Below are 57,671 nucleotides of genomic sequence, written 5' to 3' on the forward strand. Positions count from 1 at the left end.
CCGTCGACGGTTACCGCGGTATCTTCAGTGACGCTGCCAGTATCCGCCACCAGAGTAGGAACATCGTCAGTACCATTAATGGTAATGGTCACTGTGTGTGTGGCCGTGCCATCTTTGGAGGTCACGGTGATATCACGGGTCAAGGTTTGACCTGCAGTCAGAGATTGCACATCGATGTGGTCGTTATTAAGGACATAGGTCCAGTTACCGTTCGCATCAATCGAGAAGGTCCCGTAGTTGCCATCGGCGACATTGGTTTGTACTTGGAAAATGGCTTCGCCGGTGTCGACGTCAGTGACGTCTAGCTTACCGTTAACCGTTTGTACGGTATTGGCATCGTTGTCGCTGGCGCCGTCTTCAGTGACCGTGCCTTTGTCGCTATCGCCGTTGCCGGTGCCGACAGTAATGTCAGCTGGATCGTTCGCACCCACAATGGTAATGGTCACAGTGTGTGTGTCCGTGCCATCTTTTGAGGTAACGGTGATGTCACGGGTCAAGGTTTGACCTGCAGTCAGAGATTGCACATCGATGTGGTCGTTATTAAGGACATAGGTCCAGTTACCGTTCGCATCAATCGAGAAGGTCCCGTAGTTGCCATCGGCGACATTGGTTTGTACTTGGAAAATGGCTTCGCCGGTGTCGACGTCAGTGACGTCTAGCTTACCGTTAACCGTTTGTACGGTATTGGCATCGTTGTCGCTGGCGCCGTCTTCAGTGACCGTGCCTTTGTCAGAGTCGTTAACTGTTATAGTTGCTGGATCACCTACAGGTGTTACTTCAATGGTTAATGTTGCAGTAACGCCAGTATTGGTGGTGTAGGTGATCACAGGAACGCTGCCGTTCCAGTTGTCATTTGGGGTGAAGGTGTATGAACCATCAGCGTTGATGACAAGAGTGCCGCCTTCAAGCGTGACTTCACTTCCCGCTAGGTAGGTTTCACCATTTACTTCAAAAGAAACCACGGCTAAATCTGAGTCAATATCGCTGTCATTATCTAATACGTTACCAGTAGCAACCGTATCTTCAGCGATAGTTTGGCTGTCATTCACCAATACAGAGGCATCATCAACAGGCGTTACTTCAATGGTTAATGTTGCTGTTGAACCCGTATTGGTGGTGTAGGTGATCACTGGGACTTGACCGTTCCAGTTGTCATTTGGGGTAAAGGTGTATGAACCATCAGCGTTGATGACAAGAGTGCCGCCTTCAAGCGTGACTTCACTGCCCGCTAGGTAGGTTTCACCATTGACCTCAAAAGAAACCACGGTTAAGTCAGAATCTGGATCGCTGTCGTTATCTAACACATTACCTGTCGCTGGTGTGTCTTCAGCTACCGTCACCACGTCATTCAATGTGACCGTCGGATCATCGACTGGCGTCACTTCAATGGTTAATGTTGCAGTAACGCCGGTATTGGTGGTGTAGGTGATCACTGGGACTTGACCGTTCCAGTTTTCATTAGGGGTAAAGGTATATGAACCATCAGCATTTAGGACTAGCACGCCATTTTCTAACGTGACTTGTGTACCAGCTGCATAGGATTGACCTTCTACTTCAAAACTGACAACGGCTAAATCTGAGTCAATATCGCTGTCATTATCTAATACGTTACCAGTAGCAACCGTATCTTCGGCGATAGTTTGGCTGTCGTTCACCAATACAGAGGCATCATCAACAGGCGTCACTTCAATGGTTAATGTTGCAGTAACGCCGGTATTGGTGGTGTAGGTGATCACTGGGACTTGACCGTTCCAGTTTTCATTTGGGGTAAAGGTATATGAACCATCAGCATTTAGGACTAGCACGCCATTTTCTAACGTGACTTGTGTACCAGCTGCATAGGATTGACCTTCTACTTCAAAGCTGACAACGGCTAAATCTGAGTCAATATCGCTGTCATTATCTAATACGTTACCAGTAGCAACCGTATCTTCGGCGATAGTTTGGCTGTCGTTCACCAATACAGAGGCATCATCAACAGGTGTTACTTCAATGGTTAATGTTGCAGTAACGCCGGTATTGGTGGTGTAGGTGATCACTGGGACTTGACCGTTCCAGTTTTCATTTGGGGTAAAGGTATATGAACCATCAGCATTTAGGACTAGCACGCCATTTTCTAACGTGACTTGTGTACCAGCTGCATAGGATTGACCTTCTACTTCAAAGCTGACAACGGATAAGTTTGAGTCTACATCACTGTCATTATCTAATACGTTACCAGTAGCAACCGTATCTTCGGCAATAATTTGGCTGTCGTTCGCCAATACAGAGGCATCATCAACAGGTGTTACTTCAATGGTTAATGTTGCAGTAACGCCAGTATTGGTGGTGTAGGTGATCACTGGGACTTGACCGTTCCAGTTTTCATTTGGGGTAAATGTATATGAACCATCAGCGTTGAGGACTAGCACGCCATTTTCTAACGTGACTTGTGTCCCTGCCTCATAGGATTGACCTTCCACCTCAAAGCTGACAACGGATAAGTTTGAGTCTACATCGCTGTCATTATCTAATACGTTACCAGTAGCAACCGTATCTTCGGAGACAGTATTGCTATCGTTAGCCAATACTGATGGGACATCATTAAGAATAATTGGGGTATCTTCTTGTGCTAATGGGGCTGCTGCAGGTTGGGCTGCAGTACTAAATCCAGCATTAGCAATGGTTTCATCACCGGTTCGTGTTAAAGATACGAACCCTGAGTTGCCTTGATTACCAGTAGGTGTGCCAGCAGCGGTTTCAGGTAGTTCCGCAGTTGGATCTTCACCTGATGCAATCAAAGCCTGGAGAGCTTCAATTTCATCTAGTGCATCTAAGTTAGCAATATCTGCATTTGACGTTGATTGGGGAAGTGTGTCTGCGTCTGTCGCATAAATGGTACCATCATCGAATGTGATAACAAAACGAGCATTATCATCAAAAACTAACACGCTTCCAGACGGTATTGCTTGCCCTAACTGAACAGATGTTAATTTATTGTCTACAGATAAACTGATATTACTTTGCGTTTCAGTTAACGTGCCCGTTTTTGAAGTTGTGATCGTACCCATGTTTTTAGCTCCCAACAGCTAGTGCAAACTCAAAAATGCTTATTAAATAAAGTGTTTAGCCTGATTTTGTATAAACAGTTTTTTATACATTATTTAAGCTTAGTTTAGATCTTACAATTTTATGCCAAAACCATAACATAGTCAATTTTTTGACTATGCAGTAAAAAGCTATAACTTTCTGAAATTTTTTCATTAAAGATTATTGTAGAATACAAAACGTTTCAGCTTATGACGTTCACCTGAAATTTATGTAAATAAATTGAATAACATCTAGGGTTGAGTTTTAACTCTATATAAAGCTTATTTTTTAGAGCGCATAAAACACTAGCTACGATGATTTAGCTCATTTGGGTTCTGAGGATTTTGATAAAGCAGAAGCAGGCGAAGGGGAGCATGGTAGATGGTCAAGAAATGAAAACCTTTAAGATTCAAAGATTATCATTTCTTGACCAAAGCAGTTAATCGTTAAGATGTGCCGCGTTTCGATAGCTTTGTAAAGCCATCATATTGTCACCGAGTTGTTCTTGAACTTGTGCAAGTGCTAACCATCTAGCACGAGTAGGGCTAATATGGCAGGCATGATTAAAATGCATTTTTGCTTGTTTGAAATCTCGTGTTTGCAAAGCAAGGTTCGCAAGGCACTCTTGATAATTTACTATATTTTCATGGGTTTGCTCAAACTTTGTTAATGTTTTTCTGATGTCTTGATCATGGGCGGTGGCTATTTTTGCTACCGCATCAAATAAAGCCGCAGTGGGCTCTGCTTTAAGACGTTTTGACAATAATTTTAGCGCTTCGTCTTTACGTTGTAATTTGCATAAAGCATACAAATAAGCCACAAAGGTATCAGTTGGAGTTTTTTCAGATTTGCTAAACCAGCCCCAACATTTATCTAAATCGTTTGACGACTGTTCAGCGGCTTTGTTAACCAGTTGTACATTCGTTTGCACCGAGATTGTTTGTAACTTTTCTTCAGGATAAATATGGCGTTTGGCTAAAATAGGTAATATTAACTTTAGCGCCGACCAATCTTGCTGGGCGAGGTACAAATCAGCCGCAATTTTTAAAACAGGATTTTTACTCTTGCTGGTTGGTTCAAGTTCATCAAGTAAAACTCGTGCTTGAGTTAACTCGCCTTGTTGAAGTAAATAACGGGTGCGAGTTGTCAGCGCCGCGGCTTTTGCTAAAGGCTCTGCTTGAGCTTGGGTAAGATAGCTATCTCGTTCAGCAATTTTTTGTTGATGCTGGGCCGCGCGAGCGGCAGCGAAATAGTTTAATGCCGGTAATTCGCCATTCTCAGCCCCTTTAGCCATTGCTTTTTCGGCAGCAGGCCAATCTTCTTCTGCCAATGCTAAAGCACCGAGTAACGTTTGCTTTTTGGCTTTTTTTATCCGCCATTGTTCAGGTAAAAATCGACTGTTGAGCACCAGAGTCAATACTAAAACTAAGGCTCTTTTAATGATTTCAAATGCAACAAAAATGGCAAAAAGGACTAGCAGCCCAAAGGCTAAGCTAGTTTCAATTTGATAATCCCATATTGCAATATAGATATAGCCTTTAGTGGCTAAAATATAAGGTGTTAGACACAGTCCTAAAACGATGATGAGCACATACGCTAACAGTTTTATCATAGCGTTGGCTCCTCTTCTGGCATCATTTGTCCATAAGTCATTAACTCTTGTAATAAAGGTGTTGATTGAAATTGCTTGGTGTTAATCGACTCTATAGTGAGACCTGATAATTTATCAAGTTGGGCTAAAACGTTCAGCGTATTTCGGTCATTCGTATCAAAATATTGCTTTACCCATCGCTTCGCATAATCGATCGCACTTTTATAACCTTGTGCATCATAGTTATGCAGCGATAACTGTGCTTGCAATAGCTTAAAGCGCACATTTTCAACTAAATACCACTGTTGCTCTAAGGGTAAAAGTGGCTCTAAATCTGTGGTGCGTTGTCTGATGGTAATAAAGCCTTCAACAAACTGTTTAAATGACTTAGAAAGGTTGGTTTGCCAATCGTCAATCGAGTCGGTAAGTGGCTCGGTTAAAGGATCTGCTGATATTTCGGTATTGATTCTATTTAATGGTAAGTTAGCGATTTGATCTATTACCGCATCAATGGCATAAACTGAACCTGCTATATCGGTGATTTTAATTGCTTGAGTTGTAACAATATCATGGGCAAGGGCTTTACGCAGTTGATGTAAAGCGGGATCTTTCATCGCTTCAATTCTGTTATCAGCGGCTTGCAATAAACGGACAGCTGTTTGAGGATCTTTTTCAAGCCAAACTTTTCGGCTGGCCATACGAACAAGGTATTCTGCTTCAGAAGCCATCCAATGATTAGGACTGCGTTGTGCAACAATAGCAACACGCTCTTGCAGTTGTTGATGCGCTTTTTGTAGTGAAACTAATTGCTGATAGGCTTTGGCATCATCACTTTGTTGCTGCTCTAACTGGGCAATACGTTGATTTGGCGCTGAAAGTGATTGCTGTAGCTCCTGCTTAAGTTGCTGATTACGCACTTCGACGGCAGAGAAGTCACTGACTAACTTTTGTTGTTGAGCTTGCTGGTTATTGAGTTGCAAATATAACCAATAACATCCTGCAATGGCTGCTCCTGCAGCTAACCAGCTAATCAATATGCTTAATCTTACCCACCACGAACTACCTAATTTGCGATGGCGGCTTGATGGTCCGGGCGCGCGTTTTAACGTTGGTGGCGTTTTAGTCACTTTAGATGAGTCGTCCTTTGCCTGAGGCTTTAACACGGTTTCGTTTGTGTCAACTTCAGTGGTTTCGGGTGTGTTGTTATCCATGAACAGTCCTTGAAAGCAAAATACGACAATTTGATCGTGAAAAACTCACTATCATTAAATCATGTGATGAAGAGGAAATTACGCAGACAGACCTAAAGCTGCAAGTACAGCTTGAGTATTTGCTCCATTTGCATTGGTTACTCGGTGTAATCCTAATGCATTTGCCTGTAATTCCACACGATTACTTGGCACTATGATATGACATGAATGTAGCCATGCAAATAATTCTTTTGGAATTAGTGCAATTAAATTGGTTAATATCTCACCGCTGGTCACCACAATCGTATCAATACCAAATGCGGTCCATTGTTGATATATCGGTTGTTCATGGAATTGCGGGGCAGTACGTTGATAGACATCCCAATAACAGACTGTGGCGCCACGTTGTTGGAGTTCTTCTGCGATAGTTTCTCGACCGCCCGATCCTCTGCATATAATAAATGATTGTTTATTCACATTTTGCAGTTGAGGTAATGACAGTAATCCTTCGCTATCCTGACTTTCTTCTGGTGCAGTAAAAACGTTTAAGTTAAAACACTTTAATGCATCGGTAGTGGCTTGCCCGACGGCAAAGTATCGGCATGATAAAGGAAACTGATACTGGAGTTTTTCTGCGGTAAATTTAACGGCATTGGTGCTGATGAAAATCAGGTTATTTACATCAAAAAAATGTGATGGGACAGCTTGATGAGTGGCTTCAACTGCTAAAAGCGGAGTCACCATATGAGCAACTTGACGTTTTTCAAGTTGCTCAATCATATCTTGATTACGGCCTTCTGGCCGCGTTAGCAAGACTTTCATGGTCAAATCATTACTTAGCGTAAACGGCGTCTAGGATGGTTTTAGCACCGCGACTGAGAAGATCATTCGCCAGAGCTTGTCCTAGTTCAATGGCTTGGGTTTTATCGCCAGCAACTTGTCCTGTGATCACCTGACTACCATCTGGATTACCCACTAAACCGCGTAGGGTTAATGTATCGCCAACGATTTCAGCATATGCACCAATCGGAACCTGACAACCGCCTTCTAAGCGAGTATTCATAGCTCGCTCAGCTAATACGCGATAACGGGTTTCTAAATGTTCAAGGGGAGCAAGTAGGCTTTTCACGCGTTCATCATTGCTACGACATTCAATTCCTACAGCACCTTGGCCGTTAGCGGGTAATGACTCTTCTGCAGAAATAAAGCTGGCGATACGTTGCTCTAACTTAAGGCGAATTAGGCCAGCAGCGGCAAGAATAATGGCATCATAATCACCACTGTCTAATTTTGCTAAACGGGTGCCAACGTTGCCACGCAAATCTTTGATAACAAGGTCGGGGCGAGACGCACGTATTTGGCATTGACGACGAAGACTTGATGTACCCACTACAGCGCCTAGGGGGAGTTCGCTGATACTTTTATAGCTATTTGACACAAATGCATCGCGAGGATCTTCACGCTCACAAATGACTTGCAAACCAAGTCCTTCAGGAAAATCTACTGGCACATCTTTCATTGAATGCACTGCGATATCAGCACGGTCTTCTAACATGGCAACTTCAAGTTCTTTAACAAATAAGCCTTTGCCACCCACTTTGGCGAGTGGTGTGTCTAAAATCACATCACCTTTAGTGCTCATTGGAAGGAGTTCAACGATTAACCCTGGGTGAATGCGCTCTAATTCTGCCTTTACAAACTCAGCTTGCCACATTGCCAGTGGACTTTTACGCGTTGCGATACGAATAGTGTTTTCAGACATAGCCATATTTATCCATCTACTTAACAGTAATTGCGCTAATGCTAACATTGGATTTAGGCATTTGTCATAACTGTGTTGAAATTGTTTGAAGTCGCACCATGATTTCTTAATTTCGCCACAAATCTGCCAAATAGCTTTAATGATCAAGCTTAATAATATTGATGTTGCGAATAATTTTACTGGTGAATCAACGTTTGGTGATTTTTAAGTGAAGGTCTGCATTGTCATTGTATGAATTTCTTTGTCGCTAATAGCTTATCAGGCATTTTCTGCTGCCATTGTGTATGAAATTCAAACGTTTTAACTGTGTTTTGTGCAAATTGATACAATTCAATTCCACAACAAGACTTTCGGCTAGATTGCGAAAACCTAATTTAGTGTTAACCTTATCACGTATTGGTTGTTTTATTTGATACAGGTCACATTTGATACTGATAAAACTCATCTGAATTGTTGAGCTATTGTATCGGTGCATGTGAGTGATTTAAGGATGGAGTCTTTGTCTATTATTCAGCATGAACGTGTTGGGCATAACAGTGCGATTATTTGCGCTGAAAAATTGAATACGTTGCGATTACAACGTGTTCAACTAACGCTACCTGAACATCAGTACCAACTTTTTTTACTTATCCCTTATTTACTTCAGGTTAATCACAAGCAATTACCTGGTTATACTGATGCTTCAACGCCTTCTGGGGTTTGTCAATTTTCATTTAATGATGCCATAAAACGCGCGTGCCAACTTGCTGATATTGAATATTTTCCTATGGTCTCGGAACAACCCTATGCATTTGAGGGAGTTTATGCCATGGGCAGCTCGTCGAGTTTTGGGCAAAACTTGAATAGCGACGTGGATATTTGGCTTGTTCATCATCAATCATTAAATCGCGCCGATCTAAAGCTAATAACTGACAAAACGGCTCGATTAACCACCTGGTTTGCCCAATTTGATTTTGAAGTCAACTTTTACCTTATTCACCCAAATCAATTTCAAGAATGTGGTCTATATGACAATTGCCAACCTTTGGGTGAAGAGCACAGTGGCTCTGCGCAACATTGGCTTTTATTAGAAGAGTTTTATCGTACTCACATTCGTTTGGCGGGCAAGTCTGTGGCGTGGTGGCCAAATGCTCAGGGCGATAATTTACTGTATTTAGGGACGTTAGATAATATTCCTGCCAGCGAATATTTTGGCGCGTCTTTGTGGCAGTTGTATAAAGGCTTAAATAAACCGCACAAAGCATTATTAAAAGTGCTATTACTGGAAGTTTACGCCAGTGATTACCCTCAAAAACACATGATTACCGACACCATTTGGCAATATTGTTTAGCGGATAATTTCTCTGAGGATAACGATACTTATCTGATTTTGTATCAAAGAATTGAAGCGTATTTATTATCTAGACGAGAAGTGAGGCGGCTTGAAATTGCTAGGCGGTGTTTTTATCTTAAATGTGGTATTGCGTTATCAGCACCACAAGCAGTCAATAATGATTGGCGAACGCAAAAGCTTACACAACTCACCCTAGATTGGCATTGGCCAAGCAGCTTATTGCTTACCCTAGATAATGCAAATAATTGGCATTCTGGCCAATTACAATGGTTTAACCAACAATTAAATGAACTGTTATTGACCAGCTATAAAAATTTACTGCAGTTTGCCTCAAAGCATGAATTAAGTGATCGTATGCGGGTTGAAGAGTTAGGGTTGTTAGCACGTAAATTACACGGATTTTTTAACGATGATCCTCATACGCTGCCCTCATTGAACCCTTTGTGGAGTCAAGGCGTCAATGAGCCTGTGTTAGCTGTGTGGTATTCGAAAAAAAAATCGCAATATCAATTGTTCCGTGAGATCACTTCAGCTAAACAGTTAATAGGTCAGCAAGCATTATTTATTGGCAAAACGGTCGTTGATGTTGTGGCTTGGGCCGTAATGAATGGACTGGTTACCGATAAAACGCGTTGGTTTGCCATTGAGCGAAGCAAATCATATGCAACCAAGTTAGCGCACCTTGCCAATGTTTTATTACCCCATGTTAACCATCGTTTTGAAGTCACAAAACGTCATTTATGTCAGTCTTGGTTTTATCAGCAACTTATCGTGGTTGCTAACATGGATGACGACCCAACTGAACTATGGCATGGTCAGGAAATCATGGTTGATTACATGAACGGTGATATTTTATCTTTAGGTCGTAGCAAGCAAAATATGCTGTCTAGTATAGATATCATCAGTTTAAATAGTTGGGGGGAGTGGCATAGTCATCGATTTGAAGGTGAGGTGGCATTACTTGATGCTATTTCATTTTTAGTATTAGGACTTAAGCGAGCCGATGCTCAAAGCCATATTTCAGTATTTTCATGCTCGGCTAAATTATCCAAACAAATAAGCGATCAACTTACTCAGCTGCTTGATTTGTGTTACCAAACGATTCAACGGGTAACCGATAGCCAGACACTGTTAATTGAACTTAATTTGGCCGATAAAAAGTATGGCTTACATTTCAACTCATTAGGTATGGTTTATAAACCATTAATCGCGCACAAGGCCATATTTCATTACAATCGCCCCCGATTAGTGAATCATCTACCTCGGCCAGAACTTAATAATGAGCCTTTTGCTACCGTTCCAACCATTATTCAGCGATATATTTCACATGGCGCAAAACAGTTTTTTTTACGTCAGTTAAAACAAAATCTTGAGGTGATTTTGGTTGATGAGCACAACAAACTGACTCATAGCGTATTAGATGATATGACGATCGCGCAGCTAGTTAACCAACAAAGCATGCACTTTGTGAAAAATAGCCATCAAGACCAGCAAGCATTTTTTAATATGCCGCAATTTTTCCATTTAGTACGAAAGGATGGTGTGTTGCAGGTTGAGCCTTTTGGGGTAACCGAAGATGAAATGGGCTCAGCGTTTTAACTGAGCCTATTTCATGACAAAGAGGATGCGATCAGATGCTGATCACAATCCCGCCTTGCTTGGCAATCGATTCAAGCACAAAAGGCACAAAATCAATGTTGTTGCGGGTATCTAACCATTTACCGTTTTGATAAGTGAAATGGTAACCACCAGTTTTAGTCGCCAGCCAAATCTCATGCAATGGCTCTTGTTTATTGATAACAATTTGCGAGCCATCTTCAAAACTTAATTGCACTACATTACCACTGTAATCAATATCTACGTCGGCATCTTGTTCATCAATGGCGGTTTCGATGGCACTATCAATGGCGCTGAAAATTTCATCAGCCAATTGGTGAAACTCAGTATCTGTCATAGCCATGCATTTCTATCCTTTGCTTTCTGCGTGATGAATGCGATTATAAGGCCATAATTGATCAGATGCACAGATGTTGAGAAAAATGAGACTGCTTTTATTACTTTTGCTTGCTAGCCTATTGCTTACTGCCTGTGGTCAGAAAGGGCCGTTATATAAAACGCCTACACCGGAAGATAACCAAACTGCCGTTGTGCCTGCAGTTGCTGACACCAAAATAACACCAGTAGAATTGGACTCACCCGCTGAAAAACAGCAATAGAATAGGAAATGCATTGTGGATTTTTTTACTTATCAAGAGAGTAAGTTATTTGCCGAAGGTTGCGATGTAAGTGCGTTAGCTAAAAAACATGGTACCCCACTTTATATTTATTCCCGAGCAACCCTAGAGCGCCATTGGCATGCTTTTGATAAGGCAGTGGCTGATCATCCACATTTGGTGTGCTATGCCGTTAAAGCAAACTCTAACCTTGGTGTGCTGAATACCTTAGCCCGTTTAGGCAGTGGTTTTGACATTGTATCTGGCGGCGAGCTGTCGCGTGTTTTACAAGCCGGTGGAGACCCTAAAAAAGTGGTTTTTTCAGGTGTTGGTAAAACGGTACCAGAAATGGAACAAGCACTTAAGGTAGGCATTTACTGCTTTAATGTGGAATCAAGCGCAGAGCTTGAGCTGCTAAATGATGTTGCGGGACGTTTAGGTTATATTGCGCCAGTGTCTTTGCGGGTTAATCCTGATGTTGATGCGGGCACCCATCCTTATATTTCTACCGGATTAAAAGAAAATAAATTTGGTATCGCTATGGATGAGGCTGAACAGGTTTTTGCCCGTGCTGCCGCATTACCTCATTTACATGTGAAAGGGGTAGATTGTCATATTGGTTCACAGCTCACTGAAATTAAGCCCTTTTTAGATGCGATGGATCGCATGTTAGCGCTGATTGACCGTTTAGCAGAGCAAGATATCGATATCGAACACTTTGACGTTGGCGGGGGATTAGGTGTGCCATATAACAATGAAACGCCTCCGCACCCAGATGCTTACGCAGCAGCCTTGCTTGAGCGTTTAGGTCAACGTCCGATCAAACTGATATTTGAGCCAGGCCGAGCCATTGCAGCTAATGCGGGTATTTTTGTGACCGAAGTGCTTTTCTTAAAAGAAAATAGCGACAAACGTTTTGCGATTGTCGATGGCGCCATGAATGATCTTATTCGTCCATCGCTTTACAGCGCATGGCAGAATATTATTCCAGTGAATCAAACTGATGCGCCAACTCAAGCTTATGATGTCGTCGGCCCTGTGTGTGAAACAGGCGACTTTTTAGGAAAAGATCGACAACTCGCTGTTAATGCGGGTGACCTACTTGCAGTGCGCTCAAGTGGAGCTTATGGCTTTGTGATGTCATCTAATTATAACTCTCGTCCACGTGTGGCTGAGGTGATGGTTGATGGTACACAAGATATATTAGTACGTGAACGTGAAACAGTTGCCCAACTTTGGCAAGGTGAGCACTTACTGCCTTAATGCGTCAATAGAAAAGGAAAAGTCTTTGATTCAATTCACTAAAATGCATGGGCTAGGCAACGACTTTATGGTGGTTGATGGCGTCACCCAAAATGTATTTTTTTCGCCAGAGCAGATTCGTCGCTTAGCCGATCGAAATTTTGGGATTGGCTTTGATCAATTATTATTGGTTGAGCCGCCCTATGATCCCGATTTAGATTTTCATTATCGTATTTTTAATGCCGATGGCAGCGAAGTGGAACAGTGCGGCAATGGTGCACGTTGTTTTGCTCGCTTTGTGCGTAATAAAGGCTTAACAAATAAGAATAAAATCCGCGTTAGCACCAGTTCTGGCAAAATCACTTTGCGAATTGAACGCGATGGGCATGTGACCGTTAACATGGGCGTGCCTGTTATTGACCCTAGTCAAATTCCTTTTAAAGCCAAAAAGAGTGAAAAAACCTATTTACTTCAAACACCGTTGCAAACTTTTTTATGTGGTGCAATTTCTATGGGAAATCCACATTGTGTATTAGAAGTGGAAGACGTAGAAAAGGCGGCTGTAGCGGAAATTGGCGCGATGTTAACCAACCACGAGCGTTTTCCAAAAGGGGTTAATGTTGGGTTTATGCAGGTGGTGAGTTCCAGTCACATCAAATTACGAGTGTATGAGCGTGGCGCTGCTGAAACATTGGCTTGTGGCACGGGTGCGTGTGCAGCTGTAGCTGTTGGTATGTTGCAAGATAAATTAGATAACCAGGTTAGGGTCGATTTACCCGGAGGCTCACTGACGATTAATTGGGAGGGTGAAGGTAAATCATTATGGATGACAGGTCCGGCCGAACATGTATATGATGGTCAAATTCAGTTGTAATATTTAGGAATAGTAATTTTTTATGAGTGACTTAACTTCAGCCGCTGATGTGGCATCAAATCAAGATATACCATCAGAAACCGCATTAAATATTGATGCGATTGGCCAGGATTTAAGTGCTGAAATGATGGCAAACTTTAAACATCAATTACTCGATGAAAACATCATTCGTGAATATTTATTGGATAACCCTGATTTTTTCAATCGGTTTCCTGAGCTATTGATTGCGTTGAGATTAAGTCATCATGAGCGTGGGGTGGTATCTTTAGTTGAGCGCAGACAAGAAATATTGCGTCAAAAAGTGACTCAACTTGAGGAAGAAATTACCAGCTTAATGAATGTGGCTAAACAAAATGAGCGCATTTTTTTATTCAACACTGAATTGTCGTTTCAGTTGCTTGCGTGTGAAGATTTAGGGGCGCTGAGACAAACCCTGTCAGAAGGGTTGCAACAGGAATTTGGTTTCACCCATGTACGATTAATCACAGTGCATGATATCGACAGTGAACTGGCTAATATATGGCGTCATAGGATCCAAAATAATTACTATTTTGGTCGCTTAACCCAATCAGAATCAAAACGATTATTCGGCAGTGAAGTTGGCTCAGTAGCATTAACACGATTATCAAATGAGAATGGTCAGGTAATATTTGCGATTGCCAGCAGCGATCCCGCTCACTTCTATCCTGATATGGATTCATTACTATTCAGTCAATTACGCCGTTTATTGGACCACCTATTGCCGACTTTTTAGCTGTGTTGCGACTGATATTTTGGGGCGTGTAATCATCAGTGTAACGGCATTGCTCAATCATAACCGGAGTCAACACCATGCCACACAATGATTGGCAAGCAAAGTATTGCCAATATTTGACCTCTGAACGTCAATTGTCTGCCTACACAATTCGTAACTATCTGTATGAATTGACGCGGGCCCAATCGCTATTGGGCGATAAGGTGTTATTACAAGATGCCAACCGCGAGCAATTGCAACAAGTACTGGCTAAGTTACATCGTCAGGGGCTAAGCCCAAGGTCAATTTCATTGCATTTATCGGCGCAAAAGCAGTTTTTTGAGTTCTTATTGACCGAAAAAAAGATACAGATTAACCCCGCTCAAACCCTGACTGCGCCTAAGCAAAATAAACCCTTGCCCAAAAATATGGACGTAGATGCCGTTAGTCATTTACTTGATATTAATGGTGATGATCCACTGGTTATTCGTGATAAAGCCATTATGGAATTGTTTTATTCAAGCGGCCTTCGACTCGCTGAGCTTGCTGCTTTAAATTGCGATGATATTCAGCTAGATAATGCTGAAGTGAAAGTCATGGGTAAAGGTAGTAAGCAACGCATTGTGCCCGTTGGGAAGCTAGCTATGGAAGCGTTAACTTTGTGGCTTATGCATCGAGCCGATATGCCAACTCAACATGCCGCCGATGCTTTATTTGTTAGCAATCAGGGTAAACGCTTATCTCACCGCAGTATTCAAGCCCGGATGAATAAATGGGGGCAAGAGCAGGCATTATCAGTAAAAGTGCATCCGCATAAACTACGTCATTCGTTTGCCACTCATATGCTTGAATCCAGTGCCGATTTAAGGGCGGTGCAGGAGTTATTAGGGCATGCTAATCTTTCTACTACCCAAATTTATACAAGTCTTGATTTTCAGCATTTAGCCAAAGTCTATGATGGGGCTCATCCTCGAGCCAAGAAAACCAAAGGGAGTTCATGATGAAACATCACGACCCAAAGTACCAGTCTGCTTCAGCATCCATTACCCCATCTTCAGTTAGTGCACAACTTCAATCTGGCATCATTCAATACCAACGGCTTAAGCCATTCAAGGCAATCAGCTTTGATTTAGACGACACCTTATATGATAACCAGCCGATTATTGCCAATGCGGTAAAGCAGTCATTTGCCTTATTACATCGTGAGTATCCAGCGTCTACCCAATGGACTCCAGAGGATTGGCTTAAGTGTAAATTGGCACAACAATCCCTGCATCCTGAACTTAAACATGATACTTCAGCGGCGCGATATACCATGCTCAGAGAGGGATTAATTCAGCTTGGTTACAATGAAATACAAGCTACCCAAGGAGCGCAAGCGGGATTGGCTTGTTTTCAGCATTATCGCAGTGATTTTAACGTCACCGAAGATGTCATCGCCATTTTGAAGGCATTAAAAGTCGACTTTAGATTGGTGGGGATTACCAATGGCAATGTCGATGCCAGTCGGATTGGATTAAGTGACGTGCTGGAATTTGTGTTACATCCAGGTTATGGCGTAAAAATGAAACCCCACAGTGACATGTTTACCATGGCTTGCAACCAGTTAGCTATTGTACCTTCTGAGTTATTGCATATAGGTGATCACCCAAACTCTGATATTTTTGGTGCAAAAGTAGCAGGCTGTCAGACCGTTTGGCTTAATCCTTGTCAACAAAATAGAGATAAAAAACCGTCCAGTTTATTGCCCCAGATAAAAATTACTCACCTCAGCAAGTTATTGGATTTTTGTCGTTAAATTATGGCGTTTTTAACATGTTGAGTGTAAGTGTTTTGTGTGATTTAATTTTTGAGTTATCACTTCAACTATATTGATTCAAGGAAGAAAAATGAGCACCAAATTAAGATTGAGCTTCATTGTTGTGTTATCTATTTTAAGTTTATCGGCATGTTCGATTAAGCAAAAGGTTGACCCCATAGAAGTCACGAGTGCGACAGAGGTGTGTATTGTCGAAAACAAAGATGTGCGTGAAGGTTTTTTAAAAGAATTTGAAAAAGTGTTACAGCAAAAACAGATTAAATACCGACTCATTCAAGAGCTAGATGCGCAAAATGGTTGTGAGTGGACAGCAACGTATACCGCAAATTGGGCGTGGGATTTAGCGTTATACATGGTGTATGCCGAAATAAAAGTATTTTATCAAGGCAGATTAGATGGTGAGGCTATCTATGATGCAAGAATGGGGGGCGCTAATATGAATAAATTTATTGATGCAGAACCTAAAATACGCGAGTTAGTGGAGCAATTGATTCAGCAGAAACAAGCTAACAATCAATTTAGAGTAATTCACTCCTTTACTGAGCATCAAGTTGCCATTTAAATAAACTTATTATTCGATATTCAAAGCCAATAAATCAGTTTTATTGGCTTTTTATTTACTTAAATTTTAAACCGCTGCGCTTACTCATTTGATCAACCTGCTCATGGCTAGCGTGCATATCGGCATCGCCTACGCGAAAATAGGTGCCGCTGTAAGGATCTTGGCCAATGTAAATTGGTCTAAGTTTCAGATCCACAGCGGGCACATGGATTCTGATCAACTTCTTACCCATTATTTCAATAATTTGCACGTCAGTTGGCGATAAAATGTTATGACTGATTTTTTGCGGATTGTTGAGAATTTGCCAAATTTCACTGAGCATCGGCATCGGGTTAACAATGCCTTCAATACTAAATTCACCATGCTCTTCTTTTACACCTAAAATAATCTCACCACCTAAGGTGTTAGCAAAGGCACTATAGGTTTCCCACATGCCTTCTGGTAGTTTGCCATTACCATCACGTCCACCCGCAAGTTTAAATTCTACCTGGGCAGACTCGTGAAGATTAGCAATATCATCTAAAGCAAAGGTAGGGTAGTGATGGTTAGGCATAACGTTAGTCGATTAGTCATATTCTGTAGTTAGCTTATGAATAATCGACTGAAAAAGATAGTCAAAAGTCAAAGAGACTCAGCTGATAACACTATAACGCTAAGGCCTTAGGAAACAGCATATTATTTTCTAAGTGAATATGCATTTGTAAATCGGCATCAAATTCTGCCAGCGTTTTATAGCAGGTACGCCAGGTGTTACAAGCCCCTTCAGGGATAAGGTAGTTATGCGTTAAGGCTCTTAACTGTAGCAGTATCTCCTGAGCATTATCATGTTCATGCTCCATTACATGAATAGGATTGCCAATATGACCAAAGCACCCATTAACTTCTTGCCCCTGACTAAGCGAGCGTATAGCAGGGAATAAAATACGTTCTTCTTTAATAAGGTGTGGCATCAGTTCTGCGATTAACTCAGTCACGCAATGTGATAAAGGGACAATTTCTTGATGGTCATCAGCATGGGCAACCACCATTCGCTGCAAGTACTCTTGTAATAAGGGGGCGGTGTCACGAATGTATCTATGGTGGGTTGCTTCAATGTGATTAAGCAGGTCAATAAGGGGTAACTGCTCTAGTTGAGACAAGTGCGCTTGTTGTTCAGCAGAGAATAATTCCGGTGTAGTCATGACGATCCCAAAGAATAAATTTTAAGCTGAGTATTAAATGCATCTTTATTTTTGGCAAGATAAACCCGACTAATTTGATAGGTTAATCACACATTAGCCAGTAATTAATGCTACAGAGATCGCTAAGCTGAGAGTATTCAGATTAGCAATGCTATTTCGTTAAGGTTAAGTACTTTTTATTGAGGCGTGTTTATGTTCATTTATCAACATAGCTAAGCACGCCCTAGCCTTTTTGCCGCAAACATCCCAAAAAACATTGCGATGACAAATCCAATAAATTGGCCATTCAATGTAACTACATTTACGATGGCAGGACCAGGACAAATTCCAACAAGTCCCCAGCCTAATCCGAAGAAGCTTGCGCCAGTTAATAAATTTTTATCAATGCGGTTTTTTGTGGGGAGAAAAAATTGATTATCTAATAAAGGCTTACTTTTGGGTTTAACCCCAAACACATATCCAAGACTAAATACGCTTAATCCCGCGGCCATAACTAAAACCAGACTTGGGTCCCAATGGCCAAAAAAATCTAGAAAATTAAGGACTTTGTTAGCATCAACCATTTGTGCAACGATTAATCCTAAACCAAATAAACCACCAGAAATGAACGCGACTAGCGTCTGTAAGGGGTAGGGAGTTTGTGGATGCTGACTCATACTAGGCTCCGATAACATGACGCGTAATAAATACCACCATAGCGGCCACGAACATAAACACCAATGTGGCAACAATAGAGCGTTTAGACAATCTGCCAATACCGCAAATACCATGACCACTTGTGCAGCCGGCACCTAAGTATGTCCCAAAGCCGACCAAAAAACCGCCTATTAGGGTCAGTGTCCAGCTAGCGTCTAAGTGTGTAGGTAAAGTGAAGCCCAAAGCGGGAGCTAAAAAGCCACTTAATATCAGGCCAGCAATAAAAGCCCATCGCCACTTCGCATTAGGGTGTTTGAATTGCAGTGCGCCACTTAAAATGCCTGATATACCAGCAATACGGCCATTAAGTAGCAACAATAACAATGATCCAAAACCGAGCAAGGTTCCGCCGATTAAGGCGCTAATAGGAGTAAATTCAGTCATATTCATCGTCAACGCATAAAAGAAGGCGCAGTTTATCACAGGAATATGTGTCATTCTTAACCCTGATGAAAAGTTATCTTTTAGCCGTCTCTGTAAAATTGCTGAAGTAAGTTCACCAATAACATTGTCAGAGAACCTTAATTGCAGATTCAGTGAGTTCACCTTAGAGAGATTCATCCCCGATCATTGTGCTGCCGTTAATGCATTTGCTTATCTGCTTAATGAGTGATTTATATTAAGCAGGTATAATGCCGATAATATTGAACCTTAAGAGTCACATTTATGAGATTAAGACACGTTGATAAACCGCAATATCGCAAAATGACTAATCAAGTACAGGTTGGATTAATTGCCATATTAGCGATTTCATCAGTAGTATTTGGACAGATATTGATTGCGCTATTAGGTTCAACTTCTGTGGAGGCTGGGCAACCAACAGGCAATTTTTACTTTAATTTTGCAGGCGTAATTTTAGGCTTAATGTTGTGCACACTCGTGGTCAAATATGGTCGTGAAAAACCACAATATTCTGATGTTTATTACGTTTTTCAGCTTAAGCAGCTGCAAAATAAAATTTACCGTAAACTGAATGCTGTGCAAAAGTCGGCTGCAGATAATAACCATGATGCCCTAGTGATTTTATGTTTTTATTATCAAAGTTTAGCGCTAGTTTATGAATTAGATAACAACACTTTGACGATAACGGAAGTGAATAAGCAAATTGCGGCATTAGAAAAACAAATTGCAGATAACCAATTAACATGCGATGTGAGTGAATTTGACATCAAATTGTTAGCACGCTTTTAATCAGTGTAATTGGATAGGAAAATAGCTTGAAAAGGCCAGAAAGTCATATGCTTTCTGGCTTTTTTATTAACCTTGTGGACTTAAATTGCAGCGTTATTGACCGTTAATTTTACATCGATATTACCGCGTACCGCATTTGAGTATGGACAAATTTGATGAGCGGTTTGAACAAGTTTAACGGCATCATTTTGAGCAAGATCTAATTCAACCGCTAGGGCAACGGTTAAAGCGAAACCTTGATTATCATTTGGACCTATTCCGACTGTCGCAGTTGTTGGTGCAGATTTTATTGCCACTTTCATTTCACGTGCTACATGTAAAATCGCATTCGAAAAACAAGCTGCATAACCCGCAGCAAATAATTGTTCAGGGTTAGTATGCTCGCCAGTACCACCCATTTCTTTTGGGTAGCTTAAACCTAAATCGAGTGTTTTATCATTTGTAGTCACTTGACCATTACGGCCAGCTAATGCTGTTGCTGAAGTTGTATATAACGTTGTCATAGAAATACCTCAAAAGTAAGTTAATTTAAGTTGTGTGCAATTTAATTGTGTTTACTTTAATTCAGGTAGTTAATGAATGCAACTAAATTGTGTGCAATTTAATTTGTGGGTAAGTTTAGAGCCTTAAGATAATCTTGAAATGTGAAGTAAGTTAATTCATATTGAATTAACTTAAATGTACATGGAATGTAGCAAATGATTGTATTAGGCCGTTATTGGCAACTGAAACATTACTCGATATTGTCTTTATGCTTACTTTTGAGCAGTGCTTGTACAGCCAATGCAGAAAAGGCTTATAAATCAGATTTTTTGCCTGAATTTAATCATTCTTTAGTTCAAAAAAACACTTCATTTAATGTGCCATCTATCGATAGCTTATCCCGCTTATCAGACATGCAGCGACAGGAGTTACAAGCCTTTATATCAAAAGATGATATGAAAAATTTGCCGAATCGTTTGAAAGTGGCTCATTTTATCAATCACAAAATGGTGAATTTTAATTATGAAGGCCGTAATTCTACCAGTAGCGAGTCCTGGGAAAGTAAATCGGGTAATTGTATGGCTTTGGCATTATTGACCTATTCAATCGCAAAAGAGCTGGATATTTATCCTGTATTTCAAGTGGTTTATGCTTCGCCTGTATTGACTAATATTTCTTCAGATCTTTTAGTCACATCAGATCATGTCCGTACATTTTTATATGATGAGAAACCCAGTGGTCATTTTTTGAGTGGCAGTACATCAACCGTAATTGATTATTTTCCTGATAGGTTTGATAGAACGGGTGCCATTGTTTCTCTGAATGAGTTTTTAGCGATGTTTTACCGAAATCTAGCAGCAGACGCACTGCTTTTAGAAAATTATGAACACGCCTTTGTTTTGTTGAAACAAGGATTCACCCTTGCACCAGAGTATGAACCGTTAATCAATATGATGGCTATAGTTCATCGCCGTTTAGGGGATGATGTGACCGCGGAAAAATTATATCGTTATGGTCTGAAAATTGAACCAAGTTCTTTAACGATATTAAGTAATTATCGTTTGCTACTTGAATTGCAAGATCGCAAACAAGAAGCCGCTCAAGTCGATCAGCAACTAATAGCGATTGAGTCTAGTAATCCTTATCGCTATTACAGTTTGGGTATTGAGGCATTAGAGTTTAAAGATTATGACAAGACGGTCATTTTTCTAGAAAAATTTATCAAGAGCGCCCCCTATTTTCATCAAGCCTATTTTGCCTTAGCTAAGGCAGAGTTAGGTTTAGGTAACACAAAAAAGGCGCAAAGAATTTTGAAGCAAGCAGTCGAGCTAACTGATGTGCCTGAAAATAAAAGATATTATTTAGCAAAATTGAATTCACTAAATAATATGCTTGATTAAGTTGTTTTTAGTTTATGGTTAGAGCCACAATTTTAAGCGGGTGATTATCATCAAATGAGGGGAAATCTTGGTGACAATCTAACCATTCTATATGGCTGATCCGACGGCCATTTTTTTCAACACATCGTATTAAGCTATCTAACCATGATTGGCGTTCCACTTTGGCGACATTATTACAGCACACAATGGTGCCACCAGGTTTTGTGGTTAGCATGGCGGGTTTAAATAACCCTTGATAATCATTGATTAAATCGACCACCCCAAAAACACTTTTAGCAAAACGAGGTGGATCTAAAAACACTAAGTCAAAAGTGGTTTTAGCCAGTTTAGGGAACTTAGGTAATTTTTGGTTACGACGTCCACCAACAGGTAAGCCTGCTAATTGGCGCAATGCCGGAAACGCATCACTTTGTACAAATTCACACACGTTTTCAACGTGATTTAACTCAGCATTTTTCTTACCTGCAGCCAGTGCAAAAGATGAAAAGTCGACATTCATTACTCGCTTAGCTCCGCCAACTGCGGCAGCGGTGCCAATACCGCAAGTGTATGAAAATAAATTGAGTACTGTTTTGTTATTACTGTGCTGATGCATGTACTCTCGGCCAATGCGCATGTCTAAAAATAATAATGGGTCTTGGCCTTCATGGCGTAATTTAGTGGTAAACGCGATGCCATTTTCATGCATCACTTGCTCTGACATGGCATAGTCTTGTGCTTCATTTAACAAGTTATTTGCTACGCGCGAGTTTTTTTGTGAGCGATCGTTATATACCATTGGGAAATCGCCATGCTGAATCAATACTTGGCTAATTTGTGCTAGTTGTTGTTCTGATAATGTCTCGTGAAAAGATTGTACTAACCATGCATCGCCATAGCGGTCTATGTTTAATCCATTAGCACCCTCTACTGTGCCATGAAATACGCGATAACAGTCTGTATTGTGCTGTGTTGCGTAGGCAAAAAAGTCTTGTCGTTGGGTAATAGCATCAGCTAGCACCTGTGTAAAATCGATTGCTGCATTTTTATGCGAAGTAATACATGCAGAAGTTGGGGTTGTCATAACAAGTGGGTCGCTGAATTAGGATTAGCGAGTCATTATATCAGAGTCTTATACAGGAAGCAGTCAAAGTCATCCGTGGATTTGGTTATGGGCTATTGCCGCATCAGATAAATACTTTTGATGGCAGCTAACTACATGATGCAGCATCGGATGATGCGTACCAGATTTCAACAGGTGTTAGGCTAGGATCGTTTTGTTTACCAAGAATAAAGCTGGGAACAGCATACGCATGTCATGCATTACGACGCCCCCATTTGGCTGCAACGATGTTTGGAAGATTATATCATTCAAGCGCATCAATAATCGGCTTTATGCGAGTTAGTGTGCCGCCTGATTATCCTGCACGTGTTTAAGCGCAGCCTGTAATGCAAATTGATATCCTTGTGCGCCCAATCCACAAATAACCCCAATGGCTTTATCAGAAAAATATGAGTGATGCCTGAATGGCTCACGGGCGTGCACATTAGATAAATGCACTTCAATAAAGGGGATAGCCACACCCAAAATCGCATCGCGGATTGCCACACTAGTATGAGTAAAGGCTGCTGGGTTAATAATAATAAATTGTGCATCCGTGGCGTGAATAGCATCAATAATTTCATGCTCTGCATTAGACTGAATATGTTCCAGCACGACATTGGCAGCACTGGCAGCACTTTGTAATTCAGACACAATCGTCGCTAAGTTTTGCGTGCCATAATGACCGGGTTCGCGGCGGCCAAGTAAGTTTAAATTTGGGCCGTTGACTAATAATATTTTTGCAGTTTGGCTCATGATAATCCTTTGTTCATCAATACTTAGTGCGCTAATTCAGCGTTTTACGTTGCTTGGTTTTAACCCAACTTAGCCACCCAGTAAACCTAAATTTGTTCATTAATCAAATTTGGGCTTACTTTGGCGTAATGCTTTGGTGGCGCCTCGTTGTTTTTTAGTGTCAATCCGCCGCTTTTGGCTGCCTTTAGTGGCCTTAGTTGCTATGCGTTTTTTTGCCACAATAGTGGCACTTTTTATCAGTTCAATAAACTGCTCTAACGCCAGTTGACGATTAAAATCTTGGCTGCGAGATTGCTGGCACTTGATGATGATTTTACCGCTTTGGGTAATGCGGTGGTCAGCCTTAGCCAATAATTTTTGTTTATAAAAATCAGGCAAAGACGATTGATTGATGTCGAAAATCAGCTGCGCAGCGGTAGACACTTTATTAATGTGTTGCCCACCCGCGCCACTTGAACGAACAAATTGCCATTCAAGTTCCTTGTCTTCGATTGTCACACTATTGGAAATATTTATCATAGTGTAAAGGGTATCACTTTTTAGATTAAAAATAGTTATATATTGGCGGCGGTAATATTTGTTATGATTTGCGACATTGAAGTGAATGCGTTGCTAATCGACTATTATCGGTTAGTCAGCATGACTCCGGAGTTGTTTATGTTATGCCAAATTACTGATATCACCAAAGGAGTTATCAGCTTGTTTGTAAGTGGGCGATTATCGGCACAAGATTACCGCAGCCGTTTACAACCAGCGATAAAATCTTACCGTAAAGACTGGGGTCAAGTGTGCTTGTACATTGAAGCTGATGTACTGTTAGAGGGCTGGGAGTTTGGCTCGTTAACGGGGAGTGGTGAAGTACAATTACCCGCATTTGATGCATTAGTATTTGTTGGTGGTCCTGACTGGGTAGGTAACTCTGTCCGATTAATGGGACCGTTTATGCAAGGTGAGGTGGCTTGGTTTCCGCTTTCACAAAAACAAGATGCGATAAACTGGATCACTAAGCGATCGCAACATTAAATCATGACTCTACAAGTTTGTTATGTAGAAGATTATTGTTAACTCAATCAAGGAAGTATTATGTTATTCAAAAAACTTTTAGCGTTATCAGCTGTGGGTATTTTCACATTAGGTTTAACAGCATGTGCACCAGAAGTTGGTAGTGAAGCATGGTGTAAGCAAATGAAAGATAAACCTAGCGGTGATTGGTCTTCAAATGAAGCTGCTGATTATGCTAAACACTGCGTGTTTAAGTAAATACCGCTTTAGATGATTGGCATGGGTCACCTGCATTCGTTTTCAATGATGCGAGCAATTAAATTGTTGATCGCGATTATTGTGCTGCAATTTGCTGGCGCGAATTTGGGTGGCCATCAATTACACCTTGGCAATAGTACTGAAGAAAAAGGCAATCATGCCCATGTTCAATTCACGCCAAGTATCGATATTGCCGCCCTCAGTCAGCTGGCTGAATGTATACAATGTAGTTGCGCTGCAGACGGTGCTCGCGAGCATGCGCCATCCGATGACCACTCTCACCCCGCGCCAACAAACAAAACGGTTGATTTGTGCCTAGATTGCCAGTGTCACGGTGGTTTAGTGGCCATAGTGTTTCCCGAAGAACTCTACACGGTTGAACAAGCTAATCAACAACCGCTTCAAATTGCTCAATCTTATTTAGCCCCCGCTTTAGGTGCAACATACCGCCCCCCGATAGTGTAAATCCTGTTTAAATTCATTCATTAAAGGTTTGCTGTTACGACAGGCAAGCTTAATTATTTTTATGGCTAAATTGAATGCTTATCGCAGAGTTTCAACTTGGCCATGCTTGAGTTCTAGGATTTATTTATGACAATTCCAGCTATCAATTTACCGGTAAATACCCGGTTTTTAGCATCGTTTAGTTTGCTCTCTCGTCAATTAGTGTGGCTCGCCGTTATCAGTATTGGGTTAATGCTTTTTAGCAATGCGGTGATGGCGAGCGGTGATCACAATCCACAATCGTCTTCAGCGGATCCGCAACAGGATGCACATGACGAGGCCATAACGTTAACGGCCGAGCAACGTGAGTTGGCTAACATTCGCGTTGAAACTCTCAATATTAGCCCTTTTGACTTAACCTCATTTGCCACCGCCCAACTGGTGGTCGACAAAGATAAAACCGTGACCATAGCCCCGCAGTTAGCCATGCAAGTATTAAAACGCCATGTGGTGCCGGGGCAGCAAGTGATAAAAGGCCAAGCCTTATTAACCCTGGGTGGTACTGACATTGCCCAAGCTCAAGCCGATTATATTAATGCGGCAACAGAGTGGCAGCGAGTGAGTCGTATGGCCAAAGGCACCATTAGCGCCAGTGAGAAAATGCGTACAGAAGTGAATGCCGAACTGAAACGTGCGGTGCTGAATGCCATTATGATGACGCCAGAGCAAATTAGCGCTCTGACAACTTCACCACAGTCGATTGGTCAGTTTCAATTATTGGCGCCCATTTCAGGGCGGGTGCAGCAAGATGCGGCCATGTTAGGGCAGGTATTAGAGGCAGGCACACCGTTAATGCAGCTTACTGATGAGTCGTACTTATGGGTCGAGGCGCAACTCACCCCAGTGCAGTCTGAACGGGTGGCCATTGGTCAATCGGCCTTAGTGCGCGTTGGGCAGCGAAACGTTACCGGCGTAGTGATTGGCCGTTCGCATGAGCTTAATCCTATTACCCGCACAGAACAGGTGTGGATCAGCATGCCTAATCAGCAACATGTGTTGCATGCCGGCGAGTTTGCCGAGTTGTTTTTTCAGCAACGTACTCTAGAACTCAATCAATCCGCTATTGGGCATACCCATGCTAAGGGGAATTTACACGGCATTATTGTGCCCGATGACGCATTAACCCGCAGCAGCGATGGTGACTGGCAGGTGTTTATTGAAGGTCAAGATGGCTTTAAGGCTGTTGAAGTTGATGTGGTGCAAAGTCAGCGTGGGCTTAATTTAGTCAACGGGATAGAAAGTGGTGCAAAAGTGGTGGTCTCAGGGGCGTTTTTCTTAGCATCTGAATTGGCTAAATCTGGCTTTGACATTCATAACCATTAGGAGTTTAGCATGTTAGCAAGATTGATTCGTTCGGCGATAACCCAGCGACTCCTAGTGGTATTGGCTTTACTGGCAGCAATGATTGGCAGTATTGCAGTGTTACCCAAATTAAATTTGGATGCGTTTCCCGATGTCACCAATGTGCAGGTAGCGATTAACACCGCCGCAGAAGGATTGGCCGCTGAAGAGGTTGAAAAGCTTATCAGTTATCCGGTTGAGTCGGCAATGTATGCCTTGCCGGGGGTCACTGAGGTGCGATCGTTATCGCGCACGGGGTTGTCTATTGTGACTGTGGTGTTTGCAGAGGGCACAGATATTTATTTTGCCCGCCAGCAGGTGTTTGAGCAGCTACAAGCTGCGAAAGAATCAATTCCTGCTGGGGTTGGCACACCAGAAATTGGCCCTAATACTTCAGGCCTTGGGCAAATATACCAATACATTTTACGTGCCACGCCAGAGTCTGGCGTGGCGGCAGCAGAACTTCGCAGTATTAATGATTACCTAGTAAAGCTGATTTTGATGCCAGTCGCAGGGGTGACGGAGGTGCTGTCGTTTGGCGGCGAAGTCTTGCAATATCAGGTACAAATCGATCTGAACAAGCTGCGCAGTTATTCTCTGTCGATGGCGCAGGTTATCGACGCTCTTGAAAGTAATAATCGTAATGCGGGTGGCTGGTTTATGGACCAAGGCCAATCGCAGTTAGTGGTAAGGGGTTATGGTTTATTACCGTCAGGTAATGCCGGATTAGAAGCCATTAAACATATTCCGCTGACTGAATTTAATGGTACGCCCATCAGAGTCATGGACATAGCCAATGTCGATTATGGCAGTGAAATTAGGGTCGGCGCGGTTACCATGACGCGCAGAGATGCCAGCGGCGAGCCAAATCCGTTAGGTGAAGTAGTGGCTGGCGTGGTGCTTAAGCGCATGGGCGCAAATACCAAGCAAACCATTGATGACATCAATGAGCGCATGAGTTTAATTGAACAAGCTTTGCCCCAAGGTGTAACGTTTGAGGTGTTTTATGACCAAGCGGATTTAGTTCAGCAGGCCGTTGATACTGTGCGTGATGCTTTACTGATGGCCTTTGTGTTCATTGTGGTTATCTTGGCACTGTTTTTAGTCAATATCCGCGCCACTTTACTGGTGTTGTTATCAATACCGATTTCAATCGGGTTGGCGTTAATGGTGATGGCGTACTTTGGTATGTCAGCTAACCTAATGTCATTGGGTGGCTTGGCTGTTGCCATTGGTATGTTGGTGGATGGCTCGGTGGTGATGGTTGAAAACATTTTTAAGCATCTCACTCAGCATGAGACTGCACAGGGGTTGAGTCTCTCATCTAAGGCACAGGATAGTGAGGCTCAACGTTACGGCGAAGCAAACTCAATTAGCCATAAAGTATGGTTAGCGGCTAAAGAAGTGTGCAGTCCAATTTTCTTTGCCACCGCCATCATAATCGTGGTGTTTGCACCGCTTTACGCCCTTGAGGGGGTAGAGGGTAAATTGTTTCAGCCGATGGCAACCAGCATTATTTTAGCCATGATAGCGGCATTAATTGTGGCGTTATTTGCTGTACCAGCACTGGCGGTTTATGCCTTTAAACGTGGGGTGGTGATCAGACAAAGTTGGCTATTAATGCCTGTGGAGCGGATTTATCGTCAAGGATTAAAAGCGACAATGGCAAGGCCTAAAACCGTCATTGCCATTGCTTCATTGATGTTTATCGGCAGTATGGCTTTGTTGCCACGTTTGGGCACTGAGTTTGTCCCAGAACTCGAAGAAGGCACTTTAAACTTACGGGTAACACTTGCTCCCACAGCCAGTTTATTCACTTCGACAGATATCGCCCCCAAGCTTGAAAAGCGATTACTGGAGTTTCCTGAAGTCAACTACGCCCTCAGCCGTATTGGTGCGCCAGAGTTAGGGGGTGACCCTGAACCTGTCAGTAATATTGAAATTTACATTGGCTTAAAACCCCTTGAACAATGGCAAAGTGCCAGTGATCGCTTTGAATTACAGCGCTTAATGGAGCAAAAATTAAGTGTGTTTCCGGGGTTATTACTGACGTTTTCCCAGCCAATTGCCACTCGAGTGGATGAGCTGTTGTCAGGCGTTAAAGCGCAACTCGCCATTAAAATATTTGGCCCAGATTTAGCTGTGCTATCGGCTAAAGGTCAGCAGCTTACTGAATTAGTGCAAAAGATTGATGGTGCAGTTGATGTGTCGTTAGAGCAGGTCAGTGGTGAAGCACAACTTGTCATTAGGCCAAAACGAGATGTGCTAGCGCGTTATGGCATCAGTGTTGATCAGGTAATGAGCCTCGTCAGTCAGGGAATTGGTGGTGTGAGCGCTGGGCAGGTGATTGATGGCAATGCCAGATATGATATCAATGTACGATTGACTGAAGCACAGCGCAGTTCGCCCGATGCGTTGCGGGATTTACTGCTTACAGGGATAAATGGCGCCACGGTGCGTTTAGGCGAAGTGGCCGATGTAGTGGTTGAAATGGCGCCGCCGAATATTCGCCGTGATGATGTGCAGCGCCGTGTGGTGGTTCAAGCAAACGTGTCGGGGCGCGATATGGGATCTGTGGTGAACGATATCTACGCCATCGTGCCACAAGCTGATTTACCTGCAGGTTATACCGTGGTGGTGGGTGGTCAGTATGAAAATCAGCAACGGGCACAAAAACGCTTAACTCTCGTGGTGCCGATTTCTATCCTGTTGATTGGATTGTTGCTGTATTTCTCGTTTGGGTCGATTAAGCAAGTGATGTTAATTATGGCGAATGTGCCGTTAGCATTAATTGGTGGTGTAGTTGCCTTGTATGTGACCGGTACCTATTTATCTGTTCCTAGCTCCATTGGGTTTATCACCTTGTTTGGTGTGGCGGTGCTTAATGGGGTGGTGCTGGTGGACTCGATTAATCAGCGCAGGCAAGCCTGTGTCGATAACCTCTCTGGTGAAAGCCTATATGAAAGTGTGTTTGAGGGAACCGTTGGCCGCTTACGACCTGTATTAATGACCGCATTAACCTCGGCATTAGGCTTGATCCCTATCTTATTATCATCTGGTGTCGGCAGCGAAATTCAACAACCGTTAGCCGTGGTGATCATCGGCGGTTTATTCAGTTCAACCGCACTGACCTTATTGGTATTACCTACGGTATATCAGTGGTTGTATCAGAATAACTAATTCAATTCGTGTATCAATCATCAAGCCCCACCTTGTGGGCTTGATGATTTTAACGAGGAACATTAACCAAAAACCAAAAGTGCTCTACTCTTTTTGCCACTCTATCTGAGTGTTTTTTCAAAACGCCGCTTCAAATTGATACAACTGAAATGTTTTTGTTATAAAAATATTATCTCAAAATTGCCTTGAAAAGCCCGCCGAGACTAGGTTTTCATAATTCCGTCATGTTGTAGAAATGTTAATGTCATTTTTACGCAGTCTTTTTGTCATTTTTACCCGTTAGTTTTATGCACCAGCAAATGCGTCTGCCTGTGGCACGCAATAAACCCTCACTAACCTGTAATGCAATCCGTCTTCGGAGATGACAATGGAACTGAAAAACCTTTTTAAACTCACCGCGATTTCTACCGCTTTAGCTGCAACTTTAGGTCTTGCGGGATGTGGTGGTGATATCAATATCAACACAGGTAAAGAAACCACAACGCCTACCACACCAACTACGCCTACAACACCAACAGAAACGGCGCAGCAAAAATCTTACAGTGGTTTTGCGACTAAAAGCACCAGTTTTACCACAGTAGACGGCAAAGAGGTTTGGGAATTAACAGGCACATTAGCGCCTTCTACCGCAGCATCTACCATTACTACTGGTGGTCAAGATGGCGATAAAATCGTATTAGGCAATGATGTTGTTTGGTTACTCAATGGTGCCGTGGTTGCTGGTGGCGATAACGAAAATTCAGTTGAATTGTCTATTCTACCTGGCACTAAGGTGCTTGGGGGCAGCGACTCGTATTTAGTGATCAGTCGTGGTTCAAAAATCATGGCAGAAGGCACCGCAGCCGCACCTATCGTATTCACATCAGCTGAAACTGCGTTAGGCCAAGAAGGCAAAGCTGGCCAATGGGGCGGCTTAGTATTACTGGGTAATGCACCGGTAAACACCTGCCCAGATTTAGCAAACTGTGATGCGTCATTCGAGGTGGGCAACCATAACTATGGCGGCGATAACACTCAAGACAGCTCGGGTGTGATCCAATATGTGCGCGTTGAATTTGGCGGCTTTAAAATTAACGACACCCAAGAAATGAACGGCATCAGCTTTGCGGGTGTAGGCAGTGGCACTCAAGTTGACCACATTCAAGTGCATTTAAATAATGATGATGGCGTTGAGTTTTGGGGCGGTAACGTGTCCATTTCTAACGTGGTGTTAACTGAAAACTTTGACGATTCATTAGATTGGACCAATGGTTGGCAAGGTAGCGCCCAGCACGTTTATATTCGCCAAGGCGATAATGGCTCTAACCGTGGTATTGAGGCCGACAGTAACAGCGATGCCAACGCAATGCCTATGTCTAAGCCGGCTTTAGCTAACATCACTATCGATGTGGCTAACGGTACTAACTCGGGTGGTGACGACGCCGAAGGGATTTTATTCCGTAAAGGCACTGGCGTAACCGCTTATAACCTGTTGGTAAAAGGTGATGTGGATTCGGGTGAGTGTTTAGAAGTGAATGATGACAACACGGTAAATAATGCCAATAGCGCAGAGTTAACTGTACAAAACAGCTTGATTGACTGTGTTGAGCCATTTAAAAATGCCAAACCCGATGCCGCAGAAGGTCGCACTTTAGCCCTAGATGTTGAAGCTTGGTTTAAAGGCCAGGAGGGTAACTTAGTCGGCGCGTCTGACTTAACAGGTTATATGCCGAACACCTCATCGGTTGCATTAACTGCTGGTAAAGCAGATTTAAGTAACTTGGATGACCGCTTAGTGGATGCCCAATATATTGGCGCATTTGATGGCAAAAATGATTGGACTAAAGGTTGGACAACGGCGATTCATGACGATGCCACTCCCGCTCCGACAGCATTACCCACATTAACATCTTGCCCTGTTGGCACCACCGCTGAAACCGTGGCTGCAGGCTTATACAAAGATGATGCGGTTACCTTAGTGTGTACTTTACAGGGTAATGTATTAAGCAATACCACACTATTGGCTGGTCAAAATGTTATGTACAAAATTGATGGTGGCGCAGTGGTTGTTGGTGGCGATAACAGCAATTCAGCCACTTTAGCCATTCAAGCGGGTACTAAGTTATTTGCCACCGACAACAGCTATATTGCTGTAAGTCGTGGTTCAAAAATTATGGCTCAAGGCACGGCCACTCACCCCATTGAAATGACCTCACAACAGGATGTGATAGCGGGTGCTGAAGGCGCGCGCGGTCAGTGGGGCGGTTTAGTGCTTTTAGGTAAAGGCTTAACCAATACTTGTCCAGATAAAAATGCCTGTGATGCCTCATTTGAAGTCGGTGACTTCCCATATGGCGGTAACGACAACACCGATAGCAGCGGTCAAATCAGCTATGTGGTGATTAAGTATGCGGGCTTTAAAGTGAATGATACCCAAGAAATGAACGGGATTTCGTTTGCCGCAGTCGGCAGTGGCACTCAAGTTGATCACATTCAAGTGCATGCTAATGGCGATGACGGTGTTGAGTTTTGGGGCGGCGCGGTGAACCTGAAATACGTTTACCTTACCCACAACTTTGACGACAGCTTAGACTGGACTAACGGTTGGCAAGGTAAAGCGCAGTTTGTTTACATTACCCATGAAGATGGCAATGCTAACCGTGGTATTGAAGGTGACAGCCATAAAGGCGCCACAGATACGCCAGTATCTAAGCCTAAATTAGCTAACTTCACTATTTTACCGGGTACAGACATTGAAAATGCCAGTGGTGATAAAGGCGAGGGCATTTTATTACGCGTAGCCACCGCAGGTGAGCTATATAACGTGTTAGTGCAAGGACGTAAAGGCAGCACAAGCACCACAGAGTCTGGAGAGTGTTTAGAGCTAGATGGCAGTTATGCTGGCTTAGTTGACAATGTGAACAACAACACCTTAACCATGTCGCACTCGATTATCGACTGTAACGAGCCGTTCAAATACAGCTCAGATAACGCGGCAACCAAAGATGCAATCAATGTTGAAACCTGGTTTATGGGTCAAGAAGGTAACGCAACTACAGCGGTAACCTTAACCGACGGCATGCCTGCAACCACAGATGCAGCATTAATCGGCACGGGTAAAGACTTAAGCACAGACGACAACTTCTTCGAAGCCACCAACTTTATTGGTGCATTCGATGGCCAAAATGATTGGCGTCAAGGTTGGGCTTACTTCCCACAGTAAATCACACCATTAAGTAGCTAAGTTTATAGCCGCCCCGCAATGCTATGGGGCGGCTATCTCTGAACCGCATACAGGACTTATCACGTATGAAAACCAAGCCGAGTTTTACCGCCAACAAATTAACGCTCGCGATTCTATCAGTGCTTTCAGTAACATCATTGGCCGCCACTCAGGCAATAGCGCAAGATGAAACACTCAATGAGCCGACATCTAGCACGCAAACATCAACGCAAGCCGCCGGTGAATCTTTTCCGATAGAACCTATTGAAGTGATTTCTGTTACCGGGCGACTACGTACCTCAGCTTCTGCCGCGACCGAAGAGCGTCGTGAACAAATTGCTGTAGCCGATATCATGGGCTCAGAACAAATTTCGAGAACCGGCGACAGCGATGCCGCCGCAGCATTGCGCCGTGTGACGGGGTTAACCCTAAAAGACGGTAAATTTATTTATGTGCGTGGTCTGGGTGAGCGCTATTCAAGCACCTCGTTAAACGGTGCCATAGTACCGTCACCGGATCCGACCCGAAACGTGGTGCCGTTAGACATGTTTCCAGCATCGATAATTGAATCATTATCGGTACAAAAATCGGCTTCAGCTGAAAAACCTGCCGCATTTGGCGGTGGCCATGTGGATATTCGTACTAAAGCGATACCGGCTAATTTTTTCTTTAAAACCTCTGTGGGCGGACGTTTTAATACCAACGACAGCAATGATACCTACACCTACAATGGCGGCGGTGACGATTGGACCGGCAAAGATGACGGCACTCGCGGCATGCCATCCAGTATTGATAACACGATTAATCAGTTCGGCGGTATTAGCCCGATTGATATTGTTAGCGGCTCCAATGGTGCTATCAACTACCCCACAGCCCAAAAAATGAATCGTGATTTGGCCTTAGACATGTATCGCGATATGGCGGTAAAAACCGAAAGTACCGATCCAGGCTTTAGGGGCGACATTGCCATTGGCGATCGCTTTGACATATCAGACGACGTGGTATTTGGCGCATTAGCGGCTTACTCATATAAACAGCAAGCTGAAAACTACACCAAGTATGAAGTTGAGCTGGATGGTGACAGCGAACAAACTCAAATAGAAAACCAAAAAGACATTATCGGCACCGACTCTATCGTACAAATGTCGGCCATGCTTAACTTAGGTTTAGAAATTGGTTACAACCATAAAATTGAAACCTTCACCACCTATTTGCGTGACACCTCAGATGATGTTTCCGTTGGCATTGAAGAAACCATAGACACCCTTGGCGAGCCTAATGCGTTGCAGGTTTATGGTATTGATTACGAAGAAAGAACCTTAACCAGCAATCAAATAAAGGGACACCACTTTATTGAAGCATTTAACGATGCTGAATTTAACTGGATGTTCTCCGATGCCAGTTCAGAACGTAATGCCCCAAATGAGTTGTCGTATACCTATAACGTGATTTTAGATGACGCTAACTCGCCTGTTTCACGCAATTTAAATACCCAAGATGCGCCCAAATATGTGTATTCAAATCTACAGGATGACAGTCAAAACTACGGCTGGGATTTTGCTTACCCGCTGCAGTTTGACGATGCCCTGATGAAAGTGAAAGTTGGCTATCAATACTATGATCGCACCCGCGAAAGCTATGCGACTCGCTTAGGTTTTGATGTCGATTTAAGCCCAACAGACCCGAATGGCGCTATCTTGTCTGAAGAGTTCGATGCTATTTTTTCTGACGACAACATCAATAACAACACCATCGGGCTTGAGTTAAAAGATGCCTCAACCGACACCGAAGACTATGTCGCTGCTGAAAAAAATGATGCCGGTTTTATCAGTGTTGATGTCGATTTTGATGACGTATGGCGTTTTTACGCTGGGGTACGTTATGAAGATTTTCGCCGTGTCACCTTGCCGATAACCCCAGAGGGCGAGATTTCAGACGAGGGCGGCCGTTACGATTTAGCCGACTATGCCATCGCTGAAGACGGTTGGTTCCCATCAATGTCACTGACCTGGAAGCAAACCGACACCACCCAATGGCGTTTAGGTGCCAGTAAAACCATAGTGCGTCCAGACTTACGTGAAGTGTCGCCAGTGCGATTTCAAGACCCCGTTACCGGATTTGATTTTTTTGGTAATCCAGAGTTAACCAGCTCAGACATATATAACCTTGATATGCGCTGGGAATACTACTCAGATGAAGGGGATAACTTCAGTTTAGGCGCGTTTTATAAAGATGTGGATGCACCTATCGAGCCGATTCAACGCATTTCAGAAGCGGGTCGTCAGCTGAAGTTTTATAACGCCGAATCGGGTTACGTATATGGACTTGAAGCCGAGTTTTTACAAACCTTAGACTTCATCAGCGAAGGCAGCATTTGGGAAGACTTCTTTGTTGCCGGTAACCTAACCTTAGGTGACTCTGAAATCACCATCGCCCCCAATGGTGAAATTGACCCGACTAACAATAAGCGCCGCATGACAGGCCATTCAGCATGGGTGGCTAACATGCAGCTCAGTTATGACTCGTCTAACAGTTATCACAGCGCGACTTTGGTTTATAACGTGTTTGGTGAACGTATCGCTTACGGTGGCCGTGGTGGCTTAGATGATGTGTATGAAAAACCCTTCCATAGCTTAGATTTTACCTATAGCTTTTTCCCCACCACCAGTATGGCGATTAAGTTAAAGGCGAAAAACTTGCTGGGTGAAACCACTGAATATGATCAACAGGATATTCAAGTGTACGCTAAAGACCCAGGCACAGAATACACCCTGCAATTTAGCTACGAGTACTAGTCTTGCGGTGAATGTTAGGGAAAACGAGTACTGAATTTTAGGCGCATTTACTCATCATTTCTGCGACTAAAAAGGTGCATGGCCACTTTCTTTTGGAACAAGAAAGTGGCCTTTTTATTGGCGAGTCAGGGGATATTTCGCACCAAGGTGTGACCGTTGCACTTGTCGTTTTCTGCGGCCATTGCCACTTAATACTAAAGCATCTAACGCTTTCAAATCCTTAAAAATGTGGTCAAATAGAACAAGTCACAATGAATGAGTAACCTTATCTGTAAGCACTGCTGTGACACGCTGCAATCTTTATACAAATCAAAAGGTCCCTGTAAGCTCAGCCATGACAAATAACTCCCATGTTTAACTGCCAGTTCGCCCTGCCATCGCTGGTCACAACCACGCTTACACCTCATGTTTTATGTATTCGATTGACAGCATTGGTCATAAAGCCTTTAGCTACTAGTCATAGAAATTATAGGGTTCAAACCAAAGGTGCTAACCCTTAAATACATATAAGCCTGCAGGTATCGAAAGCAAGGCGAAGTTTTATAAGTAAAACGAGAACATGAATGCAGTACACGCTTTTTAACAAGGATGATTTTAGTTGATTTACGCTTTATCAACTCAAAAATTATCTCCTAGCGGTATATTTTATTGAGTGGAGTGTTTTATAAGTTATTTATTCAATTACTCTTTTTAAATTAGCGGGTAGATAAGTCATATTCAACAAACATTTTGCACGCTTTTATTTGCTATCAATTAAATTAAAAGTGCTTTACATCAATAAGATAGCAAATGTAGGATGTTATTAATCAATAACTTAAATGGCCTGCTATTTTGTGCCGTTTACGGCAAGGGTTTTAGTTTTTAAAAAGGTTAAAAAATGGAATTTAGTGAAAAAGAATTGGCAGTGATAGCCAGTGCAAAGCATAAAATTAAGACTGCTACATTATTCAGAGCCTTGCTGATTGTTGTTTTGCTATGCGGTATTGCCTTGATGGCATCGGGTATGGTTGTTGCTGAGTATATCGTTTATTTAGCATTTGGAGCAGTTGTCCTGGCTATCGGATTGCCTCAGTTTGGACCAGGGCCCAAATACGAAGAGTTATTACAAATATTAGACAACAAAGCTAATACGCAGCGGTCAAAAACATAACAAGAAGCATCACTATCTGCCCACGTGACAGCACTCATTCAACCTGTTTTATCAGCATAGTGATTAGATTAGGGATTGCGCTACCAATACATAATCTGGATGTTTTTTAGGTTGGTTTATATGGAAATACTTAATGTATATAAGGATGTATATGAAAAAAATAGTAATCAGTTCAGTAGCTTTATCATTGGTGGCTTATTTATATTTTGCAGAATCAAATACCGAAACAACTATAGCCGTGGCTAACACCGAAAACACTTCTGTTTCAAAAAATAAGCCTTCTTCAAATCAACAAAACTTGATTGAAACAGTGCAAATCCCCGTCGATTCAGCTCCGCAGAGTACTATTAGCCAAGATGTAAATGATGGCAACAATGACGACTTTTTTCGTCAGCTTAATCATTTAACCGAAAAGAACTTTTACAGTGCAGATCAGTTTACATCAGCTTTCTTGAATGAGGATGGTGAGGTATCTAGCGCCGCTTTAGAAGATACATTTAATATTATTGACTTCAAACAGCTTATTGAACGCGTTGACTTAATGGAAAAAACTGACAATGCCTCGTTGCGAGAAAGTACCTTATTAGACAGTATTTACAAATTAGAAGATGTACAAATTTATTCAGAAAGTTATTCCTGTGCAGGAAAAATCTGTCTGGTTTCGTTTGACTTTGAAGGTAATGATGAAAATGTCAGTGCGCTATCACAATTTACCAGCAACTATTCTTTTTCGAATATAGTCGAAGGTGATAATGGCGTTAAAAAGTTTAAAGCTGTTTATATTGAAACAGATGACCCATCAACTTTAAGTCTAAGTTATTAAATTAATAAGGTTACTTTGGGGGCGCAATTGATTTAACCCGCCAATGTGATGTGCATTGGCTGAGGTTAAATGTGCCTAAACCGCTTTACTCTTCTTGGCTCAAAATAAAATTAGTTACCGCTTTTGCAATCATGTCTTTTTTCATGGTGGTGCGGCAAACAGGCTGGTTGAACCAAAAGCTCATGGGTTGCTCAAAACCGATACCGTGCATGTAGTTATAAAGCGCTTTACGTAACCCTTCGCCTAACATGTCGTGATCGGTTCCTGTTGGGTCGGTGAACTCGACATCGTTTTCAGCAAAAAAAACTTCAGGGCGATCATCAAGCGTAATACCAAACTGCTCTGGGTTCATGCCTATTGGGCTGTGGGCGGTGGCAACAAATCGGTGCCAGTAGGCAGATTGAAAACATCCTTGTTGCATTAATTGGCGGACCATTTCTAACGAATCAACGGTTTCTTGCTCGGTTTGAGTAGGAAAACCATACATGAGGTAAGCATGTACCAATATGCCTGCGTCGCTGAACGCTTTGGTCACTTGGGCAACACGTTCAACACTGACGCCTTTTTTCATCAGCTTGAGTAATCTGTCTGATGCTACTTCAAGACCACCGCTGACGGCGATACAACCAGAGTCGGCCAGTAATTGGCAACGGGCTGGGCTGAAGGTACGTTCAAAACGGATATTGCCCCACCAACTGATCACCACATTGCGCTCAATTAAGCGTTTGGCAAAGGCAAACAAGGTTTTCGGTGGCAAGGCTTCATCAACAAAATGAAAGCCTGTTTGGCCCGTTTCGGCGATAAGCGCTTCAATTCTATCCACCAGAATATCAGCACCTGCGGTATCGTAGCGGTCAATATAATCTAAACTGACATCGCAAAAGCTGCATTTACGCCAGTAACAACCGTGGGCAATGGTGAGCTTGTTCCAGCGGCCATCACTCCAAATACGGTGCATGGGGTTAAGCATTTCACATAGCGACAGGTATTCATCTAATGGTAACCCATCGTAAATTGGTGCGCCCACCTCTGACTGTGGAATGTCGTGTAGCTCGCTGTTTTGATTAAGATGAACGTATGGCTGGCCATGTTCATCTTCGGCTAAAAAGTAAGTACGTACTAGCTCGTCAACTTCTCGCTTGCCTTCAAAGTATTCCAGCAAGGTAATTAATGGCCGCTCGCCATCGTCTAAACAAATAAAGTCGACAAACTCAAATACGCGCGGGTCTTTCAGTGCGCGCAGCTCGGTATTCACAAAGCCGCCACCTAACACAATGGGAATGTCGGGGTTGATGGCTTTACAGGTTTGTGCAATCCGCAATGCGCCTAACATATTACCGGGAAAAGGCACCGTTAGCGCGACGACGCTAGGTTGGGTGTCTTCTAAATAGTGCTCTACTAATTGCTCTAAAATTTCTGAGCTAAAGCTAGGCTCGCCTGTCAGGGTGTTGTAGAGATCGTCAAAGCTTGGGTTCGCTGCGGCGAGACGTTCACCATAACGGCTAACTTCAAAATACGGGTCTACGCCCTGAGTTATAACCGATGACAAATCATTGATAAACAGGGTGGCCAAATACTTGGCTTTATCCTGTACGCCTAAATTACCGAAAGCCGCTTGTAACACATCGCCAGATACCGCTTCCATTTGCGCGATGGCATCAAAGGCTGGGCCTTCGGGTAAAAATCGACGGGTGTTGATCCGCATGGCAAGGCTAGGATCTTTGCCCTGCAAAAAGCGAATAGCGCTTTCTACGGTAAGATGGTAACGATCAAATTCAGCTAAAAACGTAAAGATGGCATCGGGCAGTTCATCGTCTTCAAGGTGTTCGAAGTTTTCTTCAACATGTTGACGAATAATCTCTAATGCAGGGGCTGTCATCATTTCAAGAAACAGCTCGATTGCTGGATCTCGTTGCACCGCATCATAGCCTCGTGAGCGTAAAAAACCGGTTAAATACGCGGTTGCCGGATAGGGCGTATTTAATTGGGTCATGGGAGGTGTCATTAGCAGTACGGTCATAGCCAGCCTTAATCGTCACAAGCGGATCAAAATAAGGCGGTATTCTAGCAGTAAATAGGGGGTAAATCCTGTTAATTAACGCCCGTTGAATGGCGTTAACTACCTTGAAATAAGCTTAATTAGTCAGAATAGGTGCAAGATAATTACTGCCAAGTTGGCGCATTTGCCGTTTAACCCAATTAACCCTTTGTTGCAGGTAAGGCGTTAAATCATGCGGATTACGCTTACGCGGGCTTGGCAATAACACGGCTAATTGGGCGGCTTCATCAATGGTGAGATACCTTGCCGATTTATCAAAGTAATGCAGACTGGCGGCTTCAACCCCATAAATGCCTTTGCCAAATTCCGCTATGTTTAAATACACCTCTAAAATTCGTTTTTTACCCCAAATCACTTCAATGCTTACCGCTAACATTGCTTCTAACCCTTTACGCACATAGCTTCTTCCCGACCATAAAAACAGGTTTTTGGCGGTTTGTTGGGTAATAGTGCTAGCACCCCTAAGATCTTTACCTTTGTCATGTTGGGTTAGGGCGTCGGTTATCGAGGTTAAGTCGAGACCAAAGTGAGCGGGAAAATGTTGATCTTCTGAGGCAACCAACGCCAAGGGGACACGCGAGGGCAGTTTATCAATATCGATCCATTGGTAGCTTACCGGATACGGGCTTTGAAGCATAAATGAGCTTGTTGGCGGTGGCACAAATCGTAAAACCACTAGGCTCAGCGCCAATAATAAGGTGCCACTCCAAGTGATAAGCCATGCCCAACCAAAAAAACCGCGTTTAGGAGCTGCCATGTATTGCCTCATGTTGGGTTAACAAACCTTAAGTGCTTAATGCCTAAAGTATAACAGTTTAGATAATGGTAAATAGGTGCGCCTGCTGAATGTAAGCGCGATAAAGTAGGTATTATGGCATTTGCTGTATCAATTCAGCTCAGTCGTTACTGATATTGTAGTTTTACTTTTTCGATTAATGCTTGCCATTGGGGATATTGTTTAAAGCTTGTTGGCAAATCTCCCCATGGTGACAAGACGTTATTAATGTCTACCGCTTGATGTTGCTGGGTGGCTAAATACAGGTAATAAAACGCCGATGCACGATAGTTTGCCGCGCAGTGTACCACTACAGGTTGGTTATTGTTGGCCTTCATTAATGCAAAAAATTGCTCAACATTTTCAAGTGTCGGTTGCTGCCAATCAACGCTGATATTGTGATATTGCATGCCAAGGTCGGTAACGATTTGCTGTTCATTTTTAAGGGCGTTGGGGTTGTTATTAGGGATTAAGTTGATCACCGTTTTCACCCCAGCCTGTTGTAATAAGCCAAACTCTTCTATTGTTGGTAGACCAGCGGTAATCACCTGATTATTATTAAATTTAATCGCTTTAATTTGCTGTAATTTACGGGTATCTATCTGGTCGATGTTGGCCATAGTGTTGGTGCTTATTACAACAAGTGATAACAAAAAATAAGTGGTGAACGGTAATAATTTCATGGTTTGCCTACTTAGGTTATTGATGATTGGGTGCTAGCTTTCAACAAGGTGCTTGATATTATCTAGGCTGGTATTTGCATCTTGATAATCAAGCTGTATAGGGTAAAACTGCTGCTGATATTGCAATACTAATGAGGGAAAACCTTGAATGGGTAACTGCCTTGCAAAGGCGAGTTCGGTCATTAATTGCTGATTCAATTCATCACTGCCCATTTGCTGCATAAAATGCTGTTTATCAATCCCTAAATTTACGGCGATATCAGTTAATACTTCAATATTAGATGGGTTTCTAGCCTGTAAATAATACGCCTGCTGGATGGCGTGGATCATTTGTATTTCTTGTTCTGATTGGCGAGCGATAATGGCTGCGCGACAACTTGGGTATGTCGAACGTCTGGGGTGGCAACGTGTCCAAAAGTCGTGGTTAAATTCCGTACCTAATTGCTGGTGGATCTTGTGCCAGGTTTGCTGCAAAAATTGCTGCATGTCATTCGGCATCGGCGCCTCACTATCCGCAGCTAGGCCACCTAAGACATACCGAACGGTGACATTGGGCATGTTGATGGCTAACTGTTTTTGTAGCCTTACCCATGTGATGTGGTAACCCCAACACCAACTGCACATTGGGTCATAAACATAATATAAGGTGGCTTTTTTCATGATTTCTAGCTTGATTCACTGACAGTGGGGACATGATGCCATATTTTATTAACCTGTTGTTTAGCATTTATAAACAGTGTTGAAATAGCGTAGGAAAAATTAAATATTTTCAATGTACTAAATAAGTACAACAAAGCTTGAGATGCCTAAACGAGTCGTTATACTAGTGATATAGATCACAAACGGAGACACGTATGTTCGTAATGGGCTTATCTAATGATGTGACCGATTCAACTCAGGCCACCATTCAAAAAGGGGCTTTTCGTGCCGAGGGAACGTTGTGGATTGAAGAAGAGCAGTTGCATTTTGAACCTTTTAATCCCGATTTAAATTACGGCCCTTATATAGTTGAACTGAACAATATTAAATCGGTAGCTATGTGTTGGAGCCGAGGTACCGGTCTTATTCCTATCGAGGCAGATTCTATTCAGGTGATCACCTTTGATAGCCAAAAATTTCGATTTATTTTAGCCAAGCCTAAAGAGTGGTGCGATATTATTAGCTCAACTATTACACCAACCGTGTCACTCAAATCCTCACCTGAACCTTTTTCTAAACGCCCATTAAATGACAACACATGATATTGTGCTGTTGCCGATAACGGTAGCAGATTTACCCACACTATTTACGTTTGAACAAGACTCTGTTGCCAATCAAATGGCCGATTTCCCGCCAAGGGAACGTGCAGCGTTTTTTCAGCATTGGCAACATAACATTCTTGGTGTACCGGATAATCTAGCCATGGGAATTTGGTTAGATGGTATGCTGATTGGCAGTGTATTAAGTTGGCACAAACCTCAAGATAACAAAGCAATAGAAGGGCGGTTAATCGGTTATTGGATTGATAGGCGTTATTGGGGACAAGGTATTGCTACCCAAGCATTGCAACTGTTTTTCCCTTTATTACCCCAAGTTCCGCTATTTGCTTACATCGCATCCCATAATGTTGGGTCTTTAGCATTAATTAAACGCTACGGTTTTGTAAAAGTGCCATTAACCGATGAACAGCGCCAAGATTTACCCCAAAGCTTACAGTTATATCAAAGAAACGCGCCTTTATAGGGCCGCCGTAGGCATATTTGCAGCACATTTAGTGCGTTTGATTGCTGTTTTTCCATCTTGCATTTATCAAGCATGTGTTAAGATCCTGTGCTCACACGGGGAGAAAAAACATGGCTTTTGGCGCGTTAGCATTACATCCGCAATTATTATCTCGTTTAAGTACACTTAACTTTAAACAACCGACAGACATACAAGCTCAGGCGATTCCAGTTATTTTATCGGGTAAAGATGTGATGGCGGGGGCACAAACGGGTACAGGCAAAACAGCGGCATTTTGTTTACCTATTTTGCATCAATTGCTAAATGCACAAGAGCTAAACCAACAAGACCGTCATCAACTTAGCAATGACAGTGCGCAAAAGAAATTGGCAAAAGCGTTAATTTTGACCCCAACGCGCGAGCTGGCTCAGCAGGTTCATCACAATTTAAGCCAACTGATTGGCGATAGCGCCATTGATGTTGCATTGATCTATGGCGGCGTGAGTACCCAAGCGCAAAAAGCGCAATTAGCTGCGGGAGTTGATATTATTGTCGCCACCCCTGGGCGGTTATTAGATTTATTGCGCCAACGCGCAACAAGCTTGGCAGCGGTTGATTATTTTGTCATTGATGAAGCCGATCGAATGCTAGATATGGGCTTTCGTGATGAAATTATTGAAGTATTAAAGCGCTTGCCTAAGCAGCGGCAAACGCTGTTGTTTTCGGCGACCTTAGACGATAGGATTTTTTCATTCAGTAAGCGTTTACTTACTCAGGCTAAAGTCATTGAAGTCCATGCGCGTAATCAAACAGCGGTAACGGTAACCGAGCGGGTTTATCATGTTGATGCCAAAAGAAAGTGCGATCTACTGTGTCGACTAATTCAGGCTGAAAAATGGCAGCAAGTGCTTATTTTTAGCCGTACTAAACAAGACGCCGATAAACTGGTAAAACAAATGAGTCAACGTGGCGTAAAAGTGGCGGCGTTTCATGCTGATTTATCACAATCTGTACGTGAGCAAGTGCTTACCGATTTTAAGGCCGAGCAATTAACAGCGCTAGTGGCTACCGATGTTGCCGCTCGCGGTATTGATATTAGTCAGCTTAATTACGTGGTGAATATGGAGCTGCCATTTAAGCAGGAAGATTATGTTCACCGTATTGGCCGCACAGGCCGAGCGGGACAAGCTGGTCATGCGATTACGTTTTTAAGCGTTGATGATGAGCCTTTGCTAATAAAATTAGAGGCTTATTTAGATAAGCGTTTACCACAGCAATGGTACCCAGGGTTTGAACCTGATTTAAACCAAATCGCTCCTGTAACCCGTAAAACCAAAAAAGGCTCATTGAAACAACAGGCAAGGCAAAAAGCACTCGCGCAATCAAGCAAACGTTAGGGCAAGAACAACACATCATATAAGGATATATTATGTCAGTTAACTGCATAAAATCATCAATCGCTACTGTGCAGAATGGCGTAGCAAGGGCTGATGGTAAGCTTCAGCTTACTGAATTTGAAGTGATTTTTGAGCCATTTAATCAAGAGTTCGGGTTAGGTCCATATCAATTTACGCGCGCAGAAATTGCTGCTGTGGGTAAATGCCTAGGCAAAGGCGGTGGCATTATTCCAATTATCACAGAGGCTATTCGCATCACTTTACAAAGTGAGCAAGTTTACGAGTTTATCATTGCACAGCCTAGCCAATGGATAGCGTTATTAGCGGGCAATCTTCGTTAATAATCTGCGTTAATATCGTTTCAAAAATAAAGGATTAAAGCACAAATTTTAGCTAGTTATGGTGTTGTTTTAGTCTGCGAAACCCGATTTTAGTTCCACAGATAATAAAAACCTTTCCCTTAGCAAAGATGGCTCGATGTCATTTATCTCTCTTTCCTATCCTCTTTTTTGTCTTTAAATTGCCACTTTTATGTCATCTAATTTACGCTGAACTGTCACACTCAGTGCTTATCTTATGTCCGGAAACTAATCTTATAAAAGCAAGTTTATTCGTTGCCGATGACAACTTAGAGATATTTAAAGGACATATTATGAGCAAAGCGACTTTTGATCCCCGACGTTTTAACCAAAGTAATAACACGCCTTTTGCACAAGTGATGGAGAAGCATTTATCACGTCGTAACTTTGTTAAAAGAGGCTTAGGGATCAGTGCGATGACGGCATTTGCTGGCGTAGGCCTAACCGCTTGCGGCTCTGATGATAACGCAGTAACAACAACCCCAACCACGCCTACCACACCGACAACACCTACTGCGCCAACAGCAAGCACTGCTGTGTTAGGTTTTGACTCGATTGCTGGCTCAAAAATTGATGCAGTCGCTGTACCAGCAGGGTATTCGGCTTATGTTTTAGCTCCTTGGGGCACGCCCCTTAATTCAAAAGCATCGGCCTGGAAGTCAGACGGTAGTAATACAGCTGAAGATCAAGCTAATTCAGTGGGTATGCACCATGATGGGATGCATTTTTTCCCATTAAATGACGCTGGTGATGATGGCTTATTGTGTATTAACCATGAGTATATTGACCAAAACGCACTGCATCCAGCAGGGCCAACAGCAGATGCTGAAGGCAAGCGCACTGTCATTGACGAAATTCGCAAAGAAATTAATGCCCATGGCGTATCTGTGGTGCGCATTAAGCTGAATAACGGCATGTGGGAAGTGGTAGCAAACGATGCTCATAACCGTCGTTTCACCGGTGCAAGTGTGATGGATATTGCTGGCCCTATGGCGTACACCAGTTATTTAGAAACACGCTACTCACCAGATGGTAGCCAAGCCCGCGGTACCTTGAACAATTGTGGTAATGGCAGTACGCCTTGGGGGACTTATTTAACCTGCGAAGAAAACTGGCCAGGGTACTTTGTTAACAAAGGCACACTTGCAGCAGATCAATCTCGCATTGGTATTGGGACTAAAGGTACGCGTTATGGGTGGGATCATTTAGCCGGTGATGATGACGAGCGTCTCGATGAGTTTGCCCGTTTTGATATTACCCCAGTTGGTGCTAATGCCGGGCAAGATTACCGAAATGAAGCTAACGGCCATGGTTATATTGTCGAAATCGATCCCTATAATCCCAATTCTCGTGCGGTTAAACGCACTGCTTTAGGCCGTTTTCGCCATGAAGGATGTACCTTTGGCAAGTTAGCTGAAGGTCAGCCGATTACGTTTTATTCTGGCCATGATTCGCGATTTGAATATCTGTACAAGTTTGTCTCGGATGCTGTATGGGACCCTGCAGATGCCAATAGTAGCAATCGCATTGCCATGGGTGATAAATACATGAACGCTGGCACACTTTACGTGGCCAAGTTTAACGAAGATGGTGTGGGCGAATGGTTACCATTAACGCTTGATGCAACCACCACAGATGGCAGCACTTTAGCCAGTACGTTTGATTCACAGGCCGCAATTATTTTAAATACCGCAGGCGCGGCTGACTTAGTGGGTGCAACCCCAATGGACCGTCCTGAGTGGGCTGCTGTTGATCCATTCACTGGCAGCGTATATTTAACATTAACCAATAATACCAAACGTAAAGACAGCACTAACCCTGCCAACCCACGTTTAAACAACAGTTTTGGTCATGTTATTCGTTGGGATGAGGGCGAAAGTGCGAGCGAATTTAGCTGGGATATTTTTGTCTTTGGCGCGCCAGCGGCGGGCGATGCAGAGACTAACTTATCGGGTTTAGATGATCTAAATCAGTTTGCTAGTCCTGACGGTTTAGCATTCGATGCGCGCGGTATTTTATGGGTACAAACCGATAATGGTGCCGACGAAGTGACATCTTACACCAACGATCAAATGCTGGCAGTAGTGCCTTCTACTCTGGTAGATGCGGATGGTAAGCAGCAGGTGATCAGTACTGAAACCCAGGCGCAGCTGAAGCGTTTCTTTGTTGGACCGAATGACTGTGAAGTGACGGGTTTTGCTATTACGCCTGATTATAAAACGGCATTTGTGAATATTCAGCATCCAGGTAACTGGCCATATTCATCCACTGCTACTGAAGTGACTCCAGCGGGTATGCAAGTTCGTCCTCGTGCTGCAACTGTGATGATTCGTAAAAATGATGGCAGTGAAATCGGCGTGTAAATTTTGCGCTTAACAAAAAAGCCCTTTTTAGGGCTTTTTTCGTTTAAGTTTATCTGTTCATTATAAAATTAGCACTTGCCTTAGCTGGCGTTGGCAAGGGCATAGCCCCCTTTAAGGTGGGCGACATTACAAAACCCCAGGCGCTGCATAGCTTGTGCGGCGACCAATGAGCGACTACCGCTACGGCACACCAACACCCATTCGCTACGCTTATCATGTTGATGTTGTTGCATAAACTGCACTAAGCGCGTTAATGGTACGTTTTCGCATGAGTCTAATGAATGTTGTAAGGCATATTCGTGGGGCTCACGGATATCAATTAACTTTACTTTTAAGGCATTCAAAGCAACATCTAAGCTGGCCGCTGAGTACTCAATGATCGGGCTGAGTTTTGGACAACTGCCAGCTGGCAGTGCGCCGCAGAGGATCTCAGTGCCAATTTGGTCATCTAATTGACTGTCTATTTTGGCTTTGTGACGGACAAACTCATCTGCGCTGATAGTGCCTTGAATAACCTGTTGCAATAGCGTGTTACGTAAACATTCAGCGCTAAGATGGGTGGCAAATTCATTTTGATAGTCATGACTGGGGCAAATCAGGCTTTGCGGTGCTAGCACGGCACTTAATAACTCGATGCTGGCATACATGTCTTTTGCCGAGCTGGTTTCAAAGTTGGTTCTGCCCAAGGTGCCCATTAAAATCGTGTCGCCACAAAATGCAAATAGGGTGTTGTTGGCCAAGGTTTGTGCACCTGTAATGGGGTGACACAAAAGCAGACTAATACTGTCGGCGGTATGCCCGGGAGTAGGCACTTTAACCAGCCATTTGTCTGCTACCTTGATGTATTCAAACTGCAGGTTATTTTCACTATAGATTAGCGCGGTGTGCGGCCAGCCTAAGGCGTCAGTGTGAGCGGTTATGGCTCGCTTTAGATTTAATAACTCACGACCGGAAACATGATCAGCATGTCCATGGGTATCAATGATCGCCACCAAGTTGAGCTGCTGGCATTGCATCAGGGTATCTAATCGCTCTGTTAGCTCAGGTAACGGATCGATAATAAACGCTTGTTTAGAAGGCGCATCGACATAAATCCAGCTGCAGCTTGCACCTGAGCGTAATTGAACTAATCCATTTAAAGGTGTTTTGTCATCCATGTTATTACCATCGAGTACCATGCAGCTTTGGGTTAGCGCGTTGGCTGCACTGGTGATGCGCGCGCAAGCTTGGTCTACTTCATCTTGGGTCATGGCTGGACCAAAAGATAATCTAATTGCCGATTCACTTTGCCAAGTGGGTAACCCCATGGCATCAAGCACAAAACTGCGGGTGACTTTAGACGAACAAGCCGAACCCGAGCTAACCCGTATGTTGGCGGCATCAAATAAATCCATGATCTCTTTACTGCTGAAGCCTTTAATCGCGAAGTTCAATGTGGTTGGCACACTGTTTTCAAAGCTGTGGTTAAACACGATTTGTGGAAAGGCTTGCTTAAGGGTATCAGTGAGTTGTTGACGAAATGCATGCAAAGTTTGATGGTCGGCAAAGCAAGATTCTTCTGCCATCAGCTGTTTAAAAATAACATTAATCGCTGCCATACCTGGTAAGTTTTCGGTGCCTGACCGCAGGCCGCTTTCTTGGCCACCACCAGCAATAACAGGAGTAAAAGGAGCATTTTCACGGATATAGACAAACCCAATACCTTTAGGGGCATACAGTTTATGGCCACTAAACGGGGCGTAATCTATGCTGGTTTGGGCTAGATTCAAGGCTATTTTACCCAGCGCCTGTACGCAATCTACCATCCAAAAAATATCAGGATTAGCCTGACGAATGGTGTGTTCTAAACTGCGGAGATCTTGATATACACCGGTTTCATTATTCACTGCCATTGTGCATATCATCAGTGATTTAGAAGCATATTGACTAATAAAGGTGTGATCTAAATTACCTTGGCGATCAACTGGAATGGGGATGACTTTAGCGTTAATCCCTAGAATAGCATTCCAGTGCTTAAGCGATTCTGGCACGGCTTTATGTTCGGTCGAGCCGTACATTAAATAAAAATCTTCACCTTTTAGCTGGTTTGATACTAAGCGAGTGCGAGCACTGACCAGTGCTGACAAAATAGCGGTTTGAATCCCTTCAGTTGCCCCACTGGTAAAGATAATTTTGCCATTCTCTGAACCAATAACGTGTTTAGCGTTAGCACGGGTTTGTTCCATCAGATTTTTAGCGCGTAACCCTGTGATATGGCTTGAACTTGGGTTACCAAAAAGGTGTTCCATGGCCGATATAGCCGCATTTGCTGCTTGAGGTAATACAGGGGTGGTGGCGTTAGCATCGAGATATATTTGGCTTAAATTATTGTTATTATTCATTTATGTTAGCTCTATACTTTTTGTGAAGAATGAAATTAATATTTCTTTTTGTTATATGTAATTTCGTTTGAGTATATTAGCAGTTTGTTATTGGGTTACAAGCCTAAAATGTGTTTCAAATAATGTGTGCCACAAACAGACTGGGTGGGGCTGCTTGATAGAAAGACAAAAGAATGAGGTTTGAGCTGAAGGGAGCAATATAAGCACTGCAGGTTTGAATCATAAAAGCGACTTCACACAGTAAAGTCGCTGACCAGGTAATAACTAGATACGTACTTTTATCACCACTTTGCGCACTTTTTGTGGCGAAGCGCTGGTACCAGGCATGTGCATATCGCCTGGAAAGAAAATCGCAAACATACCAGATTTTAATGGTATAAAGGCTGCGTCATCTTGGTTTGATTCGAAGTCAAACTCAGCGAAATCGTGTTTGTCGTAATAAGGTTTTGATGGGATTTGGTCAGCGAAAGGTAAATAACCAAACTCTTCTTCGCCACTGACAACATACTGCACATCTATGTATTGTTGATGAACTTCAAAAGGCTCAATTTCACGCGGCTTGGTTTCATAATCATTCACTATTACGAACAGATCTTTACCGTCTAATTCATAGTTGCCAACGGGCTTGCTGCTAAAATCCGTCTCAGCTAAATGCGTTAATGCAGCGGCTAAACGAGGATGCAGTTGAGTATATAGGTGACGATTTGCTAGAGTATCGACAATCATAAGAGTTCCGTTAGATGAGTAAGCATTAATGGGGTCTGGTGTAGGTCATAATACCACTGTTTAAATTTATCAAAAATGAGAGGATCGACATTTGTCAGCATTACGACTTATAGCAGGTGAAACAGCTTTTAAGCAGATAGAAACACAAGGTCTACAGCAAAGCATGTTTACTCAGCTATTAGCCGCCTCAGGTGGGCCTAAGTGGCTGGGCATTGCAGGATTAGATAAATATATTTTTGGTGAGTTTTTTAAAGACCGTGAAGACCCATTATATATGCTAGGTGCCTCCTCAGGAGCCTGGCGATTAGCGTGTTTAGGTCAGCAAGACCCACTTGCGGCTTATAGCAGATTCGAACATTTTTATATTAATCAACACTATGACAAGGTGCCAACCAGAGAGCAAGTGACAAGTCAGGTGCAAGCCGTGGTGGATGGTATTTTAGGTGAGCAAGCAGGGGCCGATATTATCGCTAATCCGTTATTTCGGCACCACATTATTGCTTGTCGTGCCCGCCATGTTAACCAAAGTAAATCTAAAGTCGGATTAGCGATTGGCTTAGCACTTGCCGCTGCCAGTAATAGCGTTAATCGTAAAAGTATTTCATGGCATTTTGAACGCATCATGCTAAGCCATAAAGATGCGGCATCACCGTTTGGGCGCTTGAAAGATTTACCGACTAAACAAATGATGTTAACCAGCGACAATATTCGTCAGGCCATGATGGCAACAGGGTCGATCCCGTTGTTATTAGATCCAGTTAACGTTATTGATGGTTTGCCTAAAGGGAAATATTACGACGGTGGCATTACCGATTATCATTTTGACTTCCCCCTTCCTAAAGAAAGCGGATTAACCTTATATCCGCATTTTTATCCGCACATGAGTCCAGGTTGGTTTGATAAATCATTGGTGTGGCGTAAAGCGAAGCAAAATTATCATAATGCGCTGATATTAGCGCCATCCCGTGATTTTATTGCCTCATTGCCCTTTGGCAAAATCCCTGACCGCGAAGATTTTAAAAAGCTGGATACTGACGCGAGAATTCATTACTGGCAAACGGTTGCTCAGCAAAGTAATCAGTTGGCCGATACGTTAGCTAATATCTTAGCGAAAGGTTCGATTATGGATCATTTAGAATCATGGTAGCATTTGGTTGTTAAGTGGGTTTAGGGAATGTGAATACGCTGGTATTACAACTGACATTGGATGTTTTTTGTAGTGCATTAGCATTAATTAATGGAATAAATTTGTTGGTTTTTTAGTCGTTGACTACACTTGTCATTATTAATGTTTGCTGTGACGTTAACTATTGATATGACTTCACCTAAGGTGTAGGAGGCGGTTATGCAATCACGTGAAATGGCGTTATTTATTCAAGATGCCGTGCTATTGCCAAATGGTCGGCTGGAGTTTCGAGTTGCACTCGCCAGTGAATTATCTTTAGTGGCGTCGGTGTTGAAAGGTGAATATGGCCTGGCAATGGCGGCGTTAAAATCTAACAGTAACTTGCCTTGCTATCGTAGCGTCACCGAATGCGAAATTATTGATTTTCATCAATTAGAAGATAATTCTTTAAGTATTGTGCTTGAGGGTAAGCAGCGCTTAAAGGTGTTATCTGCCGCTAAACAGCGCAATGGCGTATGGATAGCAAGAACCATTCCTTGTGCTAATTGGCTGCACGAACCCATTGTTGGCGAGTTTGAAATTATCAGCGCCGCATTAGAGCAGTTTTATCAGGTTAATCCTGATTTATATGGCCTTTATTCACATGTACATTTAGAAGATGCGACCTGGGTTAGCCAGCGATGGCTGGAGGTATTGCCCATGTATAACCGAGATAAATTACGTTTGGTTGAGCAACCTAATTGCCATAAAACCATGGATTTTGTCCTACAATTACTAAAGTCCCATGTTGATGTGTAACCTGATAATATAAGCTTATCTTTTATCTGTTCTTTTGTACTTATGTCATCAAATTCTGTCGACGCCCCCTCAACATTAGGCGCTATTGCCGCACAACCTTCTTACGTGGTATTGCCACGTATTTCGCCATCCAATCCACCTCACTTAACGGTTTTAGATTTTCTGATGGCTAAATTTCAGCAAATTCCCCCCGCCGTGTGGGTAGAGCGTATTGAGCAAGGGAAGGTACATTGGCAGTGTGGTCAATTAATAACTGCAAAAACCCCCTATGAAGCAACCAAGCGTGTGTACTATTTTCGCGAGGTGAGTGTCGAAAAAAAAGTGCCATTTACCGAAGAAATTTTGTATCAGGACGAGCATAAAATCATTGTTTATAAACCGCATTTTTTGCCAGTTACCCCTGGTGGCGATTATGTTAATGAGTGTTTAGTGCATAGATTGCGAATTCGAACAGGTATCGACACCATAGCGCCAGCACATCGACTGGATAAAGACACCGCAGGTGTGATGTTGATGACAATTAATCCTGACACTCGCCATGCTTACCACCAACTTTTTCTAGAGGGAAGAATCAAGAAAACCTATCAAGCAGTGGCTGAAATTAATCACAGTGTCGCATTACAGGAGTTGCCGATAAGCTGGACGGTTAAAAACCGCTTACAACGAGGCGTGCCCAGTTTTACCATGCAGGTTGTTGATGGGCCAAGTAATAGCCACTCCGAAATTAAATTGCTACAAATTAACCACGGATTGGGTTTGTTTGAGCTTGAGCCTGTAACGGGTAAAACCCATCAATTAAGAGTGCATATGCAAAGCTTAGGTTTGCCCATTTTGCATGACCGTTTTTACCCCGTATTACAGCCCAAAGGGGATGATAATTATGATCAACCGTTACAACTGTTGGCCAAGCGTTTACAGTTTATTGACCCCATTACACAGCAATTAAATGATTGGCAAACTAAAGGCTTAACTATTTAAATTAATAACTTATTATCATTACTTCGTGATCATTATGAGTTATATTTACTCTCCGCGTTCGATTAAGGAAGGCTCCATGGAACGGATTAAGTTTCTGCTGATTTTTATAGTGACTTTACTGCTGTCAGTGGTTGCGTTAAAAGGTGTCGATCATTTTTTGGCCAAACAGGTGATTGCTCGAGACGCTGCCATTTTAACGGACAAATTTGAGCGTTTGATTAAGATAAGTGCAGAATCATTAAATAAATTACCTGACATTTCATTAGACACTTTCGAGTGTAGTGATGAGGTAAAAAAACAGCTGAAGAAAACGGTATTTGATGCCAGCTTTATTCGCTGGGTGGGGGTAACTCAAGGGCTAAATATTTATTGCGAATCTAACGAGGTAATACGTGAAATTACCGATGTGAGACAACATCAAGTCAGTGAAAATTATCGTTTAGGGGTGTTGGAATCTGCCGATGATAAAAATCTTGAGTTAGTACTGATTCGTAGTATGGGAGAGATTTTTTATACTGCCAGCTTAATTCCCTTAGAGCCTCGCTATTTTGTACCAATGAAATGCGAAAATTGCTTAGAATATAAAATCTCATTTGATTCGAGCCCGTTTTTATCCTTTGGCTTTGAAAGTTTTGATGGTGATTATTATATCAGTGAAAAGGCGGTGTTAACTTCGCCCTATTTTAAAGCCACGTTTGAGTTATCTGGTAATCGTGAATTTTACGATCAATATAGTTACCTTTCTTGGTGGGTGATTTTAATCATTGCTGGCATCGTTGCCGCTTGGGTGACATATTTAGCAAGCTTATGGTTCAACCATGCCCAATCTATGCATAGCCAAATTATTCAAGGGATTAAGCGGTCAGAGTTTGTTCCGTTTTATCAGCCTATTGTAGATTCTCGCAGCAAAAAAGTGATTGGCGCCGAAGTGCTCATGCGTTGGCAACGCCAAGATGGCAGTTTAATGCCACCGAATCAGTTTATCCCTTACGCTGAAGCGAATGGCTTAATTGTTGATATGACCAAGGGGTTGCTTAGCCATGTTTTTAATGATGTAAAGCAATTTGCCACTCAACGAGAAGCGTTATTTTTTAGCATTAATATTGTACCCGAGCATTTAGATAATGATGATTTGTATCAGCGTCTAAAAGGCGTGATCGAATCTGGTGAGTTAAAACAGCATCGTATTTCACTCGAAATTACTGAACGTTTCCCTATAGGTGACTTAGTTGCTGCGCGTAAGATGCTAGATCAATTTTATGCGTTAGGCATAGATTTAAAACTGGACGATGCTGGCACGGGTTATGGTGGTTTCAGCTATGTGCAACATTTAGGGATCAGTACCCTAAAAATTGACAAAATGTTTGTCGATACCATAGGTCATGAAGATAACTTTAATGCTAAAACCATTGAGGCAATTATTTCATTTGCACAAAAATCCAATTTAACCATGATTGCTGAAGGGGTTGAAGACGATAAGCAAGTGGCTTATTTAAGTGAGCAGGGCGTTTACTTTATTCAAGGTTATGTTTACTCCAAACCTTTGCCTGCGGAACAGTTTTTTCATTAACCCCAAATGGGTCGATGAAAAAATGCCTTATCAATTTGATAAGGCATTTTTAATACCAACCACCCAATAATAACATCAGGATAAGTCATTGCACTGGTAATAAATAACGCCCTACTGCCGTTGGTAAAAAATCTCGATATCGGCGGTGAGTTTTTAGCTTGTAGAAAAACGTTTTATTAAAAAATTGTTTTTTTATCATGCACTTTTATTTTGCTCTTTCTGAAAGCTTATTTACTGTGATGGGTACAATGGTTTTAGATTTTAGCGAGCATTATCTCTAAAAATTATAATTGATTCAGTGACTTTAATATTAATAAAAGCGCACTTAGGGTACACAGCATTAAGGTGACTTTACGGGTTTTGTTTTTATCGACTTTACCGACAATCCGCCCTGCAATGATATAACCTGCCAATACGGATGGCAGTAGCATTAACGAAAGCCAAATGTGTTTTATTTCAACTAAACCTACTATGGCTAAAATGGCCAAAGCAATCATCGAGCTAAAGATAAAAAAGGCTGATAGTGCCGCCCTAAATTGGCTGGCGTCTTTTCCGGCCAGTAAAATAGCCATCGGTGGCCCGCCAATGGCGGCAATGTTGCCAAAAATACCTGATACCACACCCGCAATAAATAAGGTTAGCCGATTCACTGGTGCGGATAATTTAAAAATACTTAATAAAACTGCGGTAAGCACAATGGCTGCAATAGCTAGACCTAATATAGGTTGAGGGGCGAGTAATAATAAACTTGCGCCTAAAAAACCGCCTGGAATTCTCCCCAGTAACGCATATTGCAACCCATTAAATTCTAGGTGGTTACGCTCTCTAAATAAGGTCATCAATGAAATTGCAAATCCCATGACAATCACGGGTACTGGCACGAGCTGTGGGTCGACAATATACAGTAAAGGGCTGGCAACTACGGCTAAGCCAAAACCAATTAAGCTTTGGGTTAACGCGCCGCAAAAGATGATGACTGAGGCAAGCAATAAGGTCGTGGGATCGATAAATGGCATGGTTATGGCTCTTAGTGACTCACGTTTTCAACACAAGCACTGATATTTTGATAGGTGCCAAGCGTGTAAAAACAAAATTCCACCAAGATAACTACCCTGACTCAGCAGGATATTCATCTTGATGGAATGAATAGCAGGTGTGAAATGACTTAACAGTGATTAATTACTCTAAGTCTTCCCATTCAATACCCATTTGGTCCATCAATGCTTTTGCTTCACGCGGGATACTGTCTGGCTCATCTTTTGATAAGTCATGGTCATCAGGCAATGGTTGGCCCGTGTAAGCATGTAAAAAAGCTTCACAAAGTAATTCACTATTTGTCGCGTGACGTAAATTATTGACCTGACGACGGGTACGCTCATCGGTCAGTACTTTCAATACTTTTAACGGAATTGAAACTGTGATTTTTTTTACTTGTTCATTCTTCTTGCCGTGCTCGGCATATGGGCTAATATAGTCGCCATTCCACTCAGTCATTAACTCACCCTTTACTTTAAATTCGGTGCAGATTTTAAACCCTTAAAGTTTCTAGTCAAATTATTGCTGTGTTTTAGTGCACATTGCAAATAGATTTCTTTATGTTTAGACGTCTAAACGTCTATTTTTGTTGACCTGAGCGGTTCAGTTAGGTAAATTTAGCCATCTAGACATCTCTTTGTGTGTTAGTAATGTTAGGAATCAATCATGACCAAGACTTGTAATCAACATCGCAATGCTACTGTCGCTGTCCGTCAGGGTATTGAAAGTGACACACAACATGGCGCAGTTGTCCCGCCCATTTATTTATCGACCAATTATTCTTTTGATGGCCATAAAAATCCGCGTGAGTTTGATTATAGCCGTTCAGGTAACCCAACACGTTGCATTTTAGGTGAAGCCTTGGCCAAGTTAGAGCAAGGGGCTACCGGGGTGATAACTTGTACCGGCATGGCTGCCATTACCCTAGTGACCCAGTTATTGGGGCCAGACGATTTATTGGTTGTGCCGCATGATTGCTACGGTGGTAGTTACCGATTGTTTACTAATTTGGCTAAAAAAGGTCAGTTTAAATTGGCTGTCGTCGATCAAACTAACGCAACCGAGTTAGCCGAGGCCATAGCGAAAAAACCTAAAATGGTGTGGTTAGAAACCCCATCTAATCCATTGCTGCGCGTGGTGGATATTGCGGCCATTGCCACAGCAGCAAAAGCAGTTGGCGCATTGGTTACAGTGGATAACACCTTTTTATCACCTATTTTGCAGCAGCCTTTAAATTTAGGGGCTGACATCGTTATTCATTCGACCACCAAATATATCAATGGCCACAGTGATGTGGTGGGTGGTGCTGTCGTCGCTAAAGACCCTGAGGTTGGCGAGTTATTGCATTGGTGGTCAAACACCTTAGGATTAACGGGCTCGGCATTTGACAGTTATTTAACCTTGCGTGGCATTCGTACTTTAGCGGTGCGTATTCGTGAACATCAAGCTAATGCCAAGCGCATTGTTGATGTGTTAACGCAAAGCAATGTGGTTGAAAAAGTCTATTATCCCGGATTAAAAGATCATCCAGGGCACGATATTGCCGCTAAACAACAGCAGGGGTTTGGTGCCATGTTAAGTTTTGAGCTTAAGGGTGGCGAAGCCTCAGTTGTGGCATTTCTGGATGCCTTAACATTATTCAGTGTTGCTGAAAGTTTAGGCGGAGTGGAAAGTTTAGTCGCCGTTCCAGCCACAATGACCCATAGAGCAATGGACGCAAAAGCTCGCTTTGAGGCTGGTGTTAAAGATACATTATTGAGACTATCTGTTGGTATTGAAGATGGTGAAGATTTAGCGGCTGACATTGAAGCCGCATTAGCTGCCGTAGCAGCGCTGTAGTTGGCGTTTAAGGAGTAATACATGGCGCGTGGTCATTTACATAAATTTGGTGGTTCAAGTCTTGCGGATGCAGATTGTTATCGTCGAGTCGCCCACATTTTACTTACCCATGGTCATAGCGATGATTTAATTGTTGTTTCAGCCGCAGGAAAAAGTACTAACTTTTTGTATAAGCTATTGAATCTGCGTGATACCGGCCAGTTATGGCAAGAAGAATTACAAGTGTTGATTAGCTATCAGCAAACCTTGATTGAACAGTTGTTGTCCAATGAACAGGCGCGCGATTTACGTGAGCGCTTGTCGACGGATAAATCTCAGTTAATTAGCTTATTATCATTAGAAGAGCGCAACGAATATCAAATCAGCCATGTGGTCAGTTTTGGTGAGCGTTGGTCAGCACGGTTAATGGCAGCATTATTACGTGAGTCGGGTGTTGCGTCATCACATGTT

52 protein-coding genes (1 of these 52 running past the window's edge) are annotated in these 57,671 nt (G+C 42.7%); 30 read left to right on the plus strand and 22 right to left on the minus strand.

All coding sequences use genetic code 11. The features are described from left to right. From OHT75_RS02080 to hemC, 5 genes are all read right to left on the minus strand, one after another. Nucleotides 1–3,050 (minus strand): retention module-containing protein (locus OHT75_RS02080; RefSeq protein ID WP_264724747.1); only part of this gene is annotated, 3,050 nt, incomplete at its 3' end. A 458-nt stretch (nt 3,051–3,508) separates the two neighbouring features. Next, nucleotides 3,509–4,681: a heme biosynthesis HemY N-terminal domain-containing protein gene (locus OHT75_RS02085; protein ID WP_264724748.1), complete on the minus strand. Its 1,173-nt coding sequence runs from the start codon at nt 4,679–4,681 to the stop codon at nt 3,509–3,511. Beyond that, nucleotides 4,678–5,871 (minus strand): uroporphyrinogen-III C-methyltransferase, encoded by a 1,194-nt coding sequence (locus OHT75_RS02090; protein WP_264724749.1) that lies wholly within the window; start codon nt 5,869–5,871, stop codon nt 4,678–4,680. Before OHT75_RS02090 ends, OHT75_RS02085 begins: the two co-directional genes overlap by 4 nt. A gap of 78 nt (nt 5,872–5,949) precedes the next feature. Continuing rightward, on the minus strand, nt 5,950–6,672 hold the full coding sequence (locus OHT75_RS02095; protein ID WP_264724750.1) for a uroporphyrinogen-III synthase: 723 nt from the start codon (nt 6,670–6,672) through the stop codon (nt 5,950–5,952). A 10-nt stretch (nt 6,673–6,682) separates the two neighbouring features. Next, nucleotides 6,683–7,612: a hydroxymethylbilane synthase gene (gene hemC / locus OHT75_RS02100; protein ID WP_264725133.1), complete on the minus strand. Its 930-nt coding sequence runs from the start codon at nt 7,610–7,612 to the stop codon at nt 6,683–6,685. 499 nt (nt 7,613–8,111) lie between these two features. On the opposite strand from hemC, the gene OHT75_RS02105 reads away from it, so the two are divergent. Then, on the plus strand, nt 8,112–10,544 hold the full coding sequence (locus tag OHT75_RS02105; protein ID WP_264724752.1) for a class I adenylate cyclase: 2,433 nt from the start codon (nt 8,112–8,114) through the stop codon (nt 10,542–10,544). Between the two features lie 31 nt (nt 10,545–10,575). On the opposite strand, the gene cyaY is transcribed toward OHT75_RS02105, so the two are convergent. After that, a complete protein-coding gene (cyaY, locus tag OHT75_RS02110) occupies nt 10,576–10,905 on the minus strand; it encodes an iron donor protein CyaY (protein ID WP_264724753.1) in 330 nt (109 codons plus the stop codon). A gap of 67 nt (nt 10,906–10,972) precedes the next feature. On the opposite strand from cyaY, the gene lptM reads away from it, so the two are divergent. The 7 genes from lptM (at nt 10,973) to OHT75_RS02145 (ending at nt 16,388) form a co-directional block, all read left to right on the plus strand. Then, the gene (gene lptM / locus OHT75_RS02115; RefSeq protein WP_264724754.1) at nt 10,973–11,161 is read left to right on the plus strand and encodes an LPS translocon maturation chaperone LptM; all 189 of its coding nucleotides are present in this window, start codon (nt 10,973–10,975) and stop codon (nt 11,159–11,161) included. Between the two features lie 15 nt (nt 11,162–11,176). After that, nucleotides 11,177–12,421, plus strand: coding sequence for a diaminopimelate decarboxylase (gene lysA, locus OHT75_RS02120; RefSeq protein ID WP_264724755.1), 1,245 nt, complete (start codon nt 11,177–11,179; stop codon nt 12,419–12,421). A 25-nt stretch (nt 12,422–12,446) separates the two neighbouring features. Then, the gene (gene dapF / locus OHT75_RS02125) at nt 12,447–13,274 is read left to right on the plus strand and encodes a diaminopimelate epimerase (protein ID WP_264724756.1); all 828 of its coding nucleotides are present in this window, start codon (nt 12,447–12,449) and stop codon (nt 13,272–13,274) included. Between the two features lie 127 nt (nt 13,275–13,401). Further along, complete coding sequence (locus tag OHT75_RS02130) at nt 13,402–14,028, plus strand: DUF484 family protein (protein ID WP_264725134.1); 627 nt, start codon at nt 13,402–13,404, stop codon at nt 14,026–14,028. A 77-nt stretch (nt 14,029–14,105) separates the two neighbouring features. Next, nucleotides 14,106–15,008, plus strand: a complete 903-nt coding sequence (xerC, locus tag OHT75_RS02135) for a tyrosine recombinase XerC (protein WP_264724757.1) — start codon at nt 14,106–14,108, stop codon at nt 15,006–15,008. After that, nucleotides 15,005–15,805 carry an HAD-IA family hydrolase gene (locus tag OHT75_RS02140; RefSeq protein WP_264724758.1) on the plus strand — a complete coding sequence of 267 codons (801 nt, stop codon included), beginning with the start codon at nt 15,005–15,007 and terminating at the stop codon, nt 15,803–15,805. The genes xerC and OHT75_RS02140 overlap by 4 nt, the downstream gene beginning before the upstream one ends. 91 nt (nt 15,806–15,896) lie before the next feature. Then, nucleotides 15,897–16,388, plus strand: coding sequence for an Sbal_3080 family lipoprotein (locus OHT75_RS02145; protein ID WP_264724759.1), 492 nt, complete (start codon nt 15,897–15,899; stop codon nt 16,386–16,388). A gap of 55 nt (nt 16,389–16,443) precedes the next feature. Here the strand turns inward: OHT75_RS02145 and OHT75_RS02150 are convergent, their stop codons facing one another. From OHT75_RS02150 to OHT75_RS02165, 4 genes are all read right to left on the minus strand, one after another. Next, on the minus strand, nt 16,444–16,941 hold the full coding sequence (locus OHT75_RS02150) for an AlbA family DNA-binding domain-containing protein (protein ID WP_264724760.1): 498 nt from the start codon (nt 16,939–16,941) through the stop codon (nt 16,444–16,446). 91 nt (nt 16,942–17,032) lie between these two features. Further along, a complete protein-coding gene (locus tag OHT75_RS02155) occupies nt 17,033–17,569 on the minus strand; it encodes a hemerythrin domain-containing protein (protein ID WP_264724761.1) in 537 nt (178 codons plus the stop codon). 212 nt (nt 17,570–17,781) lie between these two features. After that, entirely contained in the window at nt 17,782–18,225 is a 444-nt protein-coding gene (locus tag OHT75_RS02160) for a YeeE/YedE family protein (protein WP_264724762.1), read from the minus strand. Between the two features lies 1 nt (nt 18,226). Continuing rightward, entirely contained in the window at nt 18,227–18,703 is a 477-nt protein-coding gene (locus OHT75_RS02165; protein WP_319803622.1) for a YeeE/YedE family protein, read from the minus strand. 228 nt (nt 18,704–18,931) lie between these two features. On the opposite strand from OHT75_RS02165, the gene OHT75_RS02170 reads away from it, so the two are divergent. Then, nucleotides 18,932–19,456: a DUF3087 domain-containing protein gene (locus OHT75_RS02170; protein WP_264724763.1), complete on the plus strand. Its 525-nt coding sequence runs from the start codon at nt 18,932–18,934 to the stop codon at nt 19,454–19,456. 80 nt (nt 19,457–19,536) lie between these two features. Here OHT75_RS02170 and OHT75_RS02175 read toward each other — a convergent pair whose 3' ends face one another. Further along, nucleotides 19,537–19,959 (minus strand): organic hydroperoxide resistance protein, encoded by a 423-nt coding sequence (locus tag OHT75_RS02175; RefSeq protein ID WP_264724764.1) that lies wholly within the window; start codon nt 19,957–19,959, stop codon nt 19,537–19,539. A gap of 195 nt (nt 19,960–20,154) precedes the next feature. Between OHT75_RS02175 and OHT75_RS02180 the strand changes: the two genes are divergently transcribed. Continuing rightward, complete coding sequence (locus OHT75_RS02180; RefSeq protein WP_264724765.1) at nt 20,155–21,339, plus strand: tetratricopeptide repeat protein; 1,185 nt, start codon at nt 20,155–20,157, stop codon at nt 21,337–21,339. Between the two features lie 7 nt (nt 21,340–21,346). On the opposite strand, the gene OHT75_RS02185 is transcribed toward OHT75_RS02180, so the two are convergent. The 3 genes from OHT75_RS02185 to arfB form a co-directional block, all read right to left on the minus strand. Further along, a complete protein-coding gene (locus OHT75_RS02185; protein WP_264724767.1) occupies nt 21,347–22,402 on the minus strand; it encodes a class I SAM-dependent rRNA methyltransferase in 1,056 nt (351 codons plus the stop codon). Between the two features lie 318 nt (nt 22,403–22,720). Further along, nucleotides 22,721–23,176 (minus strand): type II 3-dehydroquinate dehydratase, encoded by a 456-nt coding sequence (gene aroQ / locus OHT75_RS02190; protein WP_264724768.1) that lies wholly within the window; start codon nt 23,174–23,176, stop codon nt 22,721–22,723. Between the two features lie 99 nt (nt 23,177–23,275). Further along, nucleotides 23,276–23,695 (minus strand): alternative ribosome rescue aminoacyl-tRNA hydrolase ArfB, encoded by a 420-nt coding sequence (gene arfB / locus OHT75_RS02195; RefSeq protein ID WP_188843689.1) that lies wholly within the window; start codon nt 23,693–23,695, stop codon nt 23,276–23,278. 138 nt (nt 23,696–23,833) lie between these two features. Between arfB and OHT75_RS02200 the strand changes: the two genes are divergently transcribed. The 9 genes from OHT75_RS02200 to OHT75_RS02240 all read left to right on the plus strand — a co-directional run bounded on the left by OHT75_RS02200 (nt 23,834) and on the right by OHT75_RS02240 (nt 37,431). Further along, nucleotides 23,834–24,199, plus strand: a complete 366-nt coding sequence (locus tag OHT75_RS02200; protein ID WP_188843710.1) for a SpoIIAA family protein — start codon at nt 23,834–23,836, stop codon at nt 24,197–24,199. 60 nt (nt 24,200–24,259) lie between these two features. Then, nucleotides 24,260–24,436: a DUF3012 domain-containing protein gene (locus OHT75_RS02205; protein WP_264724769.1), complete on the plus strand. Its 177-nt coding sequence runs from the start codon at nt 24,260–24,262 to the stop codon at nt 24,434–24,436. A gap of 21 nt (nt 24,437–24,457) precedes the next feature. Beyond that, nucleotides 24,458–24,901 carry a hypothetical protein gene (locus tag OHT75_RS02210; protein ID WP_264724770.1) on the plus strand — a complete coding sequence of 148 codons (444 nt, stop codon included), beginning with the start codon at nt 24,458–24,460 and terminating at the stop codon, nt 24,899–24,901. A gap of 126 nt (nt 24,902–25,027) precedes the next feature. Next, the gene (locus OHT75_RS02215) at nt 25,028–26,263 is read left to right on the plus strand and encodes an efflux RND transporter periplasmic adaptor subunit (RefSeq protein ID WP_264724772.1); all 1,236 of its coding nucleotides are present in this window, start codon (nt 25,028–25,030) and stop codon (nt 26,261–26,263) included. A 9-nt stretch (nt 26,264–26,272) separates the two neighbouring features. Further along, a complete protein-coding gene (locus OHT75_RS02220) occupies nt 26,273–29,461 on the plus strand; it encodes an efflux RND transporter permease subunit (protein WP_264724773.1) in 3,189 nt (1,062 codons plus the stop codon). A gap of 367 nt (nt 29,462–29,828) precedes the next feature. Beyond that, nucleotides 29,829–32,663, plus strand: coding sequence for a hypothetical protein (locus tag OHT75_RS02225; RefSeq protein ID WP_264724774.1), 2,835 nt, complete (start codon nt 29,829–29,831; stop codon nt 32,661–32,663). 86 nt (nt 32,664–32,749) lie between these two features. Beyond that, the gene (locus tag OHT75_RS02230) at nt 32,750–35,458 is read left to right on the plus strand and encodes a TonB-dependent receptor domain-containing protein (RefSeq protein ID WP_264724775.1); all 2,709 of its coding nucleotides are present in this window, start codon (nt 32,750–32,752) and stop codon (nt 35,456–35,458) included. A gap of 877 nt (nt 35,459–36,335) precedes the next feature. Beyond that, complete coding sequence (locus OHT75_RS02235; protein WP_264724776.1) at nt 36,336–36,608, plus strand: hypothetical protein; 273 nt, start codon at nt 36,336–36,338, stop codon at nt 36,606–36,608. A 151-nt stretch (nt 36,609–36,759) separates the two neighbouring features. Continuing rightward, nucleotides 36,760–37,431 carry a hypothetical protein gene (locus OHT75_RS02240; RefSeq protein WP_264724777.1) on the plus strand — a complete coding sequence of 224 codons (672 nt, stop codon included), beginning with the start codon at nt 36,760–36,762 and terminating at the stop codon, nt 37,429–37,431. 85 nt (nt 37,432–37,516) lie between these two features. On the opposite strand, the gene OHT75_RS02245 is transcribed toward OHT75_RS02240, so the two are convergent. The 4 genes from OHT75_RS02245 to OHT75_RS02260 form a co-directional block, all read right to left on the minus strand. After that, entirely contained in the window at nt 37,517–39,451 is a 1,935-nt protein-coding gene (locus tag OHT75_RS02245) for a B12-binding domain-containing radical SAM protein (protein WP_264724778.1), read from the minus strand. 115 nt (nt 39,452–39,566) lie between these two features. Continuing rightward, nucleotides 39,567–40,247, minus strand: coding sequence for a monofunctional biosynthetic peptidoglycan transglycosylase (gene mtgA, locus OHT75_RS02250; protein WP_264724779.1), 681 nt, complete (start codon nt 40,245–40,247; stop codon nt 39,567–39,569). A gap of 146 nt (nt 40,248–40,393) precedes the next feature. Continuing rightward, nucleotides 40,394–40,948: a protein tyrosine phosphatase family protein gene (locus OHT75_RS02255; RefSeq protein ID WP_264724780.1), complete on the minus strand. Its 555-nt coding sequence runs from the start codon at nt 40,946–40,948 to the stop codon at nt 40,394–40,396. Nucleotides 40,949–40,981: 33 nt separating this feature from the next. Continuing rightward, nucleotides 40,982–41,608, minus strand: coding sequence for a DsbA family protein (locus tag OHT75_RS02260; protein WP_264724781.1), 627 nt, complete (start codon nt 41,606–41,608; stop codon nt 40,982–40,984). A gap of 194 nt (nt 41,609–41,802) precedes the next feature. Between OHT75_RS02260 and OHT75_RS02265 the strand changes: the two genes are divergently transcribed. The 5 genes from OHT75_RS02265 (at nt 41,803) to OHT75_RS02285 (ending at nt 46,768) form a co-directional block, all read left to right on the plus strand. Then, nucleotides 41,803–42,189, plus strand: a complete 387-nt coding sequence (locus OHT75_RS02265; RefSeq protein ID WP_264724782.1) for a hypothetical protein — start codon at nt 41,803–41,805, stop codon at nt 42,187–42,189. Further along, complete coding sequence (locus OHT75_RS02270) at nt 42,176–42,670, plus strand: GNAT family N-acetyltransferase (RefSeq protein WP_264724783.1); 495 nt, start codon at nt 42,176–42,178, stop codon at nt 42,668–42,670. Before OHT75_RS02265 ends, OHT75_RS02270 begins: the two co-directional genes overlap by 14 nt. A 110-nt stretch (nt 42,671–42,780) precedes the next feature. Beyond that, complete coding sequence (locus OHT75_RS02275) at nt 42,781–44,046, plus strand: DEAD/DEAH box helicase (protein WP_264724784.1); 1,266 nt, start codon at nt 42,781–42,783, stop codon at nt 44,044–44,046. A gap of 32 nt (nt 44,047–44,078) precedes the next feature. After that, nucleotides 44,079–44,387, plus strand: a complete 309-nt coding sequence (locus tag OHT75_RS02280) for a hypothetical protein (RefSeq protein WP_264724785.1) — start codon at nt 44,079–44,081, stop codon at nt 44,385–44,387. Nucleotides 44,388–44,698: 311 nt separating this feature from the next. Then, entirely contained in the window at nt 44,699–46,768 is a 2,070-nt protein-coding gene (locus tag OHT75_RS02285) for a PhoX family protein (protein WP_264724786.1), read from the plus strand. 80 nt (nt 46,769–46,848) lie between these two features. Here OHT75_RS02285 and OHT75_RS02290 read toward each other — a convergent pair whose 3' ends face one another. Together OHT75_RS02290 and OHT75_RS02295 are read right to left on the minus strand one after the other, a co-directional pair. Continuing rightward, entirely contained in the window at nt 46,849–49,149 is a 2,301-nt protein-coding gene (locus OHT75_RS02290; RefSeq protein WP_264724787.1) for an aminotransferase class V-fold PLP-dependent enzyme, read from the minus strand. A gap of 264 nt (nt 49,150–49,413) precedes the next feature. Beyond that, a complete protein-coding gene (locus tag OHT75_RS02295) occupies nt 49,414–49,875 on the minus strand; it encodes a YhcH/YjgK/YiaL family protein (RefSeq protein ID WP_264724789.1) in 462 nt (153 codons plus the stop codon). Nucleotides 49,876–49,966: 91 nt separating this feature from the next. On the opposite strand from OHT75_RS02295, the gene OHT75_RS02300 reads away from it, so the two are divergent. The 4 genes from OHT75_RS02300 to OHT75_RS02315 all read left to right on the plus strand — a co-directional run bounded on the left by OHT75_RS02300 (nt 49,967) and on the right by OHT75_RS02315 (nt 54,347). Continuing rightward, complete coding sequence (locus OHT75_RS02300) at nt 49,967–51,022, plus strand: patatin-like phospholipase family protein (protein WP_264724790.1); 1,056 nt, start codon at nt 49,967–49,969, stop codon at nt 51,020–51,022. 198 nt (nt 51,023–51,220) lie between these two features. Beyond that, the gene (locus OHT75_RS02305) at nt 51,221–51,799 is read left to right on the plus strand and encodes an LON peptidase substrate-binding domain-containing protein (protein WP_264724792.1); all 579 of its coding nucleotides are present in this window, start codon (nt 51,221–51,223) and stop codon (nt 51,797–51,799) included. Between the two features lie 42 nt (nt 51,800–51,841). Further along, on the plus strand, nt 51,842–52,777 hold the full coding sequence (locus OHT75_RS02310) for a pseudouridine synthase (protein ID WP_264724793.1): 936 nt from the start codon (nt 51,842–51,844) through the stop codon (nt 52,775–52,777). Nucleotides 52,778–52,853: 76 nt separating this feature from the next. Then, the gene (locus OHT75_RS02315) at nt 52,854–54,347 is read left to right on the plus strand and encodes an EAL domain-containing protein (RefSeq protein WP_264724794.1); all 1,494 of its coding nucleotides are present in this window, start codon (nt 52,854–52,856) and stop codon (nt 54,345–54,347) included. Nucleotides 54,348–54,631: 284 nt separating this feature from the next. Here OHT75_RS02315 and OHT75_RS02320 read toward each other — a convergent pair whose 3' ends face one another. Together OHT75_RS02320 and metJ are read right to left on the minus strand one after the other, a co-directional pair. Beyond that, nucleotides 54,632–55,363: a sulfite exporter TauE/SafE family protein gene (locus tag OHT75_RS02320; RefSeq protein WP_264724796.1), complete on the minus strand. Its 732-nt coding sequence runs from the start codon at nt 55,361–55,363 to the stop codon at nt 54,632–54,634. A gap of 163 nt (nt 55,364–55,526) precedes the next feature. Beyond that, nucleotides 55,527–55,841 (minus strand): met regulon transcriptional regulator MetJ, encoded by a 315-nt coding sequence (metJ, locus tag OHT75_RS02325; RefSeq protein WP_188840950.1) that lies wholly within the window; start codon nt 55,839–55,841, stop codon nt 55,527–55,529. A 207-nt stretch (nt 55,842–56,048) separates the two neighbouring features. Here metJ and metB point away from each other — a divergent pair, with 207 nt between their 5' ends. Both metB and OHT75_RS02335 read left to right on the plus strand, forming a co-directional pair. Next, nucleotides 56,049–57,221, plus strand: coding sequence for a cystathionine gamma-synthase (gene metB / locus OHT75_RS02330; protein ID WP_264724798.1), 1,173 nt, complete (start codon nt 56,049–56,051; stop codon nt 57,219–57,221). 21 nt (nt 57,222–57,242) lie between these two features. Next, on the plus strand, nt 57,243–57,671 hold the 5' portion of the coding sequence (locus OHT75_RS02335) for a bifunctional aspartate kinase/homoserine dehydrogenase II (protein WP_264724799.1). Its footprint extends 1,965 nt past the window's final position; only the first 429 of its 2,394 coding nucleotides appear in the window; its start codon is at nt 57,243–57,245; its stop codon lies off the right edge, out of view.

Origin of the sequence: Shewanella subflava, assembly GCF_025971955.1 — a bacterium.
Lineage (GTDB): Bacteria > Pseudomonadota > Gammaproteobacteria > Enterobacterales > Shewanellaceae > Shewanella > Shewanella subflava.

What these genes read in the sequence shown, in the direction of transcription:
- OHT75_RS02085 (WP_264724748.1), bottom strand. Translation starts at nt 4,681, where the DNA reads ATGATAAAACTGTTAGCGTATGTGCTCATCATCGTTTTAGGACTGTGT.
- OHT75_RS02090 (WP_264724749.1), bottom strand. Translation starts at nt 5,871, where the DNA reads ATGGATAACAACACACCCGAAACCACTGAAGTTGACACAAACGAAACC.
- OHT75_RS02095 (WP_264724750.1), bottom strand. Translation starts at nt 6,672, where the DNA reads ATGAAAGTCTTGCTAACGCGGCCAGAAGGCCGTAATCAAGATATGATT.
- hemC (WP_264725133.1), bottom strand. Translation starts at nt 7,612, where the DNA reads ATGTCTGAAAACACTATTCGTATCGCAACGCGTAAAAGTCCACTGGCA.
- cyaY (WP_264724753.1), bottom strand. Translation starts at nt 10,905, where the DNA reads ATGGCTATGACAGATACTGAGTTTCACCAATTGGCTGATGAAATTTTC.
- lptM (WP_264724754.1), top strand. Translation starts at nt 10,973, where the DNA reads ATGTTGAGAAAAATGAGACTGCTTTTATTACTTTTGCTTGCTAGCCTA.
- OHT75_RS02130 (WP_264725134.1), top strand. Translation starts at nt 13,402, where the DNA reads ATGGCAAACTTTAAACATCAATTACTCGATGAAAACATCATTCGTGAA.
- xerC (WP_264724757.1), top strand. Translation starts at nt 14,106, where the DNA reads ATGCCACACAATGATTGGCAAGCAAAGTATTGCCAATATTTGACCTCT.
- OHT75_RS02140 (WP_264724758.1), top strand. Translation starts at nt 15,005, where the DNA reads ATGATGAAACATCACGACCCAAAGTACCAGTCTGCTTCAGCATCCATT.
- OHT75_RS02145 (WP_264724759.1), top strand. Translation starts at nt 15,897, where the DNA reads ATGAGCACCAAATTAAGATTGAGCTTCATTGTTGTGTTATCTATTTTA.
- OHT75_RS02150 (WP_264724760.1), bottom strand. Translation starts at nt 16,941, where the DNA reads ATGCCTAACCATCACTACCCTACCTTTGCTTTAGATGATATTGCTAAT.
- OHT75_RS02155 (WP_264724761.1), bottom strand. Translation starts at nt 17,569, where the DNA reads ATGACTACACCGGAATTATTCTCTGCTGAACAACAAGCGCACTTGTCT.
- OHT75_RS02160 (WP_264724762.1), bottom strand. Translation starts at nt 18,225, where the DNA reads ATGAGTCAGCATCCACAAACTCCCTACCCCTTACAGACGCTAGTCGCG.
- OHT75_RS02165 (WP_319803622.1), bottom strand. Translation starts at nt 18,703, where the DNA reads ATGACACATATTCCTGTGATAAACTGCGCCTTCTTTTATGCGTTGACG.
- OHT75_RS02170 (WP_264724763.1), top strand. Translation starts at nt 18,932, where the DNA reads ATGAGATTAAGACACGTTGATAAACCGCAATATCGCAAAATGACTAAT.
- OHT75_RS02175 (WP_264724764.1), bottom strand. Translation starts at nt 19,959, where the DNA reads ATGACAACGTTATATACAACTTCAGCAACAGCATTAGCTGGCCGTAAT.
- OHT75_RS02180 (WP_264724765.1), top strand. Translation starts at nt 20,155, where the DNA reads ATGATTGTATTAGGCCGTTATTGGCAACTGAAACATTACTCGATATTG.
- OHT75_RS02185 (WP_264724767.1), bottom strand. Translation starts at nt 22,402, where the DNA reads ATGACAACCCCAACTTCTGCATGTATTACTTCGCATAAAAATGCAGCA.
- aroQ (WP_264724768.1), bottom strand. Translation starts at nt 23,176, where the DNA reads ATGAGCCAAACTGCAAAAATATTATTAGTCAACGGCCCAAATTTAAAC.
- arfB (WP_188843689.1), bottom strand. Translation starts at nt 23,695, where the DNA reads ATGATAAATATTTCCAATAGTGTGACAATCGAAGACAAGGAACTTGAA.
- OHT75_RS02200 (WP_188843710.1), top strand. Translation starts at nt 23,834, where the DNA reads ATGTTATGCCAAATTACTGATATCACCAAAGGAGTTATCAGCTTGTTT.
- OHT75_RS02205 (WP_264724769.1), top strand. Translation starts at nt 24,260, where the DNA reads ATGTTATTCAAAAAACTTTTAGCGTTATCAGCTGTGGGTATTTTCACA.
- OHT75_RS02210 (WP_264724770.1), top strand. Translation starts at nt 24,458, where the DNA reads ATGGGTCACCTGCATTCGTTTTCAATGATGCGAGCAATTAAATTGTTG.
- OHT75_RS02215 (WP_264724772.1), top strand. Translation starts at nt 25,028, where the DNA reads ATGACAATTCCAGCTATCAATTTACCGGTAAATACCCGGTTTTTAGCA.
- OHT75_RS02220 (WP_264724773.1), top strand. Translation starts at nt 26,273, where the DNA reads ATGTTAGCAAGATTGATTCGTTCGGCGATAACCCAGCGACTCCTAGTG.
- OHT75_RS02225 (WP_264724774.1), top strand. Translation starts at nt 29,829, where the DNA reads ATGGAACTGAAAAACCTTTTTAAACTCACCGCGATTTCTACCGCTTTA.
- OHT75_RS02230 (WP_264724775.1), top strand. Translation starts at nt 32,750, where the DNA reads ATGAAAACCAAGCCGAGTTTTACCGCCAACAAATTAACGCTCGCGATT.
- OHT75_RS02235 (WP_264724776.1), top strand. Translation starts at nt 36,336, where the DNA reads ATGGAATTTAGTGAAAAAGAATTGGCAGTGATAGCCAGTGCAAAGCAT.
- OHT75_RS02240 (WP_264724777.1), top strand. Translation starts at nt 36,760, where the DNA reads ATGAAAAAAATAGTAATCAGTTCAGTAGCTTTATCATTGGTGGCTTAT.
- OHT75_RS02245 (WP_264724778.1), bottom strand. Translation starts at nt 39,451, where the DNA reads ATGACCGTACTGCTAATGACACCTCCCATGACCCAATTAAATACGCCC.
- mtgA (WP_264724779.1), bottom strand. Translation starts at nt 40,247, where the DNA reads ATGGCAGCTCCTAAACGCGGTTTTTTTGGTTGGGCATGGCTTATCACT.
- OHT75_RS02255 (WP_264724780.1), bottom strand. Translation starts at nt 40,948, where the DNA reads ATGAAATTATTACCGTTCACCACTTATTTTTTGTTATCACTTGTTGTA.
- OHT75_RS02260 (WP_264724781.1), bottom strand. Translation starts at nt 41,608, where the DNA reads ATGAAAAAAGCCACCTTATATTATGTTTATGACCCAATGTGCAGTTGG.
- OHT75_RS02265 (WP_264724782.1), top strand. Translation starts at nt 41,803, where the DNA reads ATGTTCGTAATGGGCTTATCTAATGATGTGACCGATTCAACTCAGGCC.
- OHT75_RS02270 (WP_264724783.1), top strand. Translation starts at nt 42,176, where the DNA reads ATGACAACACATGATATTGTGCTGTTGCCGATAACGGTAGCAGATTTA.
- OHT75_RS02275 (WP_264724784.1), top strand. Translation starts at nt 42,781, where the DNA reads ATGGCTTTTGGCGCGTTAGCATTACATCCGCAATTATTATCTCGTTTA.
- OHT75_RS02280 (WP_264724785.1), top strand. Translation starts at nt 44,079, where the DNA reads ATGTCAGTTAACTGCATAAAATCATCAATCGCTACTGTGCAGAATGGC.
- OHT75_RS02285 (WP_264724786.1), top strand. Translation starts at nt 44,699, where the DNA reads ATGAGCAAAGCGACTTTTGATCCCCGACGTTTTAACCAAAGTAATAAC.
- OHT75_RS02290 (WP_264724787.1), bottom strand. Translation starts at nt 49,149, where the DNA reads ATGAATAATAACAATAATTTAAGCCAAATATATCTCGATGCTAACGCC.
- OHT75_RS02295 (WP_264724789.1), bottom strand. Translation starts at nt 49,875, where the DNA reads ATGATTGTCGATACTCTAGCAAATCGTCACCTATATACTCAACTGCAT.
- OHT75_RS02305 (WP_264724792.1), top strand. Translation starts at nt 51,221, where the DNA reads ATGCAATCACGTGAAATGGCGTTATTTATTCAAGATGCCGTGCTATTG.
- OHT75_RS02310 (WP_264724793.1), top strand. Translation starts at nt 51,842, where the DNA reads ATGTCATCAAATTCTGTCGACGCCCCCTCAACATTAGGCGCTATTGCC.
- OHT75_RS02315 (WP_264724794.1), top strand. Translation starts at nt 52,854, where the DNA reads ATGGAACGGATTAAGTTTCTGCTGATTTTTATAGTGACTTTACTGCTG.
- OHT75_RS02320 (WP_264724796.1), bottom strand. Translation starts at nt 55,363, where the DNA reads ATGCCATTTATCGATCCCACGACCTTATTGCTTGCCTCAGTCATCATC.
- metJ (WP_188840950.1), bottom strand. Translation starts at nt 55,841, where the DNA reads ATGACTGAGTGGAATGGCGACTATATTAGCCCATATGCCGAGCACGGC.
- metB (WP_264724798.1), top strand. Translation starts at nt 56,049, where the DNA reads ATGACCAAGACTTGTAATCAACATCGCAATGCTACTGTCGCTGTCCGT.